The organism is Oleiagrimonas sp. C23AA, assembly GCF_011759385.1.
Lineage (GTDB): Bacteria > Pseudomonadota > Gammaproteobacteria > Xanthomonadales > Rhodanobacteraceae > Oleiagrimonas.
The window spans coordinates 454646-510052 of the sequence record NZ_JAARLY010000003.1 but is presented as its reverse complement, the minus strand read 5'-3'; the positions used below and the strand labels follow the sequence as shown (position 1 = coordinate 510052).

The window sequence follows — 55407 nt, the reverse complement described above, 5'->3', positions numbered from 1 at the left end:
GCCCACCGAGTACAGCATCACCGGGTTGGCAAACTCCGCCGCCACCTCGCGCATGATGTGGATCGCTTCGGCTTCCAGATGATTGAGGTGCGATACCGCTCCAGTCACACCATGCCCCCTTTCCCCTGATGGCGGTGCATCAAAGCACTCCGATCCAAGACCCGGAACCGTCAAAGCACCTTCTTATCGAACGATTTATGGCGATCAACATCCAGCCCACTGCCTCATCACGCGTCACCCACCACTGATGTCCGTTCTCGGCAAGATCAGCCGCTGAACCGTACATCATCCATCCTCGCCTCGAAACAATGCTCACGCGTGACGCGCGCAAAGACAAAAGACCTACGCCAAGTCTCGCAAGACGCCGCAGGGTTTGGTCATCACGCTGTCAGGCATACCCTTCCGGATAGGCTGACTGCCAGCGCCAGGTGTCCTCACACATGCGCTCGATACCATGCTCGGCGCGCCAACCCAGCACCTGTTCAGCCCGCGTGGGATCCGCCCAGAGTTCTGCCACATCGCCAGGGCGGCGCTCGGCGAATGCGTAGGGCACCTGGCGCCCGGATGCCGACTCGAACGCTCGTACCAGCTCCAGCACCGAGGTCCCCTTGCCCGTGCCTATGTTGAGCACGGTGGCACCCTTGTGCTGATCCAGTCCCCGCAAAGCCGCCACATGAGCGTGCGCCAGGTCCATCACGTGAATGAAGTCCCTGACACCGGTGCCGTCGGCGGTAGGCCAGTCGTTACCGAAAATCCCGAGTCGATCCCGCCTGCCTACCGCGACCTGTGCGATATAGGGCATGAGATTATTGGGGATGCCCTTGGGATCCTCCCCGATCCGGCCGCTTGGATGGGCGCCCACTGGATTGAAATAGCGCAGGATCATGGCGCCGAATGCCGGCTGTGCGGTACACAAATCCCCGATCAGCTGCTCCATGACCAGCTTCGTGCGGCCATAGGGATTGGTCACCGAAAGCGCTGAATCCTCGGTGGCGGGGACCCTCTCGGCCTGCCCATAGACCGTCGCCGATGAGCTGAACACCAGGCGATGCACCGACGCCCCCTGCATGGCATCCAGCAAGGTGATCGTGCCGGTGATGTTGTTGTCAAAATAACTGAGCGGATGGGCAACACTTTCTCCCACCGACTTGAGTGCGGCGAAATGGATCACCGCCTCAATGCCATGACTCTCGATGGCATCCAGCAGTGCTCGGCGGTTACGCACATCCCCCTCGATGACCGGAATGTTCCGCCCCACGATGCCCTCGACCCGGCGTATGGCCTCGGGTGAGGCATTACAGAAATTGTCGAAGACGACCGGCTCGAAACCCTTCTCCGTTAACGCCACACAGGTATGGGAGCCGATGTAGCCCGCGCCGCCTGTCACCAACACTCGCATGGATCTTTCCCGCCTTTGTGCATGACGTTCTATCGTAGCTTAGCCGAGCATCCGCGTGGACAGGCATACCGGCCGACACCTCGGGCTATCGTCGCACGGCATGACCAACACGATACCCCTCAAAAACCCGGGGTGCGGAAGATCGGCAAGGCAGTCGGATGCAGGTCGAAAATGAGTGCCCGTCACCCGTCGCCCGACACGGACTGCGGAAAGATTGGTCTTGCGCACGGATCTTGGATACTTTTGAGGCCAATTTAAGGTCTGAGACGGGCGGGAACAAACCGTGGACATGGACCAACGGACAAGAGCAGACATACTTCAGGCCGGCATCGCCGCGCCTTCGGCAGACAATTCACAACCTTGGCGATTTGCCTGGTCGGGAGATGTGCTTGATCTTCGGATCGACGCCGATCGCAGCGGCCGCGTATCGGACACGCGCTATGTTCTCAGTGACCTGGCGGTCGGTGCCTGTCTGGAAAACATGCGCATCCAGGGTCAGTCGCTTGGTTACACGGCGCATATGGAAACCTTTCCACATCCGCAAGATCCGCTGTGGGCCGCACGCATCCACTGGCACCGCGATACGCCGCACCCAACCCCAGAACCACTGGCCGCCGCGATCACACAGCGTCATACGGACCGCCGGTTTCCCTGGCGTGGTCCCATCGGCGCCGACATTCAGCAGCGTCTGACTGCGCAGGCCGAGAGCATCGCTGGCCAGAAGTTGTACTGGCCCACCTTGCCCCGCGAGCGAAACGCTGCACTGCGCGTCATCCGCCAGGCAGAGACCCTGCGTTTCAAGAGCCCGATGCTGCACGAAGAGCTCTTTTCAACCGTCCGTTTCTCCGCTGGCTGGCGGAAGGTTTGCGAGGAAGGGCTGGCGCCTGCAACGCTCGCCGTGGAGCCCCCTATGCGGCCGCTGTTCCAGAGCCTGCGTCACGCTAGGGCCATGCAGATGCTTAACCTCTTTGGCGCCGCGTCCATGCTGGGATGGCGTTCGGCGGGGCTGCCATTGAAGCTTTCGCCAGGCTTGTGTCTGCTGGTTACCGCCGGCAAGGAACGCGCCGATGTGGTGGCCGGGGGGAGAGCACTGCAGCGAGTATGGCTCGAGGCCACCCTGGCGGGCCTGTCCGTTCAGCCGTACGCGGCCGCGGGGGTGCTCGGGCTAGGGTTCATCCCCATTGAGTCGCGCTACCAGGACGCCCTCTCACAGCTTGGTGACGCCATGGATGCGCTGTGTGCTCCCGGGTACGGGCTGGTGTTCCTGCGACTAGGTTATGCGCGCTCGGCAGTGGCCTTTCGTAACGGGCGACGGGCGCTGAGCAGCTTCGGGACCAAGGAATAACGCAGGCATTGGGGCGGAGGCGACCTGATGACGCACGGATGCCCGGCGCCTTCGTCTTGAAGCGTTGAATGGATGTGTAGCGCCCATCCAGTGTCGGCAGTTCTTACACCGGCGCAGTCCCGGGAAACGAAAACGGATATCAGGCGATCACCTCTTGGGAAAGATGATGGAAAGCCCATCATTACCATTTAACACCATGAAATTAATGGCTTTATTAGTAAGAGCATCGGATTTCAGTGTGGTCGAACATCCAGAAACCCGCGGCGAAGAACGTTCGCCCCGAGCTGTCGGCATACCTTACAAACCGGAGGATCTTGCCGCAGGAAATTTATATATTTTCTTTTGAAAACAACATGTTGATAGCGTGGCACGCTGATTGCTTTATGAAGAACCAGGCAGTGCCACTCACGTGTCAATGCCACCACCGCTGCATTGGCTGGTTCTTACACTTGAGGAGAACAACATGTTGAAGAAAAAATATATCGGAGCTGTACTCGCAGGCGCCCTGGCTCTGGGCGCATGGAGCGGCTCAGCCATGGCGACTCCCGTAAACGTCAACGGCGTCATGTGGGATTCGAGCAGCCCGTTCGACCTGACCATTCAATCGCTCAACCTCCGCGAATCATCGGTATCGAATGTCGGTGACACGCTCATGGGTTATGGCCAAATTGGTTCGATCAACCAAGATAACCACTTCTGCGCGAGCTGCGATCTCACGTTCACATTTAGCTATACAGTGTCCGACATCAATGGTAATAAAGTGACCTTTGACAACGGCAGCTTCCAGTTTTACCTCCAGTCGGCGGGAAGCTACAACGCCGCTGACCCGGGATCCGTCGGAGGATCATCGTGGCTTACCCTTGCCGGCCACACCGCCCCGCAAACTGATTATTCGTCATTGGGGCAGCTGTATGCCACCGTCACCGGCACCATTCCTCAGCCAGGGCAGTTTTCTGGTGGCGCCGGCCTCCTTGACGTTACGGGAGGAGACGCCATGCCGTATATCGACTCCAATACCATTGCTGATGGCATCGGTGGATTCGCGGATCTCCATTTGAATTCGGAGTTCCAATCAAAGCCCGCTTCAACGTGTGGTGGGAACGTATCCTCTGATCCAAACGACATTTGCCATTACCCAATTTCGGGAACCGGTTCGCTGACCGGGATTACCGCAGTACCGGAGCCGGGCACCATCGGCATGCTGGGCCTTGGCCTGGGCTTCCTGGGTCTGGCCATGCGTCGCCGTCGCAAGGAAATCGACAACCGCGCGTAATCACCCGCGTGCACGACAGGGTCTGGTTGCAGAGGTGCCGCTTTCCAAAGCGGCACCTTTTTCTGTAAAGGCACAGCGCGCAGGAGCTTGAACACTCATGCCATGCGCATGACCTGGCCCGTGCGGTACGACGTGCAGCCACGACATCGCCGAACCCGTGCAAGGCGCTTTGATCGACCTTCAGGCGAGAGTATCTTGCTGATTAACCATCCAAACGACAGCACACCGTCCAGCCCGGCTCTTTCACGATGACTGACGCACCCGCCCGCAGTGAGCCTTTCGATTACGAGACCGCATTCAGCCGAACGATTGGCTGGATCACACGTACCGAACAGCCGATATTACGTGCCAAGCGCGTAGCGATCGCTGGCATGGGAGGAGTCGGCGGGAGCCACATGCTGACCCTGGCCCGCCTGGGCATTCAATCGTTCAACGTCGCGGACCTCGATCGCTTCGGCATCGAAAACCTCAACCGACAAGCCGGTGCGTTTCAGTCCACGATGGGTCAGCCGAAAGTGGATGTGCTATGCCGGATGGCGCGGGACATCAACCCCGATCTGGACATCAATACGTTCCCCGGTGGGGTAACCCACGACAACATGGAAGCATTCCTGTCGGGGGTGGACCTTTATGTCGACGGGCTGGACTTTTTCGTGCTCGATATCCGGGCCAAGCTGTTCGCCATGTGCGCCGAGCGTGGGATCCCGGCCATTACCGCCGCCCCTCTGGGCATGGGCGCCGCCGTGCTGGCATTCCTGCCAGGCCGGATGACCTTTGAGGAATATTTCAGGCTGGATGGCCAGACAACGGACGAGCAACAACTGAGATTCATGGTCGGCCTGGCGCCTGCCGTATTGCACCAACCCTATCTGGTCGATCCATCTGCCGTGGATCTGATCAATCACAAGGGGCCATCAACACCCATGGCGTGTGAGATCTGCGCAGGCATCGCCGGTACGCTTGCACTGAAGATCCTGCTGGGCAGGGGCAGAGTATTGGCCGCACCTCATGGCATGCATTTCGACGGCTACCGCAACAAGCTGGTGCATACCTGGCGTCCCGGGGGCAACAACAACCCCCTTCAGCGACTGATCCTGTCGGTGGCACGTCGCCGCTTCATGCGTTGAAGTCCATGGCGTCTGCTTGGCGGCGCTCGCGGCAACGCCATCGCGGCTGATTTGACCGGTGCCTGACTAGCCGTGCGCGCCTCTTTTCACGTTCTCCCTGTCACCCCGCCATCACCGGGCTATCGCCAGGCGCGTTCACTCGCCTGATAGTGGGCAAGTACCTTACATAACCTTCACCCAAGATCGGTTCAGGTGGGCGCGCTCGCGCGCTGTGACAGGTACCGTTTATGCACGATTCAAGGCATGTCCAGCAATTGCACTGCTACACTTCAACCTTATGGACTAGGGGGCCCATCATGAAGCAGCTCAGAATTGACTTGATCGCCGCCGCAAGGCCCAACTTCATGAAGATCGCGCCGCTATTCCACGAGCTGCAGCGGCAATCCTGGTGTCAGCTGCGTCTCGTGCATACCGGCCAGCACTACGACAAGAACATGTCCGAGGCCTTCTTCAGTGACCTGGGGCTACCACGGCCCGACCTGCATCTTGGTGTTGGGAGCGGCAGCCACGCCGAACAGACGGCCAATGTCATGCTCAGCTACGAGCAGGCGTGTACTACCGATCGGCCCGATCTCATCATCGTGGTCGGGGATGTCAACTCCACCATCGCCTGTGCCCTGGTCGGTTCGAAACTGCACATCACAGTGGCTCATCTGGAGGCCGGCCTGCGCAGTCGCGACCGCCGGATGCCGGAAGAAATCAATCGGCTGGTCACCGACACCATTGCCGACATCCTGTGGACGCCCTCGCCGGACGGTGATGAGAACCTGGCCGCCGAAGGCGTGGCACAGGAGAAAGTGACTCGTGTCGGCAACATCATGATCGACTCGTACGAACTGATGCGCGAGCGCATCGAGCAAAGCGGGCAGCGGCAGAAGCTTGGACTGGAAGGACGCGACTACGGCGTGGTCACACTGCATCGTCCTTCCAATGTGGATTCCCCCGCCACGCTCGCCGAACTGGTCAATCAACTGACGGATATCGCCAGGCAGCTACCCCTCGTATTTCCGGTGCATCCGCGCACGCGCAAGAACCTGGAAACCTTCAGCCTTTGGAAGAAGCTCACCCAGACCACGGGTCTACAGGTCATCGATCCCCTTGGCTATGTGGATTTCATGAACCTTGTCCGTGGTGCCCGACTGATCCTGACCGACTCGGGCGGCATCCAGGAGGAAACCACCTACCTGGGTATCCCATGCCTAACCCTGCGCGACACGACCGAGCGCCCTGTCACCATTACCGAAGGTACCAACCAGTTGATAACCGCCGCCAGACTCAAGGCAGTGGTCGAACAGATACTCCAAGGTCAGTGGACCAAGGGACGTAAGCCCGAGTTATGGGACGGCCACACGGCCACCCGTGTGGCGGCCGACATTCGTCGCCGTATGCTGGATTCGCAGCGTGCCGACTCCACCGAGGTTTCTTCTGGCGTCGCGGCTGAAAAACGCGCCCTGGGCCAAGCCTGATCGGGGTAGGCATATACCCGGTTGAACGCAGGCAGTCGAACTGCTGACCGGGCATTGCCACATATGCACATCATCATCATTGCCAGCTATCTGACTGCCGCCGCCGCCTATCTCGTGGGTACGGTGCTGCTGGCAGCCGCCTGGCGCGGCCAGAGAACCGGCGCGCAGCTGGTACTGGCCACCTCGGTCACCACCCTTTGGGCGGGATTCCTGGCCTGGGTCGAAACGCGGCATGCACTGGCTGGGAACTGGTTGCTTCTGGCGGAAACGCTGCGTTACGGCGCCTGGATCGGCTTTCTGAGCGCCCTATTCGGTGCCTGGCCGACATCCGGCACCCTGCGGGGGATACGTATCTTCGCCCACGCATTGTGGATCGTTATCGCTCTGTATTGCCTGTGGCCGGCAACGGGTTTGCCAGACACAACATGGTCGACCAACGTGAACGTGCCGATCATCGGCATGCTGATCCTAGCGTTGACGGGCGTGATACTCCTTGAGCAGCTTTACCGCAACGTAGCTCCGGAGCAGCGCTGGGCCCTGAAGTTCCTGCTGATCGCCCTTGGCGTGCTGTTCGCGTACGACATCTTTCTGTATTCATACGCCGCGCTCTATCGGCAGTTCAATGTCAGCGCGTGGGCCGCACGCGGCTTCATCGATGCACTGCTGGTGCCACTGCTGCTTATCGCCGCGGCACGTAACCCGAGCTGGTCACTCAACGTCGGAGTGTCCCGTCGCGTCGTGTTCTATTCGAGCAGCCTGTTGGTGGTCGCGTTTTACATCATGGCGACAGCCATCGGCGGATATTATGTTCGCCTGTATGGCGGCGACTGGGGCCGGGTCGCGCAAATCACGCTGGTGTGCTTCGCGCTGCTGAGCATCCTGCTGATCGCTTCCTCGGGGCGGGCACGCTCGCGCCTTCGAGTATTCGTGCACAAGCACTTCTTCAGTTTCCGTCACGATTACCGCGAGCAGTGGCTGCGTCTGACGGCCACCCTATCCGCCAGGGATATCGAGCTTTCGATGCGCGCCGTCCAAGGCATGGCTCAGATCATGGACAGTCCGGCCGGTGCGCTGTTTACATCCGGTACGACCGATGAATTTGTACTGGATACGCACTGGAACATGCCGGCATCGATCGGTGTCAAGCTTCCGGTGGGCTCGCCGGCGCTGCAATTCATGCGCGAGCGGCGCTGGATCTACGATCTGGATCAGCCACCACCACTGAACGACGAGCGATGGCGCATCCCTACCGAATTGGCCGGCTTGCCCCATGCCTGGCTTGTCATCCCGCTGGTACTGGAAGATCGCCTTGTCGGATTCGTGGTGCTTGCCCAGGCGCGTGCTCGACGTGCCATCGACTGGGAAGACATCGACCTGTTACGCGCGGCGGGCACGCAAGTTGCCGGCACGCTGGCGCAGGCCGCCGACGCCCGGCACCTGGCGGAGGCACGCCAGTTTGAGGGGTTCAACCGGCTTACCGCGTTTCTGATGCATGACCTGAAGAACATTGCCGCGCAACAGTCCCTGCTGCTTCAGAATGCCGAGCGTCACAAGCGCAATCCGGCGTTCGTCGATGACATGCTGATCACGGTTGAAAATTCCGTGCACCGTATTTCTCGCCTGCTCCAGCAGCTGCGTGGCGAAGCGGCAACGGCGGCGCAAACCCGGGTCGATATCGCCTCAGTGGTAGAGAAAGCCATCAGCGAATGCCGCGCCTATTCGCCGATGCCGGTATATCAACCCATGACAGCAGAGTGCTGGGTGCGCGCCGACGGCAATCAGTTGGCCACCGTGCTGGGACACCTGATACGCAATGCCCAGGAAGCCACGACGATGCACGGCCACGTCGCGGTGAGAGTTGAACGCGACTCCAGGCACGCCACCATCATCGTCGAGGACAACGGAACAGGCATGGATGAGGACTTCATCCGACATCGCCTGTTCCAACCATTTTTCACCACCAAAGCCAGTAAGGGCATGGGTATCGGTGCCTACCAGGCACGCGAATACGTGCAATCACTGGGAGGAGCGTTACGCGTGCACAGTACGCCGGGCCAAGGTACGGAATTGTTCATCCAGCTACCGCTCGCCGGAAGCGAAGAGCAGGCAACCACGGCGGGCAAACGGAGGGCCACATCATGAGCCAGGCGCAGCGCTGCCTGCTGATCGTCGAGGACGATGCTGGCCTGCAACGCCAGTTGCGCTGGAGCTTTGAAGACTATGAGGTGATTGTCGCCGGTGACAGGGCCGAGGCTATCGAGCAAATTCACCAACGGCGTCCAGCGGTGGTGCTGCAGGACCTGGGCCTGCCTCCCGACGAAAATGGTACCGCCGAGGGCTTTGCCACCATCTCCGACATACTGCAGGAAGCTCCGCATACAAAGATCATCGTGGCCACCGGCAATGGTGATCGCGACAACGCGGTCAAGTCGATCGGCTGCGGTGCCTATGATTTCTGCTCCAAGCCGCTTGACCTGGACGTGCTGCGCCTGATTGTGGACCGCGCCTTCCGTGTGCATGAGCTGGAAGCGGAAAACCGCAGGCTGCGCAGTCAGTCGACGCCTACACTCGAGGGCATCGTCGGCAGCAGTGAAGCCATTCTCGAAGCCTGCCGTCTGGTGGAAAAAGTCAGCCCGTCCAGTGCCACTGTTCTGCTGCTCGGTGAGACTGGCACCGGCAAGGAACTTTTTGCCAGAGCGATTCACCGACTGAGTACCCGCCAGGGCAAGCCGTTTGTCGCCATCAACTGCGCGGCCATCCCTGAGAATTTGCTGGAAGCAGAACTGTTTGGCTATGAGAAAGGTGCCTACACCGGCGCCCACAAGCAGACCAAGGGCAAGATTGAATTGGCAACCAATGGCACCTTGCTGCTCGACGAAATCGGTGACATGCCGATGGCGTTGCAGAGCAAGCTGCTGCGGTTCTTCGAGGAGCGGGTCATCGAGCGTATTGGCGGCCGACAATTGATTCCTGTGGACGTGCGCATCATTTGCGCCACGCACCAGGACCTGCCCGCGCTGATCCACGACGGACGTTTTCGTGAGGATCTGTTCTACCGGGTCAGCGAGGTCAGCATCCGCCTCCCGCCGCTGCGTGAACGGGTCGGCGACGCCGTGCCGCTCGCTCGGCATTTCCTGGAACAGTCGGCCAGTCGCCATGGGCGTGCTGTACGCGGTTTCAGCGCCAAGGCGCTGAAGATCATCGAGTCCCACCCCTGGCGCGGCAACGTGCGACAGCTGGAAAACGCCATCAATAGCGCAGTGATCATGGCCGATGGAAAACAGATTGACCTTGACGCACTGCGCCTTGGCACGGTCGGCAGCGAGGATGTGCTGAGCCTGCAGGAAGTGCGCGCCGATGCTGAAAAGCGAGCGATACAGAGAGCGTTGACCAATGCGAGGGGCAATCTCTCTCGAGCGGCGACGCTCCTTGGTATCAGCCGGCCGACACTCTACGACTTACTGAACAAATACAGCCTGAAAAAGCCTGGCGATGACCTGTAACGCCTGCGCTCGCGGCCGTAGCAACGAGGGTAAACAGATGCGCTCGACCAAGTGGAAGATGTGGACGCTGAAGCAGGTATTGCTGTTGTTTTGCAGTGCCATGGTGCTAAGCGGCTGCGGGCTGGCCGGCAGCAGCGGCAGTCTGGACGCGGGCGCCCGATACCAGGCCGAGGGCAAGTATCGCGCCGCCTACATCGAAGCCAAGAAAGTGCTGCAGCGCAAGGACACCAACGGCGAGGCCTGGCTGCTTCTGGGCAAGGCATCATTGATGCTCGGCCAAACCAGGGAAGCGCTGAACGACCTGCAGAAGGCCCAGGCCAATGGCGTCCCCAAGGCGCAGTGGGTGGTACCCATGGGTGAGGTGATGCAGGCCACCGGGCAGTACGACAAGCTTCTCCAAGTGGTTTCCACCGACGCCATAGACGATCCCCACATCAAGGCACAGGTGCAGGTGCTTCGCGGCGATGCCTATATGGCTTTGAAGCACTTCGATCAGGCCGAGCGCTCTTATCACTCGCCATTGGCACTGGATTCGACCAATGCGCGAGCACTGGTCGGCATGGCGCGAATGTCGGCAGCGAATAATCAGTTTGATGCTGCCGACAACTATGTGAACCAAGCACTGAAGGCGGCACCAGAAAGCCCCCAAGCGTGGATTTTCAAGGGGGACTTGGCTATCAGGAATCGGAACTTTGCGCAGGCCGAGTCCGATTTCCAAAAAGCACTGGATTTGAAAGATCCACACTGGCTGCCGCAGGAGCGCTTCTACACCCTGACCCGGCTGGCCAGTATTCAAACCCAGCAGCGTCAGTTCTCAAAAGCCCTGGAAAACATCCAGGCCCTGCAGAACATGTCTCCACAGAACCCCTACCCGCACTATCTGCGTGCCCTGGTGCAATACAGGCAGGGGCACTTGGATGACACGGTGTCCGAACTTCAACAGGTGCTCAAGACGCAGCCAGACAACGTGAAGGCCCAACTGCTGATGGGGGCTGCGAACTACGCCCAGGGCAATTATGCGCAGGCGGAAATGTATCTGAGCAATGTCATGGGCATGGATACAAGTAACATCCAGGCCAGAAAGCTGCTGGCGCTCACATTCTATCGAGAAGGCCGCTCGCAGCAGGCGGTGGCCACGCTCAGGCCCTTGCCGCCGGGCAACCCCTCCGACGCTGAACTACTGGCGATGCTGCAGAAGGCTACCGCCAAGGACAGCTCTTCTGATGTATCCAAGCCACTCGCCACGGCCTCTGCACAACCGACAGCCAATCCCGAACTGGCCAAGGCGCGTAAAGCCATCGCCAGCGGCAATACGGCAGAGGCGATCCATGTGTTGGAAACCATGCCGGCGAGCGACTCGGCGACCGAAGCCAAGCGCGTTACCTTGCTGGTGATGGCGCACCTGAGTGAGAAACAAGCTCTCAAAGCCGTCAAGGTGGCTGATGCCTATGCCAAGAAACATCCGGACCTGAGCTCGGCCCATCTTCTGTACGGTACCGCTTTGGTGGCGGCCGGCGAGAGCTCACGGGCCCGGACCGAATTCTCCCAAGCCCATCGACTGGATCCCAGCAGTGCCGCGGCGCAACTCAGCCTGGGAAGCCTTGACGCGCTCGAAGGCCATAACAAGGACGCCAGACAACGCTACGAAGACGTGTTGAAGCAACACCCCAAGAATGCGGTCGCGCTGACCGCCCTGGGGCGGCTGGATATGCTCGATGGCAACAAGGCCAAAGCCATCGAACGATTCAAACAGGCCGTTGCCGCGGCACCCAAGTCCCCTCCCGCGTACCTGGGACTGGTGGTGCTTTACAACGAGAGCGGCCAGTTCGATGAAGCTGGCAGCACCGCCAAGGAGCTGGCCAAGGCCAACCCCGACAGCCCGGAAGCATTAAACGCGCTGGGCGCCACTGAGCTCAACTCGGGCCATCACAGCGAAGCATTGAAGCCGCTGCAACAGGCCGTGAAGCTCGCTCCGACCGACCCGCTGTATCGTACCAATCTGGCCCGCGCACAGGTCCTCAACAAGGATACACAGCGGGCCAAGAACAACCTGCTCCAGGTGGTCAAGACCGACCCCAGTCAGGTGACGGCGGTGACGCTGCTGGCATTCCTCAAACTGCAGGACAATGACCTGCCCGGCGCCATCACGCTGGCGCGTTCACTGCAAAAGCAAGCGGCCACGCGAGCTGCCGGTTTCGGCCTGGAGGGAGACCTCTATATGGCCAACAAGTCGTGGGGCAAAGCCGTTCAAGCCTATCAGCAGGGACTGAAAGCCCGTTACGACCGCCCATTGGTCGTCAAATATTTTCATGCGCTCACGCAGAGCGGTGCCAAGGCACCTGAAACTCCGCTTCGTCAATGGTTGGTCAAGCATTCCAACGATGCGGCCATGCGCTTGCTTTTGGCACAGTACTATCTGGATCACTCAAACAACACCCAGGCCGCCGGTCAGTACGAAAAGGTTCTGAAAGCCTATCCGACGAATGTTGACGCGCTAAACAATCTGGCCTGGATCTACGTGCAGCAACACCGTTCCAAAGCAACGTCGCTGGCCAAAAAGGCCTACGAGCTGGCCCCAAAATCTCCGGGGGTTGCCGATACCTATGCTTGGGCCCTGATCGCGGACAACCAGCCGCAAGATGCACTGCCCATTCTGGAGAAAGCCGCCAAGGCGGCGCCAAAGGCCCCCACCATTCAGTACCATCTAGCCATCGCCCAGGCTCGCACCGGCGACAAGACCGGCGCACGCAAAACACTTGAAGCGCTGCGACGTTCCGGCGCCGATTTTCCGGACAAGGCGGCGATGGAAAAGCTCTACCACGACCTTGGTGGCGCAAACACAACCCAAGCGAACAGATGAGCAAGTCGTGATGCAGGGGGCGGTGCGGGTGAGAACCCACCTGCACTGCCCCGCCGGCAAGACAACGCGCAGCCTCGTGGCGACTGCGGAACGCCATGCTCGGCCGCCATTTGCGGGATGATGCTCGGACCAAGATGGCAGCGCCCCGCCCCCAGGTACCCAAACGACGCAACCGTACCGATCGCGCAGGGGCCTTGATCGGCTCAGGTAACTTGCCACCAGACACACCGTGTCAACGCAGCCAGTTCATCAGCAAGCGACTGGTATGCCCGGGTTGCATGGCAATGCACCGCGAAAAAACCGGCGCGGCCCGAGTCACAGTTGGTAGCGTTTGATCTTGTACCAGAGCGCTCGCTCACTGACGCCGAGCAGCCGTGCCGCGGCCGCCTTGTTGCCCTCGGTGCGCATTAGCGCAGCGGAAATAAGATGCCTTTCCAGCTCCTCAACATGGGGCTTGAGCGTGAGATCATCCGGCATATTGGATGCCGGATGACCGACAGAACCGTCATTGGCTGCGAGCGCTATGTCAGTGGGTAAATGCTCGACACAGACGTCTTCGCCCTTGCTGAGCACCGCAGCGCGCTCCATCAGGTTCTCCAGTTCGCGCACATTGCCCGGCCACGAGTAGGCCATCAGTCGCTCCACCACCACCTGAGTCAGTCGTGGCGTCGGGCGCCCCAATTCCGCGGCGTACTGGCGCAGAAAGTGTTCGGCCAGCAGGGCGATATCGCTTTGCCGAACTTTGAGTGGCGGCACATCGATACGCACCACATTGAGGCGAAAGTATAAATCCTGCCGCAACCGCCCCTCTTCCACCGCCTGCTGCGGATCGCGATTGGTGGCGGCCACCACACGCAGGTCGACCGGCATGGTCACGTTGGTACCCAGGCGCTCGATGCTGCCTTCCTGCAACATGCGCAATAGCTTGGCCTGAAGCGCCAGCGGCATCTCGGTAATCTCATCCAGGAACAGCGTGCCGCCGCTGGCCAGCTCACACTTGCCGACACGGTCCCGCATGGCGCCGGTGAAGGCGCCTTTCTGATGGCCGAACAACTCGCTTTCCAGGAGTTCTGCGGGAATCGCGGCGCAATTGATCGGCACAAACAACCCTTCGCGACCAGAACTCTCATGCAGCGCACGGGCCACCAGCTCCTTGCCGGTACCGGTGGCGCCAACGATAAACACGCTGCTGCGTGCAGGAGCCACCTGCTGGACCAGCCGATACAGTGCCTGCATCGGTTCGCTGGTGCCGATGAAGTCACCCCAGCCACGTGATACCTCGTCGCGCAGGAAACGGTTCTCACGCTGGATCGTGCCCATCGCCAGGGCGCGGTTCACGGCCAACTCCAGCGTCTCCATTTCAAAGGGGCGGATGATGTAATCCAGGGCCCCAAGCTTCATCGCCTCGACCGCCGTCTCGATGGTGCCGAAGGCCGTCAATACGATCACCGGTACCGCTTCACCGCGCGCCCGCATGTCGCGAAGCAGGTCGATGCCGTCCTTGCGCGGCATGCGAAGGTCGGTGAGTACCAGGTCAAACGGACCGCTATCGAGCGCAAGCAGCGCCTCGGCTCCATCGGCCGCCTGCACAACGTGATGGCCCATCTGCAGCAAGGAAAGCTCCAGCACACGACGCATCCTGGCCTCATTGTCGACCACCAGAATGCGTTTAGCGGTCATCGGTATCCTCTGTGTCCACTGAAAACCTCATGGCAAACTCCGCCCCACCCAGGGCGCCGCGCCCAACCTCGATGCAGCCGCCGTGAGCCTGCACGATCTGTTGGACAATGGTAAGACCCAGGCCAATGCCACCTTCGCGGCGGCTGAAGAACGGATCAAAAATGCGCTCGCAAAGTTCCTCGGCAACACCTGGCCCATCATCGGCCACGCGTAGATCGAGCCAGGGACCATCCTGCTCTGTGGTGATCACGATGTGACCGCCTGCGGACACGAACTCCAGCGCGTTGAGCACCAGATTCAGGACCAACTGCATCATCTGCTCACGATCGCAGGACAGCACCGCTTGCCGTGCCAGGGCCTGGTGCTGCAGGGTGATGCCGGCATGTTCGGCGCGTGTGGTCATCAATTCCACGACACCATGGACAATGTCGTTCAGGTCATGAAAGCGAAAGTCGGGAGGCTTGGGGCGAGCGCATTCCAGCAACATCGTGACCAGGCGATTCAAACGCTCGGTTTCGCTGAGGATGAAACCGATAAGCTCTCGCTCGCGACCTTCGGCAGGCATCTCGCGACCCAGCAGCTGTGCCGAGCTACGCACGATACCCATGGGTGTGCGCACTTCGTGAGCCATGATCGCCGCCATTTCGCCCACCACGGCGAGCTTGCCCGCACGCACCACCTGCAGTCGCGATTGCTCCAATGCACCGATCATTTCGGCATACGCACGCGCGAGTTCATCAACCTCTGAAACCGAGCTGGCCGGAGCCGCAGGTGTAACCGCTTCGCCTTGCCTGAAGCGGCGCGTGAACTGGGTGAGCTCAATGACCGGCCGCGCGATTCGCCCCGCCAGGCGCGAAGACAACCAGACGCCCATCAACAACGTCGTGGCCAGCAGCGCCGCCATCGCCCATAACAGATGCCAGACCGGACGAAACGACACGCTGGTCGGTTCCAGCATCAGGATGTGCCAGTTCAGCCCCTTGAATTGCTGATACCCCGATGACGTCGCCGCCCCAACCAGCAGATTGTCGTAGCCCAGCGCCCCGCCATCGTGCACATACGACGATGCGCCGTAGGCCGGCAGCGGCCATTTCAACGCGCCGTGCATGGTGCTCACCCGCCCACGCAGGCCACGCGAAGCGGCGATGACATCACCGTGCGCGCTCAGTAAAAGCAGTCCACGCGGACTGTTGGCAGTAGCCGCATCGAGCAGGGACCGCACAGCCCTCCAGTCAAGCCAGGCATAGAGCCTCCCAATGTCGCCGCTGCCAAATGCGTTGGGAATCCGGGTGCGCAGGATGGCCGAGTGGTGCCCGTCTTGCATGGCCATGCCGATGAACACACCCTGCCCCGTCGAGCCGGGCAGACGCGTCCAGGTATCGACATGCGGCGCACGTGAACCAATCAGTTCGGCTCGGCTGGCGGCCACGACACGGCCCTGCATATCGGTGCACATCAAAGCCCGATAGACACTATCCTGACCCGCTTGCAGATCCGACAGGAAGTGCGAGAGACGCTTGTCCACGTCGTCCACGCGCAAATCCTGCATCACCTCCAGTTTGCGCCATACGCGCAGGCTCTCCATCTGCGAGGCGACGAAAACATCCAGACGCTGCATCACCGCGCTCGCGCCGAACTGGAGATTACGTGCGATCTCGGCCTGCAAAGCGCCGCGAAACTCGAAAAATGTCAGCGCCCCCATGACCACGATGACACCAACCAGCATGCCGACAAGCGCGCGCACCAGCACGGAGCGGATCGTGATCAAGGCAGGTGCCCCTTGTGGCAAGCGGTCACAAATGGCCTCATGAATAGACGCAGCATGAATCCACGCAAGGAAGCGGCGAAAGCCAAAGAACGGGCATCGCGCAGCGCCCTGGCAGCAGGCAAAGCCCTTGGGCGCAAGCATAGCGCGACGCCGATACGGGCCGATACGCACTCGCTGAGCAGTGGCGCAATGCCTACCCGGACGATACAGTCGCGACACCTCGCGCGGCGTATCTGCCGCCGCATGCCACCTACACGCCCCTGCACCGGAGAGCCCACATGCCCACCTCGCTGCGTCGCGCACGCCTGTCTGCATGGCCCGGGACGCGCCGCATCGGCCTGGTGCTCGCGCTGCTCATGGCGGCATCGAGCGCGAACGCCGGCGACAACTGGCGTCCACTGCCCTATCGACTGGGCGAAGGTCTGTATTTCCCCCAGCAGCAGCTGCGGATCGGCGGTTATGCCAACGCCCATTTCTACGATTTCGACGGGCGTCGCCGCGCGGGCAACCTCAATGATGTCAGCCTGTTCGTCACCAAATCCCTGGGCAACCGCTGGAAGCTGTTCAGCGAGGTTGAGGTAAGCAACCTCGTCACCACGATCGGCCATCACACCACCACGCGCCGCGCCGAGTTCGATGTCGAGCGCCTGTACATGGACTATCACGCCCGTCGCGGTGCCACCGTTCGAGTGGGCAAGTTCCTGACCCCCTTCGGGCAATGGAATCTCGTACACGCCGACCCCCTGGTCTGGACGGTATCGCGTCCCCTGACAACCACCGCTGCCTTCGCCCGACATGCCACCGGCGCCGAGGTGTACGGCACCGTCAGCGTCAACCGTCGTGATCTCGATTACTGGGTATTCGCCGACGACAGTGAAGTGTTCGTGCCCGGCCAGGATCGCGACGACGCGTTTACCGATTTCGGCGCCGAAAGCTCGCTGCGCAACAATTTTCGCCACGCGGTCGGTGCCCAGGCGCTCTATCATCTACTGGGAGACAGCTTGAGCATTGGCGCGTCGATGATCAACTTCGAGCTGGATCGCCCCACGCATGGCTACCGGCTACGGGGTGTCAGCATTGATTGGGCGTCGCGCTATCTCGAACTGAGCGCAGAGACCATCTATCGCAGCCGCGGCGGGGTGGATGTCCCTAGCCAGCACGGCGGCTACCTGCAACTGGTCACCCACGTGACCGGCTCACTGAACCTGATCGCCCGCTACGAGCGATATCGGGCTTCGCAGCCAGCCATCACTTCACGCATCCGGACCTACGCCATCAACTATCAGCCGGTGCAGGGACTGGTGTTCAAGCTGGAGCGCCGCAACAGTTCGCACGCCACACAATTGGCACCCAGCGGCTGGCTGGCCTCCGTGGCCGTGTTGTTCTGAGGCCATGGCCATGCGTCGCCAGTGCTCCATCGGGTGCGCCATGCTGCTGTTTGGCACGCTTTGCGTACGCCAGGGCATGGCCGCCTCGATCACCCCCGACGATCATCATCTGGCGGTAATTGTCGGCAGTCACAGCGACATCCGGCACATGGACAGGGACACGCTGCGCAATGTCTTTCTCAAACGCGTTTTCATCGATCGCCACGGCCAGTCGCTGATAGCGGTCAATCTTCCTTCCGGCAACCCGGTAAGACATGCCTTCTCGCAGGCCGTCCTGCGCATGCCTGAAAGCCAGCTGCGCAGTTACTGGAACCGACAGTACTTCCAGGGCGTAAGCCCTCCCTATGTGCTCGCATCCCAGCGAGCCATCGTCGAGTTTGTGGCGCGCACGCTCGGTGGTATCGGCTACGTGCAACCGTGCGCCGTGGATGCGCGTGTCCGTGTCGTGGCCATCATAGAGCTTCACGAGGCAACACAGCCACGCTGTACCCCAACTGCAATACGACCTGCAAAGGCTGCAAAAAAAGACTGAAAAATCTTGCAGGGTCTGCAGAAAACTGCGTACTCGCTCCAGCGTTAAATTGCAGTTTAATTTATTAAAATCAGCGGGTTAATTCGTTGGCATGGATCTAGCTGAAGGCGCATGGAGCTCTGACTCCCGATGCGAGGCCCCATGCCGCCCAACGATACTTTCGCCGACAGCGATCCGTGCGTGCTGCGTCACGTACATCCGCTTCTCAACGCGCCGCTGCAGCCGCCCACATTCCGGCTGCATGGTCCGGCAGGGCCGCGGCGACGTTCCGCCGAAGCCTTCATCCGCCGCGTGTTCGCACTCGCCTACGGCGCCGACGTGCACAGCTTCTATCCCCAATTGCTGGAGTTGCGCCATCACAATACCCTGCGCGCAGTCATCGGCTATCGCGATGGTACCCACGATCCCCTGTTCTGCGAGCAGTACCTGGAACAGCGGCTCGAGCCGGCCATCGCCAAGTACGCCGGTCACCCCATTTCCCGCGATCGCCTGGTGGAAGTGGGCAATCTGGCATTGACCGATCCGGGTGAGGCGCGCTGGGTCATCGCCATCATGACCCTGTACCTTTACGCGCAGGGTTACGAGTGGGTGTTATTCACCGCCACCCGACCGCTGATCAATGCGTTCCGCCGGCTGGGACTGGCACCGATTGAGCTGGCCAGGGCCGACCCCCGACGCCTGTCCGATGACGGCGTCACCTGGGGAAGCTACTACGACACCCAGCCAACGGTGTGCGCCGGACGCATCGCCTCGGGATTCGAGAAATTGCAGGCCTGCCTGCACGAGTCCGGTCAGGACGAGCTGCCCACCGACATTCTCCGGCAGATTCGCGGACTGTCGGAAAGAGACAGCGCGCCGCACATGCTGGGGGCGCGTGCATGAAGCAGATCCTTGCACGTATCCGTGATCACGCCACACGCTCGCCACAGCGCATCGCCATCATCGACCACACCGCGCAGCTCAGCTACGGCGAACTTGCGCGCCTTATCGAACAGGTCGCAGCAGACCTGACGACGACGCGCATCGGCCTTCTGGCCGACAACGGCATCGGCTGGGCCATTACCGATCTGGCCGCCGCGGCCGCCGGCTCTGTATGCGTGCCCATTCCCACTTTCTTCAGCGCCACACAAATCCGCCATCTGATCACCGATGCCGGATTGCAGCAGATCATCACCGACCGCCCCGAGATGCTGGCGCAGCTACTTGCGCAGTCGGTCCATAGCCACATCAGCGTGCAAGGCAAAACGCTGTCGGTGTTCGAATTGCAGCCCGAGTGCGTGCCCTCCCTGCCCCTCGACACCTGCAAGATCACCTACACCTCCGGCACCACTGGATCGCCCAAGGGTGTCTGCCTCTCCGGTACGGTCATCGAACAGGTGGCACTCTCGCTTGGCCAGGCGCTGCACGCCGGTGAACAAGACCGAAGCCTGTCGCTGCTGCCGCTGTCCACGCTGCTGGAAAATCTGGGGGGTCTCTACGCCCCTCTCAGCTTTGGTGCGCAAGCGGCGCTGCCAAGGCTGGAGCACTGTGGTTTTCAAGGCTCAAGCCGCGTCGACATCCCCCAGCTTGTCGCGGCCATCCATCATTACGAACCGACCACGACCATTCTCGTACCGCAGCTGCTCAAGGCCTTGATAGAGGCGCTGACCGCCGGGGCGCCGAAGCCCAGCTCCCTGCGCTTTGTGGCAGTTGGCGGCGCACCATGCGGCCGCGCGCTGATCGAACGCGCACACTGCCTCGGTCTACCGGTACACGAAGGCTATGGACTGTCCGAAGCGGCCTCGGTGGTCAGTCTGAACCGGCCCGGTGCCAACCTGCCGGGCAGCGTGGGCGAGCCACTACCACACCGTCAGGTAGAAATCGCCGAAGACGGTGAAATCCTCATCCATGGTGCGCTCTTCAGCGGCTACCTGGGCGAAGGGCACCCTCCCCCGACAACCTGGCACACGGGCGACCTTGGCTACCTGGACAGCCATGGTCGCTTGTACGTGACTGGCCGCAAGAAAACCGCGTTCGCCACCGCGTTCGGTCGCAACGTGGCACCGGAGTGGGTGGAAAGCGAGCTGGCGGCCTCACCCTTCGTGATGCAGAGCGCGGTGTTTGGAGAAGGACAGCATCTCAACGCCGCGCTGCTTGTTCCCCACCCCGCAGCTAGCGCCGATCAGCTGCGCCTGGCCATCGAGCAAGCCAACAGCCGCCTTCCCGACTATGCACGCATCGGTGCATGGCGTGTGCTTGGCACCGCCTTTTCCACGGACAACCGGTTGCTGCACGCGTCGGGCGCCCTTGACCGCCCGGCCATTGCCAAGCGCTACAGCGACGTACTCGAACAGCTTTTTGCAGGAGACACCACGCATGCCCATGTATGACCGCCTCGTCAGCGAGACCGCCGCGGCCCGCGAACAGTTTCTGGCCATCCCCGTCATCCAGCGTGCGCTGCAGGGACAGGTGTCTCGGCAGGAATATGTCGCGTTTCTTGGCCAGGCCTACCACCACGTGCACCAGACGGTGCCGCTGCTGATGGCCACCGGCGCGTACCTGCCCGAGCGCCTGGACTGGATGCGTGCGGCGATGGCCGAGTACATCGAGGAAGAACAGGGCCACGATGCCTGGGTACTGGACGACATCACTGCTTGTGGCGGTGATGCGGCACAGGTTCGTCAGGCGCGCCCGCTCCCGGCCACCGAGTTGATGATCGCCTATGCCCACGACACGGTGCGACGCGGCAATCCGGTGGGCTTCCTGGGCATGGTTTTCGTGCTGGAAGGGACCAGTGCGGCGCTGGCCAGCCAGGCCGCCGAAGCGCTGCGCCAGGCACTGGACCTGCCCGCGCGTGCGCTGCGCTACCTCAGTTCCCACGGTGCCCTGGATCAGGCCCATGTGGGCTTCTACGAACAACTGGTGAATGGGCTTGACGACCCGCGTGACCAGGACGCCCTGATTCACGCCGCCAACATGTTCTATCACCTGTACGGCAACGTCTTCCGGGCCGTTGCCACCCCCCGGCCGCACTGAGGAGTCGCCATCATGCAACGCTTTCGTTCCCTACTCGCACTGGTTGTCGGCGGCTTGCTCGCAGCCCCTGCCCTGGCCGCGCCTGCACCATCGATGCCGGACCTCCTGACGATCCAGCATCAGTGGGCGCACATCAGCTACGAATTGCCCAAAAAGTCGCAAGGTGCCGCCTTCGCTTCGCTCGAGCAACAGGCTGCAGCGCTGGTCTCGCGTCAGCCGCACCAGGCGCCCCCCTTGATCTGGCAGGCCATCGTCTTGAGTTCCGACGCAGGCGCCACCGGCGGCCTGGGCGCCCTTTCCAAGGTCAAGCACGCCAAAAAACTGCTGGAGCAAGCCAAGCGCATCAATCCGAAGGCGCTGGATGGCTCCATCTACACCACGCTGGGCAGCCTGTACTACCAGGTCCCCGGCTGGCCGATCGGGTTCGGCAGCAATGACAAGGCGCGACAGTCATTGAAGAAAGCCCTTGAGATCGACCCCAACGGCATTGATCCCAACTACTTCTACGGCGACTTCCTGTTCCGCCAGGGCCATCCCCAACAGGCACTGATCTACCTGCACCGCGCCTTGAATGCGCCCGCTCGGCCGCAGCGCCTGCTCGCCGACAAGGGGCGCCGGGAGCAGATCCGCCAGCTGATCGCCAAGATTGGTCAATCGCACTGAGATCGCAGGGGAAAACCATGGATCTGAAGCATCAACGCATTCTTCTCACCGGCGCTGGTGGTGGCATCGGCAGCCAGCTGGTCGAACTTTTGGGACAACGCGGCGCCCGCCTCGGGCTGGTCAATCACGGCGCCATCGCCACACACAACCTGGTACAGCAGGTGGAGCAACTGAACATCGACGCCCGCGTCATGGAAGCGGACATCACCACCGATACCCAGCGCCTGGAGGTAGTGCAAAAGATGCTCCAGGCCTACGGCGGCGTCGACGTGCTGGTCAATCTGGCCGGGGCGATGGATTTCAGTTTCTTCAGCGACTCCCGGGCCGAGATGATTCCCAAGCTGCTGCGCCTGAATCTGGAGGCGCCAATGCAACTGGTGCACCACGTGCTGCCAGGCATGCTCGAACGCGGCAGCGGCCAGATAGTCAATATCGGTTCGATGTTCGGCAGCATCGGCTTCCCGGGCTTCGCGGCCTACTCGGCCAGCAAGTTCGGTTTGCGCGGCTTTTCACAGGCCCTGCGTCGAGAGCTCAATGGCAGCGGCATCGGCGTGACCTACGTATCGCCGCGCGGCGTACGAACGGCATTCAACCCCGCCGCGCTGCATCGCATGGCCGAGGAAGGCCTGATGCGCATGGACGATGCGCAGTGGGTGGCCGGGCAAATCGTCGCCGCACTGGAGGAGCAAAAGAACGAGGCTTACCTGGGCTTCCCCGAGAGTTTCTTCGCACGGGTCAACGGCGTGCTGCCCGGGCTGGTGGATCGCTCACTGAAGAAATCACTGCCTGTACTGGCGACATTCGCCAGGTCGCCCTCCTCCCACTGAGATCCGGGAGCGCACATGCGCAAAGTTCTGATCATCGCCTGCTTCACGCTGGGCAGCACTGGCGCGCTCGTGGCGCCAGCGCACGCATCGCACTGGTACGGGGTGGGCGTCATCAGTCACACATCGGTGCAAATGCATCGGCGTGGCCCGGACGCAACGCTGTCGGCGGATGGCGCCTCGGGCCTCAGCTCGAAAGATACCGGCTCCAACACGCTGAAATGGCGCCTGCAGCTGGGCTATCAGTTCAACCGTTATCTGTCCGTCGAGGGTGGCTACATCGATCTTGGCCATTCCACTTACCGTGCCATCTCGGAGCAGGGTCAGACGCGCGCCAAGTGGACGTCCGGCGGTCCCGACATCGCCGTGCTGGGGAACCTTCCAATCAACCCCGAACTCAGCCTGTTTGGCAAACTGGGCGCTATCGACACCCGCACGCGCATGCGCTGGAATCAGGCCAGCGATACGCTCGGCACCCTAAAGACACACAGCGGCCGCGGGATGCATGCATTCGCCGGCATCGGCATGGATTATCGCCTGTCGCCACGTTGGGGATTACGAGCCGAATACGAGCACTTCTCCGGCCTGGGCTCCCTGCACACGGCAAAGGCGTCGGCCAATGTGGTCTCTGCCGGCGTAACGCTTCATTTCTGATCAGCCCTACCGCGGGGGCGCGGGTCCTTTCACCGCGCCCCTGCATCCCACACCAGGCCCACCACGGTCAACCGGGCTTGGTCCACACCGGCACGGCCCGATTCAAACCAACTCACAACGTCAGTGTGTGGATCACTTGCGTCGGATCGTTAGGATCACTGCTGCGCTTGAAACCAAGGTAGGCGGCCAGTTCCTGCATGGCCTGATTGTCGGCCGCGTCGATCGAGTACATCTGTCGGAAACCGTGCCGACGCGCGGTATCGATCAAATGGCGCATCAGCACCACCGCCAGACCTCGATGACGCCAGTGATCGGCCACTGTGACCGCGCATTCGCAGCGGCTCTGGTCGGCTGCGGCACTGTATCGGCTTACGCCCACTTCCTTGAGGCGTCCATCCTCGTGAACCAGTGCGACGAAGGCCATGCGCTTGTCCAGGTCGATATCCATGAGCTGGGCGACCATGTCCGGACTGGCCTCCCGAAAGCTGCACATGAAACGGTAGCGTTTTGCATCCGGTGACAGCGTCCGCAGGAAATCCTCCTCGCGCTCGCGATCCTCGGGTCGCAACGGCCGGATCAGGACCACCGAACCGTCGCGCAAGTGATCGATCCAGTGGGTGCCTTCCAGCAGGGTCGGGGCGCCCGTGCTCGGTGCGGAACTCGTTCCGGTGGGTTGGCTGGCCATGGACGAACCTCATCGCTTGATGACACCTGATGTCGCCATTTGAGCGCGCCCGAAACGACCACGGCTTGATCAACATCAAGGTCTGGTGCCGTTTTGACAGACCTCAGGCCGTACCTCGCCGCGCCGGCCTCCATCGACGCACAACACGCACCAGCAGCGGCAGCAGCCCAAGCCAGACGATGATGGCCAGCACCGTGGCCAAGGCCGTTGTCATGGTCACGATATTGGGGGCGGCCAGACCCAGCAGCCGTCCCACGTCCGGAACGCCAAGCACCAGCCCCAGCAGGACAAGCATTGCTGACAGCATTCCCCATATCCATCGGTTGCCATGCGTGGCCCTGGCCCGACCGGTTCGCTGGTGACGCACCAGAACCAGCAGGAACAGGCAGGCCAGCAAGCCCACGAACATCACCACCCGTACTTCCTGCACGCCATATCCGTACCAGAACAGGCCTGCGCAGCTGCCCAGCACAATGACGGCAAGTCCGGCTCCCTGGATCAGCGCCAGGGCCAGTTTCATGGGCGAAAAAGGGGTTTCCTGCAACGCCCGTGGCGGCCGTCGCATCACGTCTTCAGCCGCGGGCTCGGCTTCGAAGACCAACGAGCAGGCCGGATCGATGACCAGCTCCAGCACCACGATGTGGGCCGGGAGCAACAACATCGGCCAGTGCACCAGAGCGGGCATCAACGCCACCGCGATGATCGGCGCATGCACGGCAAACACGTAGGCGGTGGCGTGGGTGATGTTGTCGTAGATGCGCCGTCCCTCACGGATGGCCCGCACGATGCTGGCAAAGCTGTCATCGAGCAGGACCAGCGCCGCCGCCTCCCTGGCCACATCGACACCACGCTCGCCCATGGCGATACCGATGTCGGCGGCCTTCAGTGCGGGTGCGTCGTTGACCCCGTCGCCGGTCATGGCCACCACTTCGCCCTCGCGCTGCAATAGGTGGACCAAACGCAATTTCTGCTCGGGGCGTAGTCGGGCGCATACGCCAACGCCGCGCAGGCGCTGTTGAAGGGTGACGTCATCAAACGTGTCCAGTTGCTCCCCGGTCAGCACTTGATCGGCTGCCGTCATGCCGATTTCTGCGGCGATCACCCGCGCGGTCACGGGATGGTCGCCAGTCAGCATCAATATCCGCACACCGGCCTGCCTGCACTCATCCACTGCCGCTGGCACATCCTCGCGTGGCGGGTCGCCGAAGCCGACAAACCCCAGCAGTCGATAGGCAAAGTGAAGCTGGCTTTCCGGCCAGCCAGGCTCCGACCACGAGGCCGCGGCTACACCAAGTACTCTTAATCCACGGGCCGCCAACGCCTCGGCCTGAGCCAGCGCAAGGGCGGCGTCCGACCGCTGCATATCGCATAGCCGGACCACGGCCTCCGGCGCCCCCTTGCAAGCCAGCATAAAGTCCCCGGACGCAGAGCGCCGAAACGCTCGCGTCATCGCCAGAACATCAGGCGATAGCGGGTACTCACGCACACACGCAGGCATCGCCGATGCACCCAGGGCGCCGGCGCGTTGGGCGACATAATCACGAACCGCCTGCTCCATGGGGTCAAACGACGACGACGGGGTCGCCAGCCAGAGCTGGTGCACCAGCTCGGCCACACGCTCGGAAAGCGTCTCTGCGTCTGCACCGACAGAGGCTTCGCCGGCCGCTGCCAGCGCCATTATGCGCATGCGGTTCTGGGTCAATGTGCCGGTCTTGTCCACCGCCAACACAGTGATCGCGCCCAACGCCTCGAGCGCAGCCATACGCCGGGTCAGGACTTTATGTCGGGCCATCCGCCAAGCGCCCATGGCGAGAAAAACGGTGAGAATCACCGGTATTTCCTCGGGAAGGATGGCCATGCTGAAGGCGACACCCGCCAGCACACTGTCCAACAGGCGCACGCCGTCCCACAACCAGTTCAACAACGTAACCGCCACCGCCAGCGACACAGCCACCACGGCAAGCACACGCACCAGCCGCGCGGACGCCCGCTGCAGGCCGGAGGGCATTTCGCGCGCGCAAGCCAGCCCCAGTCCAATCCGGCCCAGGGCCGTATTCACCCCGACGGCCTCCACCTCGGCCAATGCCCGGCCCTTGGTGACCACCGTGCCGGCGTACACCCGGCTCCTGCCATTTTGCGGCATATGCATCACCGCCACGGCTTCCCCCGTCAGCAGCGACTCATCGACCTCCAGCAAGCCCTCGCGCAGCACGGCATCGGCGGCAATGCGATCGCCCTCGCCAAGCACCAGCAAATCGCCCCGAACCACCTCGCGCGCCGGTATCCGCTGAGCCTTGGCATCGCGCATTACCAGCGCACGCGGTGCAGCCATGTCACGCAGCGCGTCCAGCGCCCGCTGGGTCTTGCGCTCCTGGGCCAGCGTGATGCCGATCACCACCACGACCGAGCCCAGCAGGAAGGCCGCTTCGGCGCGATCGCCCAGCAACAGATACAGACCGCCGGCTACCAGAAGCAGCAGGAACATTGGCTCCAGCAGCACCCTGACGATCAGCCGCCAAAACGAGCGCTCCCGGGTATCCGGCAGCGCATTGGGCCCCTCCCTGGCAAGGCGTCGGCGTGCCTCGCTGCTGTCCAGCCCCGCCGCGGATGTGGCGGATGGTGGCGCGGCAGGTGTTCGCCCTTCAGCGGCAGGTGTAGCCACCATCGATGACCAGCTCACTTCCAGTAACGAACTTGGCCTCGTTGCTGGCCAGATAAACCACGCCCCAGGCAATGTCGTCCGGCTCGCCCATGTGCCCCAGTGGGTGCAGCTCGGCCACCTGCCGGCGCTGTTCATCCAGGTTTCCACCGTGGCTGGACAGGTGGCTTTTTACCAATGGCGTCCAGATGAATCCCGGATGCACGGAATTGACGCGAATGCCGTCACGCGCATAGAGCAAGGCGTCGGTCTTGCTCATCAATCGAACCGCGCCCTTGGATGCGTGGTATGGCGGCAAGTCCGCTGCACCGACCAGCCCGTAGATCGAAGATAGGTTGATGATGCTACCGCCACCGGCCTTTCGCATCGGCGCGATGGCATGCTTGGTACAGAAGAAAACACCCTTCACGTTGACCGCCTGCACACTGTCCCAATCGCTTTCGGTCAGCTCGTGCGTCGGCTTGTCCGGCCCGGCAATGCCGGCATTGTTGACCAGGACGTCCAGCCGTCCAAATGCCTTCACGACTTGACCGAAAACCTTGCCCACCTCGGCCTCCGAGGTAACGTCGGCGTGGAAATAGCGTGTCGTATGACCTCGCTCGTTGAGCTGCTCGGCCAACGATTGTCCCACCTCGTCGGTGCGATCCAGGATCGCCACCTTGGCCCCCTCATCGGCCATGCGCTGCACGCACGCCGCACCAATGCCAACCGCGCCACCTGTGACGATGGCCACCTTGTCCTGCAACCTGTTCATGAGCGTAGGTCCGACAGTGAAACGGGCTGTCAGATTAGGCGCCGGCGGCACCGATGGAGCTTGATTTCGGTCAACAGATGCAAGGCTAGCGGCCGCGCGTCGAAGCCTCCCACGGCAACATGCTCACGCCTGGTGCTACCGCAAGGTGGCAAGTTCCGCCCTACCCCGCGCCGCAGTCGCCCAGCATGCGCGAATGCTTCAGCCAAGCAGGATCGGGGTAATAGGCGAACACCACCGACCGTTCCGAGATGGCATGGATCAGTTGGTGCGCCACGCCCTGGCGGACCGCCGGGCAGCCCCAGCTTCGCCCCAGCCGGCCTTCGCGGCGCGCGAATGCCTGGCTTACATATTTGGCGCCATGGATGACGATGGCGCGTTCCTCGGCGTGGTTGTTGAAGCGGCCATCCAGCCCCTTGAGCCGCAGCGAATAGCCATTGTGGCCCTGGTAGGTGCCGTCGGTAACAAAGGTGCCCAGGCTCGACATCAGGCTACCCGGCTTGTTGGAGAACCGTGTCGCGCGGTTGGCGCCGCTGTTTCGCCCATGTGCCACCCACTCACGAAACAGCAGTCGCGGCGTCGGCCCCAGCGCAAATACCCATAACCGACGCTTGGTCGAGGGCAATGAATAATCGATCACGCTCAGCGTATGTGCCGGCCGGCTGCGCCTGACGCACGCCAGCGCCTGGGTGGCCAGCGCCAGCACCTTCGGGTTGGCGCGTGGTGCCAGCTTGCTGAGCGACTGGGCCAGATGTGGGGGAACGGTGGGCGCCGCACCAAAGGCGGCAAGGGGAGCAAACAATAAAACGATAGCTATCAGGGGACGGGACCGCATGGCAAGCACATCGAAAAAGCACACGAAAACACAAGCTTGCCGCGCCGTCCATTAACAAAACGCTATCGGTGATGCGCGCCCTCCCACGCCTCGATCAGCGTGCCGTAGGGCTTGGCCTGCCCGCCACGGGCGGGCAGATCGGTCACTACCACCGTGGTGCCGGCAGTGATGCGTTGACGCAACTGGGCACCAAACGCATCGGGTATCTTCAACTCGCTGGCCAGCGTTTGCGGTGTCGGCGCTGCGCCCGTTCCCAGAATGCGATAGGACGACCACAGTCCGGCCGCATGGTTGTCATCGCCACCGGGCGCGGCACGTCGGACATAAAGCAACATGCCGCCGGCGCTGAAGCCTTTCGCCAGCGTCATTGGCGTGCTGGCAATCAACACGCCCGACTGCAATACATAGAACGCCCGATCATGGGTACTGGCCACCACACTGACCGGTCCACCATCGTCAGCCGGCCAGGGCCTCGCCGCAGAGCCATCATCGGGGGTGGCAGCCAGACCAAACGGGGCGACAGCCGCCGGATGGTTGACCTGCGGTGGCGCCACACGCTGGTCCGTCACTACCACCACCATGCCCCTCGTGCTGACCTCAAACAGATGCTCGGCAAAATCCTGCGGCAGCCGGATGCAGCCATGCGAAGCCGGATGGCCGGGAAGCACACCGGCATGCAGCGCGAGCCCGCCCCAGGTCAGCCGCTGCATGAACGGCATCGGCGCATCGTCATAAAGATTCGAATAATGCACGCGTGCCTTCTGCAAAATGGTGTACACACCGGTCGGTGTCTCGTAGCCGCGCCGCCCCGTGCTGACGTGGCTCTCGCCGATGGCCACGCCGTTTCGATACACGTACATGCGCTGCTCGTCCAGACTGACCAGCATCACCATCGGCCCCGCCGGTGCCAATTCCGGATGCCAGAACGACTGCCGGACCACGGCACCGTCTGCGGGCGAGAGCAACACAAAGATGAGCGCGGCCAACCACAGGGCATGCCCCGTGGTTCTATGCCTACGCGCCCCAGACATCTGCCGTCCCTTACACACCTTCGCCGCCCGCCTCATCGCTGAACTCAAGCCCATCTTGGCGCATGAGAGCGCCCATCAGCTGATCCAGGTCAAGATGCCGCTCAAGCGTGTTCCGTTACACCCGAGCACCTCGCGTCAGCATGAAAATCTAGCATCGGGGACCGTCCAATCTTCGGCCTGAGATGTCTATAGAAGCCGGGCACGTCCACCCCACTGGCCCAAGCCGTCCTCCGGACGGGGACAATCCCTGCAAATCTTTTGGCATGCGGCTAACCTCTGCCTTACGCATTAGGCAGTGGGGGCACCGCTTTGAAAACGTCATTTTTTCTGGCCATCACAGCGCTCGGCTTGAGCGCCAGCGCGGCGCATGCACAAAGCAGCCGGCCATGGATGGACAAGAGCAAGACCGCCGAGCAGCGCGCTACCGCGGTGGTCGCTGCCATGACCGAGAACGAAAAGCTGCGCCTGATCCTGGGCTACAGCGACCCGGACACGGCGGAAAAAGCCTCCGACCAAGCCGTGTCGCCCACGGCAAAGGCCGACCTGGCCGCTCACGCCATCAAGGGCGCGGCCGGCTATGTGCCCGGCGTGCCGCGGTTGGGTATCCCCGCGCAAACACAGACCGACGCCTCCATCGGCGTGCGCGTGGAAGGCATGGGCCGCACCGCCCTGCCCTCGTCCCTGGCTACCGCTGCTTCGTTCGACCCCGCCGTGCCCTATGCAGGCGGCGTGATGATTGCGCATGAAGCGCGCTTGTCCGGCTTCAACACGTTCCTGGCCGGTGGCGCCAACCTGGCGCGTGAGCCGCGCAACGGTCGCAACTTCGAATACGTGGGCGAAGACCCCTGGCTGGCCGGCCAAATGGCCGGCTCGCTGATCGCGGGCATCCAGTCCACGCACATGGTCTCGACCATGAAGCACTTCGCCATCAACGATCAGGAAAGCCAGCGCACCACGGTCGATGCCACCATTTCACCTGAGGCGGCACGCCAGTCGGACCTTTTGGCCTTCGAATTCGTCTACGAAAAAGGCCATCCCGGCTCGGTGATGTGCTCGTACAACCTGGTCAATGGCCGCTGGGCCTGCGAAAACGACTACCTGCTCAACAAGGTGCTCAAGCACGACTGGGGCTTCAAGGGCTACGTGATGTCCGACTGGGGCGCCGTGCATTCCACCGTCGACGCCGTCAATCACGGCCTTGACCAGATGACCGGCTGGCCGTGCTGCGGCGACGGCGTGGATTATTTCAGCCCTGCGCGCGTCAAGGCCGCGCTGGCCGCCGGCGACATCACGCAAAAGCGTATCGACGACATGGTCACGCGCATCCTGTGGCCGCTGTTCGCCGATGGCGTGATCGACCACCCGGTCAAGCCCGGCCCCATCAACTTCAAGGCCGATGCGAAAGTGTCGCAACACGCTGCCGAGCAATCGCTGACGCTGTTGAAGAACGACGCCATCCATGGCCGCACGCTGCTGCCTTTGACCGGCGTCACCCAGCTGGCGGTGATTGGCGGACATGCCGACAAAGGCGTGTTGTCCGGTGGTGGCTCCTCTGGTGTGCATCCGGTCGGCGGCAGTGCGCTGCCCGCGAGCAAGCACTGGCCAGGGTCGGCCATCTGGATGCCCTCCGCGCCGCTGGCCGCCCTCAAACACGCGCTGCCCAAGGCGCACATCAGTTTCAGCGCGGGTGACAGTGCAGATGCCGCCGCGGCAGCCGCCGCCAAAGCGCAGGTCGCCATTGTCTTCGTCACCGACTGGCGCGGCGAAGGCTCGGACAACACCTTGACGCTCAAGCATCACCAGGACGCGCTGGTCGACGCCGTGGTCAAGGCCAACCCGAACACCATCGTGGTGCTGGAAACCGGCGGCGCGGTGTTCATGCCGTGGCTGGACCATGTGCCGACTGTGCTGGAAGCGTGGTATCCGGGCATTCGCGGCGGCCAGGCCATCGCCAACGTGCTCACCGGCAAGGTGAACCCCAGCGGCCATTCGCCCATCAGCTTCCCCGCCTCGAAAGCGCAGTTCGCGCATGCCAACCTTCCCGGCTTCGGCAAGCCGTACAACACCGCGGTGCACATCACCTACGACGAAGGCGCGGCCATCGGCTACAAGTGGTACGACGTGAACGGTTACAAGCCCATGTTCGCCTTCGGCCACGGCCTGAGCTACACCAGCTTCGCCGTATCCAACGCCAAGGCCGACGCGGCCAACGACCTGATCACCATCACCGGCACGCTACGCAACACCGGCAAGCGTGACGGAAAAGGCGTGGCCATGGCCTTCGTCTCGCCCAGCGACTATCACGCCGTCGGCTGGGAAGCGCCCAAACGCCTGGCGGGCTTTGCCAAACTCGATTTAAAACCGGGCGCCAGCCACGCGCTCACGCTCAAAGTCGACCCTCGCCTGCTCGCCACCTGGGAAGCCGCCGACGACAGCTGGCACATCAAAGCCGGCACCTATCACGTTCTGCTGGGCCAAGCCTCCGATGACCTGCCCATCAGCGTGGACGTCACACTCAAAGACAAGACCTGGAGTGCGGATCATCAACAGTGACCACTGTTAACGTACATCCACGCTCGTTTTTGTGACTTTCCTGAGCGTGTGCGTTGCAACAGGCCCAGCCGAGGGCACTCACCTCAAACGGGTGCTGGCGTTGAAGTCAAGCCGATCTCAACACATCGTTTACGGGCGGCACGCCAAAACATTTTTTGTATTCTCGACTGAACTGCGAGGCGTTGGCATACCCCACGGCAAAGGCGACCGAAGTGACATTGCCGGCACCAGAGGCCAGTTGCTGGCGTGCATGGAACAAGCGGATATAGCGCTGATAGGCCAACGGCGCATGGCCAGTAACGGCTTTGAAGTGACGATGGAACGAGGTGACGCTCATTCCAACCCAGTCCGCCAGTTGGGCTATGCTCATCGGCTGGTTGGCGTGCGTCGCGATCCATTCGGCAGCCTTTCTGATTTGCCAGAAGCGCGCCCCATAGCCGCCCATCTCACGCAACTGGCTGCCCATTGGACCTTGCAAAAGGCGGTAGCAGAACTCCCGTTCGAACTGCGCCGCCAGCACCGCGATATCTGCCGGTGTATCCAGTAGGGCAAGCAGGCGAGCCAGTGCATCAAGCACCAGCGGCTCCGCCTGCATGATCGTGATGGTGTCCCGACGTCTGAGGGGCGGCTCGGACATGTCGATCAGCAAGCTGGAAATCACGCCGGCATCAAGCCGGACCGACAGTCCCACATAGGGCTTATCCACCGAAGCTTCGACCACTCGGCTGGAAAACGGCAAGCCGACAAGCGCCACGGCGCACATGCCCGGGTGGAAATCGTGCTCGCTGTCGGCGAAGGTGAGCCTCTTGCTGCCCTGCGCCAGCAGATAGAACGCGGGTTCGAACAGCCCGGGAATTGCCTGGCTGGGCCCATGCGCCGACCAGATCGAAAGACCTGGCACCAGCGTGCGTGCGTCACGCGTACCGGCATGTCGAGACGCAATACCAACCAATGATTCAAGCAATGAAGCGGGGGCACTCAAGATGATTCCATCCGTGCTGGCGGACGTTAGGCGTGGCTGATGAAGGACCCTGGCCGGCAACGCGGCGCCATGTGCACGAAACGGGGAAACCTCGCTGGCGCGGAACGATCCGGGCGCTGACGGCCTATCGGACACCAGTATAGCCGCGCCAGCCATGTGCCTTGGCACGAACTGCGCACGTGGCTTCCGCCGAGCGCGCAGCCAAGCAGCCATCCGGCACCGGGCGTGCAACAGCTGCCGGGCTAGGCAAACAGCCATCGAGTGGACGCCACGTTAGCCACTTGGCGCCAGATGCCCGGGCCCAGTCTGAAGCGACGCATTCATCTTGGATGAAACAGCGAGGATGGAAGGATCAGGCAAGCATTTGGGTCTGCAAGGAAGGCAGCACCCACGCCAACGACGGATAGTAACCACATTGGTTACCACAACGACGAGGTCCACATGTCCGATAAAGAAGTCGCGTTGATCACCGGCGCCAACAAAGGCATCGGTCTGGCCGTCGCGCGTCAGTTGGGTGTACTGGGCTACGCGGTTTGGCTCGGTTGCCGCGATGCCCAACGCGGTGCGGCCGCGGCTGCTGCTCTGCGCAAGGAGGGACTGGACGCACAATCGCTTGTGCTGGATGTCACCAATGCCGGTAGCGTGGAGGCAGCCAGAGCGAGTTTTCAGCAGGAGGCCGGCGCGCTGGACGTTCTGATCAACAATGCCGGCATCAGTATCGGCAGCGCTATGCGTGCCAGCGAAGAGCCCGTGGACGACATGCGCGCCATGTTCGAGGTCAATACCTTTGGCGCCATGCGGATGACCCAGGCTTTTCTGCCGCTGCTGCGCAAGGTCAAGGGATCACGCATCGTCATGGTCAGTAGCTCGCTTGGGTCGATCGCGGAAACCAGCGATCCGGCCGGTTTGTTCTGGGATGTCGGGTATCCCGGCTACAGCGCATCAAAGAGCGCCCTGAACATGCTGACCGTCAAGCTGGCCAAGGAATTGATGCCCGAGGGCATCAAGGTCAATGCCATCAACCCGGGGTACACCGCGACCGATCTCAATGGACACAACGGCTACCGCTCGGTGGAAGACGCCGCCAAAATCGTCGTGGAGCTGGCCAAGGCCAACCCGCTTGCTCCCACCGGTGGCTTTTTCCATGACGGCCACGCCACCCAGCACCGACACGCCTGGTAACCAACAGGCAAAGCGGGATCTGAGGCTCTCCCCCGCTTCACAATCGTGCGTGGAGAGGGGGTAGAACCCGTTGCTTGGCCATCGTGCTCCCCCTGCTCCGCGCCGCGGCGAAGTGTTGAGCATAATGCGCCCAAAGCGTAGGCCCACCAGCGCTAACACCGGTCACGGGTGCCCAGAGACTTTTTGATGACGCGCCACCCAGCAGCGGCTGAAGATCGCCAGGGACAATCAGGCTGAAGTGGAACACACCTGAAGCATGACGCAGTAGATGCGTGTGCCAAACGCATGTCGATTTGACCAACCGACATGACCAAGCGGCATTCTTCAGGACACAAAAAAGCCCTGAAAAATCAGGGCCTTGATGTATCTGGCGGAGAGAGTGGGATTCGAACCCACGAATGGTTTGACCCATTGCCGGTTTTCAAGACCGGTGCCTTCAACCGCTCGGCCATCTCTCCGGGAGTGCTTGCATTGTCGGCCGCGTCAGGGCGGCGGGTGGCGTGCAGCTAGCATGGCCAGGGCCACGGCGATGAGTACCGGGGCGATCAGGCCGGCCGCGAACACCAGCAGGCCAGCATCATGCCGCAATGCGGCAAGAATGACTACTGGGTAGATGAATAAAAGTGCCAACAAGGCCACCTGCGCGCGCATGTGGGGGCGCAGGCGGCGCAACAGGATGAGCAAGGCGCCCAGCCCGGCCAGGTAGCCGACTTGCACGCCGATCCCGGCACTGGACAGTGGCCAGGCCAGGAACAGCACGTTGACGACGATCAGCACCCAGCGCGCGGCGTCCAGGCCGCGCTGCCAGCGCCAGGTTTCGCGAAGCCGCCCGTTCACCCTTGGCCGATGCGCTCCAGCCCGCCCATGTGGCCGCGCAGCGCCTCGGGCACGGTGATGGAACCATCAGCGTTCTGGTAGTTCTCCATCACGGCGATCAGGCAGCGGCCCACGGCCAGACCGGAACCGTTGAGCGTGTGCACCAGCTCGGGCTTGCCGGTTTCCGGGTTGCGCCAGCGCGCCTGCATGCGACGGGCCTGGAAATCGCCAAAGTTGGAGCAGCTGGAGATTTCACGATAGGTCTGCTGGCTGGGCAGCCACACTTCCAGATCGAAGGTCTTGGTCGCACCAAAGCCCATGTCGCCGGTGCACAGCACCATCTTGCGATACGGCAGGCCCAGCTTCTGCAAGATGGCCTCGGCGTGGCCGACCATTTCATCCAGCTGTGCGAACGAATGCTCCGGATGGGCGACCTGCACCATCTCGATCTTCTCGAACTGATGCTGGCGGATCATGCCGCGCACGTCGCGGCCATAGCTGCCGGCTTCGGCACGGAAGCACAGGGTGTGCGCGGTCATGCGCAGCGGCAGCTGGTCGGCATCGACGATGCTGTCGCGCACCAGGTTGGTCAGCGGCACTTCGGCGGTGGGGATGAGGTAACGCTTGGCTTCGCCCACATGGGTGGCGAAAAGGTCTTCCTCGAACTTGGGCAGTTGGCTGGTGCCCTGCATGCTTTCCGGATTGACGATCACCGGCACATTGCATTCCAGGTAACCGTGCTCACCGGTCTGGGTATCCAGCATGAACTGGGCCAGCGCACGATGCAGGCGCGCCAGCTGACCGCGCATGACGGTGAAGCGCGCACCGGAGAGCTTGGCACCGGCCTCGCCATCCAGCCAACCATCGCGCTCGCCAAGCTCGACGTGATCCTTGACCTGGAAATCGAACGCACGCGGCTCGCCCCAACGTGCCACTTCCACGTTGTCGGCCTCGTCCTTGCCCTGCGGCACGCTCTCGTGCGGCAGGTTGGGCACACCCAGCGCGATGGCCTGCAATTGGGCCTGCACTTCGGACAGGCGGTGCTCGTTGGCCTTGAGCTGGTCGCCCAAACCTGACACTTCCGCCAGCAGCGGTGCAATGTCCTCGCCCTTGGCCTTGGCCTGGCCGATGGCCTTGGAACGCGTGTTGCGCAGGTTCTGCAGCTCCTGGGTCTGCTTCTGCAGCTGCTTGCGCTCGGACTCCAGCGTCTCGATGGCGGCGGTGTCCAGATCGAAGCCGCGCGTCTTCAGACGCTCGGCCGTATCGGCAAGATGGGCGCGCAGCAGCACCGGGTCTAGCATGGGAAGTCCTTACACGTTCAACGTTGTTGGCCGCTGATTATCGGTGCAGGCAGTCAAAGGGCGCAAACCTTACGTGTGCCGGGCGCGCGGCACCCACCATCCAAGCAGCAAGGCGGCCACTCCCGAACACCCGGCGCCGAAGGCAAAGGCGGCCCAAGGCGCCAGTGCCTGCCACAGCCATCCGAACAGCAGTGATGCCGGAAGCAGGAACAAGCCCACCACCAGGTTGTACCAGCCAAAGCCGGTGCCGGCCTGCCCCGCCGGCACAAGGTCGGCGACCAAGGCCTTTTCCGTGCCTTCCAGGGCTGCGGTGACCAGGCCGTAGCCGGCGAAACTGAGCCACAGCGCCATCTGCGACTGCGGCAATACACCGATCACGGCGTAGGTGAGCGCGTAGGCCGCCCAGGCCAGGGTCAGCACACGAATACGCCCGAACCGGTCCGAAAGCGCTGACAGCGGCGTGGATGCAAGCGCGGCCACCCCGGAAAACAGCGCCCACATCAAGGCGATGCGCTCGGCACCGGCACCCAGTTGCTGCGCACGCAGCAGCAGGAACATGTTCGATGAATTGCCCAGCGTGAACAGCGCCAGCGCCAACAGATAGCGACGCAGCGCCGGGGGCAGCGCCGTGATCGACCAGCTACGCCGCGGTGGCACCATCTGAACCTGCTTGGCCGCCGGCTCGCGCACCTTCCACGCCAATACCAGCACAATGACCGCAGGCACCGCGGCGAAAAAGAACACATGACGCAGCGGCAAGCCGGCGGCCAGCAAGGCCGCGGCGGCCAATGGCCCGACCACCGCGCCGGCGTTGTCCATGGCCCGATGCAGGCCAAACGCCAGGCCCCGCCGGGCCGGATCCACGCTCAGTCCAAGCATGGCATCACGCGGCGCACTACGCAGCCCCTTGCCCAGACGATCGGCGACCCGGCAACCAAGCACACCCACCCAACTGGCCACCAGACCGATCAAGGGACGCGCTGCACCGGCCACGCCATAGCCACCAATGATCCAGGGGCGCAACTTTCGGCTGCGGTCAGCCAGTACGCCGGCGATCAACTTGAGCAGGCTGCTGAGCGCCTCGGCAATACCTTCGATCAGTCCCAGCACACGCGGGCCGGCCATCAGCACTGAAGTCAGATACAGCGGCACCAGCGGATAGATCATGTCGCTGGCGGCGTCATTGAAAAAGCTGACCGCCCCCAGCAGCCACACCGTGGCCGGCAAGGCGCGAAGGGCCGCGCGAAAGCCCTTCGAGGCCGAGGGGCCGACCGTCATTTCTCGTCGCTCCCGGGCTTGCGCCGGGCCTGCCGGCGCGCGGCGCGCAACGCGCTGAGCTTCTCGCCCAGTTTCAGCTCCAGGCCACGCTCGACCGGCTGGTAGAACGTGGTGTCGCCCAGCGCGTCGGGCAGGCATTGCTGATCCAGCGCCACGCCGCCCTCGGCATCGTGGTCGTACTGGTAGTCCTTGCCGTAACCCAAGCCCTTCATCAGCTTGGTGGGCGCATTGCGAAGATGCAGCGGGACCTCCAGCGTGCCGGTCTGTCCGATCACGGCGCGCGCCTGGTTATAGGCCTTGTAGGCGGCATTGCTCTTGGGCGCCATGGCCAGATAGATGGCCAGTTGTGCCAGCCCCAGCTCGCCCTCGGGGCTGCCCAGGCGCTCGTAGGTGTCCCAGGCATCCAGCGCCATGCGCCAGGCGCGCGGATCGGCCAGGCCGACATCTTCCACCGCCATGCGCGTCATGCGTCGGGCCAGATAGGCGCGATCGCAGCCGCCATCGAGCATGCGCGTCAGCCAGTACACGGCGGCGTCCGGATCGGAACTGCGCACCGATTTGTGCAGCGCCGAGATCTGATCGTAGAACTGCTCGCCGCCCTTGTCGAACCGGCGCGTGCGGTCGGCCAGCACCTGGGTCAGCGTGGTTTCGTCGATCCGGCGGGGACCGGATACGCTATCGTCGGCAAGCTCGGCGGCAATTTCCAGCAAGGTGAGCGCACGGCGCACATCGCCATCGGCGGCCTGGGCGATCATGCCCAGCGCTTCGTCGTCGACCGCCAGTTGCAGCTCGCCAAGGCCGCGCTCGGTATCGGCCAGCGCGCGCTTGAGCGCCTGGACGATATCGCCCTGCTCCACTGCCTCCAGCACATGCACGCGGCAGCGCGAGAGCAAGGCCGAGTTGAGCTCGAACGACGGGTTCTCGGTGGTGGCGCCGACAAACAGGATGACGCCTTTTTCGATATGCGGCAGGAAGGCATCCTGCTGCGCCTTGTTGAAGCGGTGCACCTCGTCCACGAACAACACGGTGCGCCGCCCTTGCGCGAAGTTGCCTTCGGCCTCGGCCAGCGCCTTGCGCACATCGGCCAGCCCCGAAAGCACGGCGGACACCGCCTTGAACTGCGCGTCGGCGTACTTGGCCACCAGCAGCGCCAGCGTGGTCTTGCCGCAACCGGGCGGCCCCCACAGCACCATGGAATGCACGCGCCCGGCTTCCAGCGCGCGGCGCAGCGGCTTGCCCTCGCCCACCACGCGCTGTTGCCCGACCACTTCGTCCAGCGATTGCGGACGCATGCGCTCGGCCAGCGGCTTCAGGGCTTCGGGTTCGGCAAAAAGATCGGGCATGGCGAAAGTGTAGTCGAGCGGTCAAGCACGGCGGCGACGCGCCAGATAGGCCATATAGCCAGCGGCCACCAGCACGGCGATGGCCGCCGGTGCCAGCAGGGTGCGCTCACGCCAGAACGGGAACGCCAGGGCACCGGCGATACCGCCCAGCAGGAAGCCGCCAAACAGCACCAGATAAAGCACCGAGCGGCGACGATCCACGGATTTGCCGCGCAGGCGCTGGCCAAACAGGATGCCAAGGTCGGTGACGATGCCCGACACATGCGTGGTACGCACCACCGCGCCGCTGTAGGTGCTGACCATGGCGTTCTGCAAGCCGCAGGCTGCCGCTGCCAGCCATAGCCCCAGGTCGTGGTGCTGGTGAATCAGCGGCACCGCCACAAACAGCAGCAGCGCCTCGATCAGCAAGGCCAGTCCGTAGCGGTGCCCCAGCTCCAGCGCACTGTCGCGAATCAGCAGGCCGCTGAAACTGGCGCCAAGAAAAAACGCCACCAGCACCGCACCAAAATGTAGCAGCTGATGCCAGGCGTGACCGGCCAGCGCGATGCCGACCAGCGTGGTGGTGCCGGTCATGTGGGTGACCGCCTGATGGTCGAAGCTGAGATAGCCCACCGCGTTGATGGTGCCGGCCATCAGCGCCAGCACGCCGCCACCAAACCAGACCCAGCGCGGCAATTTGCGGATCATCCGTGAACCCCTGTCATCAAGCGCGTGGCGTTACTGGCCCAGCGGATGCACTTCGGGCACATCACCGGTATCGCCCACCACATCGGCGCCCTTGGGCGGGGTGAAGTTGAACAGCTTGGCCGGCAGCGAGACGTTGCGCTGCCAATGCGAGAACTGGATACGCGAGGTATTGCCCAGCTGATCGCGGAAACGCATTTCGCGCAGCTGACCCTCGGCAAAGCCAAGGTCGGCATATTCAAACTGCGGGTTGTCATCGGTGGGCTTCAGGCGCAGCCAGGCCAAGCCGTCCTTGTCACCCAGATTGGCCACCGTGAACTCGTGATCGAGCTGCGAGAGGTCGGTCAGCACCGTCAGCGGACTGTGTGCCTCGGCGGCACTCTGGCGACGCACGGTGACCTGCTCCAGATCCGGGTCGTACATCCATACGTGGCCACCGTCGGCCACGATCAGCTGCTTGTACGGCGCATTGACCTCCCAGCGGAACTCACGCGGCGCCTCCAGCGCCAGCGTGCCGGTGCTGGGCTTGCCCGATTGGCCGTTGGCATTGGTCAGCGTCTGGCTGAAATCGCCCTTGATGGCGTGCAGGTTGTGCGCGAAAGCATCCAGCTGCTGGCGCGCGTTCTGCGCGGCCTGCGCTGCCGGCACGGCCAGCATCAGGGCGAAAGCGGCAATGGCGATGGATCGAAGCATGAAGGTATCCCGTAAAGATCGCGCGCAGCCTAACCGCGCCACGCTTAACTGACCATGGTACGCGTTCAACGTTCGCGAAGCGCGTCGGCCTGACGACGCATGGCCGCCAGCTCCTGCGCATCGCGTCGCTCCAGATTGCGCACCTGCAAACCCAAACGCGGATGACCGGCAAAGCGTTGTCGATGCCGGGCCAGAAAATCCCAGTAAAGCACGGTCACCGGACAGGCACGCGGGCCGGTGGTGGCCGCTGGCCTGAAGCGGCAGCCACGGCAGTAATTGCTCATGCGGTCGATGTATTTGCCGGTGGCGATATACGGCTTGGACGCCATCACGCCGCCATCGGCCCACTGCGACATGCCGATCACGTTGGGCAACTCCACCCATTCGACCGCATCGACATAAATGGCCAGATACCAGGCGTGGATCTGCACCGGCTCCACGCCCAGCAGCAAGGCGTAAAGCCCGGTCACCATCAGGCGCTGGATGTGATGGGCGTACCCATGCGCCAGCGTGTCGCCAAGCGTCTGGCGCAGGCAGTTCATGTCGGTGTCGCCGGTCCAGTAGAAATCCGGCAGGCGCGCGTGGGCCTGCAGCGCATTGTTGTCGGCAAACCCCGGCATGCGCTGCCAGTAAAGGCCACGCACATACTCGCGCCAGCCCAGCACCTGGCGGACGAAGCCTTCCACCGCGGCCAAGGGCGCGTGGCCATCATCCAGCGCTTGGCAGGCGGCCGAAATCACTTCATCGGGATGCAGCAACTTCAGGTTCATCGCCGCCGAAAGGCGGGCGTGATAAAGCGCATGATGACCCACGTCCGCGCCCTGCCACATCGCGTCCTGCCAGCGGCCGAACTGCGGTAGTCGATGGGTGATGAAGTCGTCCAGCGCATGTTGTGCCTGCACGCGTGTCAGCGGCCAATCGAAATGCTCCAGCGTGCCCGGATGATCGGCAAACTGTTCGTTGACCTGTGCGATCACTTCGCGTGTCAACGCGTCGGGCTGGAAGCGCTGATGCCCTGGCATATCGGCAGGTGGGCCGTCGCTGGCGAAACTCTCGCGATTGTCGGTATCGAAATTCCAGCGCCCGCCGCGCGGCTGGCGCGCCTCCATCAGCACATCGTGGCGCTGGCGCATCCAGCGATAGAAATGCTCCATGCGTGGCTGGCGGCGCCCGCGCATCCAGTCGGCAAAGTCATCGTGCGAGCAGAGAAAGTGACGATCCTCGCGCAAGGCCACCGGCGGCGTGTCATCGTCGGCATCCAGTTCGCGGAAGGCTTCGCGCAGGCGCCATTCGCCCGGCTCGACCAGAATCAGCTTTTCCGGGCGCAGCTGCTTGAGATCGGTGCGCAGCGCATCGATCAGCTGATCGTGGGCGCGACGGTCCAGCTGGCGGTAATGCACACGCACGCCCCGCTGGCGCAGATGCTCACGAAAATGGCGCATGGCCGCGAAGAACAGCGCAATACGCGCCTTGTGGCTCCAGACGTGGGTGGCCTCGCCCAGTGCTTCGGCCATCCACACCGCGTCGCGCGACGCATCGAAATCTTCGAACGCGCTGGAGTGCGCATCAAGCTGGTCGCCCAGCACCACCACCAGGTTGCGCAGGCGCGAGTCGCTCATCGCTTATTTGGGCGGCGGCGGCGCCAGCACCTCGCGGGTGCCGTTGTGCTGCGGACCACTGACCACGCCATCGGACTCCATCTGCTCGATCAGGCGCGCGGCGCGGTTGTAGCCGATGCGAAGATGACGCTGCACGCCGGAGATCGAGGCACGGCGCGTTTGCGTGACGATGGCCACGGCCTTGTCGTACAGCGCGTTGTCGCCGCCATCGCCGTCGTCGGCGTCCTGCGGAATGCCCGATTCGTTGATGATCTTGCCATCGCCCAGCGTCTGCACTTCTTCCAGCACGCCTTCGATGTAGTCCGGCTCGCCCTGGGTCTTGAGCCACTCGACCACATTGTGCACTTCGTGGTCATCGACGAAGGCGCCGTGCACGCGTTCAGGCGTAGCCGTGCCGGGCGGCAAGTACAACATGTCGCCGTGACCGAGCAGGGTTTCGGCGCCGGACTGATCCAGAATGGTGCGCGAGTCGATCTTGGAGCTGACCTGGAAGGCGATGCGCGTGGGGATATTGGCCTTGATCAGGCCGGTGATCACATCCACCGACGGGCGCTGCGTGGCCAGAATCAGGTGAATGCCGGCGGCACGCGCCTTTTGCGCCAGGCGCGCGATCAGCTCTTCCACCTTCTTGCCGACGATCATCATCATGTCGGCAAATTCGTCGATGATCACCACGATATGCGGCAACGGCTCCAGCGGATCGGCGGTGACCTGCGGCATCTCGGGGTTGGGCACGAACAGCGGATCGAGCAGCGGCTGACCGGCATGGTCGGCCTCGCGCACTTTCTTGTTGAAGCCGGCCAGGTTACGTACGCCGACGGCCGCCATCAGCTTGTAGCGGCGTTCCATTTCGGCCACGCACCAGCGCAAGGCGTTGGCGGCCTCCTTCATGTCGGTGACCACCGGCGCCAGCAGATGCGGAATGCCCTCGTAGACCGAAAGCTCCAGCATCTTCGGGTCGATCATGATCAGGCGCACGTCCTTGGCGTTGGCCTTGTAAAGCAGGCTCAGCACCATGGCGTTGACCGCCACCGACTTACCTGAACCGGTGGTGCCGGCCACCAGCAGATGCGGCATCTTGGCTAGGTCCACCGTGACCGGATTGCCGCCAATGTCCTTGCCCAACGCCAGCGACAGCGGGCCCTTGGCGGTGTCGTACTGCTTGGAGCGCAGAATCTCGGACAGATACACGATTTCGCGCTTGGAATTGGGAATTTCCAGGCCGATGACGTTCTTGCCGGGAATCACGTCGACCACGCGCACGCTGACCACCGACAGCCCGCGCGCAATGTCCTTGTCCAGATTGGAGACCTGGCTGCCACGCACACCCGGCGCCGGTTCCATCTCGAAACGGGTGATCACCGGGCCCGGGTACACGCCGACGACCTTGGCCTCGATCTTGAAGTCTTTCAGCTTCAGCTCGACCTGGCGCGAGAGCACTTCCAGCGTCTCGTCCGAGTAACCCGGGCCTTGCGGCGGTGCCTCATCCAGCAGCGACAGCGGCGGCAACTCGCCCTCGCTGGCCGCGCCGGTGAACAGCGGAATCTGCGTTTCGCGCGTGGCGCGGTCGCTTTTTTCCACCTTGACCGGCAGTTGCTCGATGCGGATCGGCTCGCGCTTGGCCTGCTTGGCCGCATCGGTGCGCTTGACCACGGTGCGTTCGGCACGTGCGGCGCGCACCTTGCGCCGTTCCGGCGCCTGCTTGAGTTTGCCGCCCAGCCAGTTGGCCACGGCCAGCGACTGACGACCGGTCCAGTCCATCAGCCAGAACCAGGAAAGCCCCGTCGCCAGCGTCACCGCGATAAGAAACAACGCCAGCAACAGCAGCGGCGCGCCGCGATCGCCAAAGGCATGCAGCACGCCGTTGCCGATGGCGCGGCCAAGCACACCGCCGGCGCCTTCCGGCGGCACGCGGATGGCGTGAAAGCTCAACCACGCCAACCCTGGCGCGGTAAGGAAAAACAGCACGAAGCCAGTCAGGCGCAGCGCCGGCTCCCACGGTGTGGGCGCATGCAACACCGGCTCGCGGCGCAGCACACGCACGCCGATCACCACCAGCAGCAAGGGGAAGGCATAGGCGACGATGCCGAACAGGTAGCGCATCAGGTCGGCCAGCCAGGCACCGACCGTGCCGCCCCAGTTGTGCACGTGCACGTTTTGCGCCACGTGCGACCAGCTCGGATCTTGCTCGCTGTAGCTGAACAGGCATACCAGCAGGTACACCGCCACCGGTACCAGCAGCAACACGCCGGCTTCGCGCAGGCGCCGCTTCAGCTCGTCGCTGAGGCCGCTGTCCTTGGAGGGTGTGCTCTTGCCGGTTCCGCTGCGTGCCACGTTCGCTTACCTAGCCTCGTATTGCGCGTTCAAGGGTGATGCCGATGATGCCCCAGTGACGACAACGGCGGACGGAAACGTGGACATCGCCACATGCTCCGCCCGCCGCATCATGACCTGCGTCGGTCGCAGAAGTCGCGACAAGGGTCGCGGCCTCTGTTTAGAACGGGCCGGAAGTTTCCAGCCCAAGCCCATGACTTGATGGACTTTATACCACGCCTTCCAACGCCGGATGCACGATCTGACCGGCCTCGACGTTGATGCCGCTCTTGAGCGGAGCGTAATCGCGCCAGCTGTCGCCAGCGGCCAGACGCTGCACGTACGGCAGGATCGCGGCGGAGATGGCCTGCGAGGAGGTCTGCTGCACCGCGCCCGGCATGTTGGTGACGGCAAAATGCGTCACGCCGTGCACGTCGTAGGTCGGCTCGGCCCAGGTGGTCGGCTTGGAGGTTTCAAAGCAGCCGCCCTGATCGATGGAGATATCCACCAGCACGCTGCCCTTCTCCATGGTCTTGACCATGGCTTCGGTGACCACGCGCGGCGCCTTGGCGCTGGGGATCAGCACCGCACCGACCACCAAGTCGGCGTCGGCCACGTGCTCGGCCACGGCAGCCTCGTAGGCGTACAGCGCGGTGACGTTGTGACCCAGCGCCATCATTTCGGCCATGCGGTCCTGACGCTTGTCGAACACCACCACGTTGGCACCGGCCTGCGCGGCCAGACACGCGGCGGCGCCACCGGCAGCGCCGGCACCCAGCACCACCACCTTGCCACGCTCGGTGGACGGCAGGCCGCCCAGCAGCTTGCCCTTGCCGCCGTTCGGACGGTGCAGCAGCGTGGTGCCCACCTGCGTGGCGATGCGACCGGCGATGATCGACATCGGCGCCAGCAGCGGCAACGTGCCGTCTTCGTCCACCGACTCGAAGGCCACGCCGGTCAGGCCGATGTCCAGCAGGCTGCGCGTCAGCGCCGGCTCGGCGGCCAGGTGCAGGTAGCAGAACAGCAGATGATGCTTCTTGAGGTGCGTGAGGTCGCCGGCGATCGGCTCCTTCACCTTCACGATCAGCTCGCCGGCCTCGTACAGGGCTGCGGCATCGGCCACCACCTTGACGCCCACCTGGGTGTAGTTCTCGTCCGAGAAGCCACTCAGGCTGCCGGCACCGGACTGGATGAAGACCTCGTGGCCACGCTTGACCAGATCGCCGGCGGCCGCCGGGACCAGGGCCACGCGGCCCTCCAGGGTCTTGGTTTCGGTAGGAATGCCGATACGCATGGAGGGAACTACCTCGTGTTCGTTTGGGGACAAAGGGACCGATGGCAGTCTTGATGCTGCCTGTCGGCGTGCCGGCGCGCCTGGCAGGCGTGCCGAACCGGGTGCTCATGTGCTTGAATCAGACCCCGGACCTCCCCATTGTGAAGGCTTCGAAGCCGGCCGTGAATCCCGAGGCTGCGCCACATGTCGGCGCGCCCGATGCGCGGCCCCGGCCCATCGCCGCAAAACGCGGCGCCAAGCCTTGCCGATTCAAGCTGCATAAACCTGAAGGATTATACATGAGCACCCCCAAGCACAGCCGTCTGCTGATCCTGGGCTCCGGCCCGGCCGGCTACACCGCCGCGGTCTACGCCGCCCGCGCCAACCTCACGCCGACCATGGTCACCGGCCTGCAGCAGGGTGGCCAGCTGATGACCACCACCGAGGTGGACAACTGGCCCGGCGACCAGAACGGCGTGCAGGGTCCGGAGTTGATGCAGCGCATGGCCGAACACGCCGAACGCTTCAACACCGAGATGGTGTTCGACCACGTGCATTCGGCCGATCTTTCCAAGCGCCCGTTCCACCTGAAAGGTGACAGCGGCGAGTACACCTGCGATGCGCTGATCATCACCACCGGCGCCACCGCCAAATACCTTGGCCTGCCCTCGGAAGAACACTACAAGGGCAAGGGCGTGTCCGCCTGCGCCACCTGCGACGGTTTCTTCTACCGCGACCGTGATGTGGTGGTGGTCGGCGGCGGCAACACTGCCGTGGAAGAGGCGCTGTACCTGGCCAACATCTGCAACAAGGTCTACCTAGTGCATCGCCGCGACAGCCTGCGCGCGGAAAAGATCATGCAGGACAAGCTGTTCGAGAAGGCAGAGGCCGGCAAGGTGGAGATGGTGTGGAACCACACCATCGACGAGGTGCTGGGCGATGACTCGGGCGTCACCGGCGTGCGCGTGAAAAGCACGCAGGATGGCAGCACGCGCGATATCGACGTGCACGGCTTCTTCGTCGCCATCGGCCACACACCCAACACCGGTATTTTCGATGGCCAGCTGGACATGAAGAACGGCTACATCACCATCAAGAGCGGCCTGCACGGCCTGGCCACCATGACCAGCGTACCGGGCGTGTTCGCCGCCGGTGACGTGGCCGATCAGGTCTATCGCCAGGCGGTGACCTCGGCCGGCTTTGGCTGCATGGCCGCGCTGGACGCCGAGCGCTGGCTGGACCAGGCCAGCGTGGAAGCGGTGGAAACGCAGGCCGAGGCCACCGAGAAGGCATGAGGCAGGCCGCGCAGCCATGAATGCGCAATGGCGCCTGTTGCTGGCGCAGATCAGTCGGCGGCTATGGTTCCGCTCGGCGCTTTATGGCGTCGGCGCGGCCGTGGCCGCCCTGGTCGGTGTCATCGCACGCCCCTGGTTGCCCACCGGCATGGCCGCGCACATCGGTGCATCGGCGGTGGGCAGCCTGCTCAACATCCTGGCCTCCAGCATGCTGGCGGTGACCACGTTCTCACTATCGACCATGGTCTCGGCCTACACCGCGGCCAGCAGCGGGGCCACGCCACGCGCCGCCACACTGCTGATCGAGGATGCCGCCGCACAGCGCGCCCTGGCCAGCTTCATCGGCGCGTTTCTGTTTTCCATCGTCGGGCTGATTGCACTCAACAGCGGCATCTACGGGGAATCGGGCCGCGTGGTGCTGTTCGCCGCCACGGTGGTGATGATCGTGATCATCGTGGTCACCCTGCTGCGCTGGATCGACCAGCTATCGCGGCTGGGTCGGGTCACCGAAACCATCGACCGCGTCGAGCAGGTCACGCGCCAGGCCATGCAGAGCGCGGTGCAGGCACCACACCTTCAGGCCATGCCATACACCGAGCCGTCTGCTGGTGCTCAGGCCATCACCGCGACCCAGACCGGCTACATCACCTACATTGATGTGGCCGACCTGCAGGCGCTGGCCGATGAACATGAGGCGCGCATCTGGTGCGAGGTGCGAGCCGGCGCGTTCATGGCACCTGGCGAGGTGCTGGCCAAAGTGACCGTGCCCCTCGACGACGATACGACGCGGCGTCTGCGCAAGGCCTTTGTCACCGGCGATACACGCAACTTCCAGGAAGATCCGCGCTTTGGCCTGATCGTGCTGACCGAGATCGCCCAGCGCGCGCTGTCGCCGGCAGTGAATGACCCGGGCACCGCCATCGACATTCTCGGCACCGTCACGCGCCTGCTGTGCAACTTTGCCAGCGCGCGCATGCAAGCGGCTCAAAATACGGACGACGACGCGCCACGCTATGAGCGCGTGTACGTGCAGGCGCCGGATGAAGCGGGCTTTTTCGATGACGTGTTCGCGCCGCTGGCGCGTGACGCGGCACCATTGCTGGAAGTGGATATCAAGCTGCACAAATCGCTGGCCACGCTGGGCGGCTTGGGTTATCCGCCCTACCGCGCGCTGGCCGCACGCCATGCGCGCCGCGCGCTTGAGCTCTCGGCGCCGCGGCTGCCGCTGGAGGACGATCGGCGGCAACTGGCCACCATCGCCGAATGGGCCGACGAAACAGCATGAGCGGCGACGACACCACGCTTACCGCGCGCTTTCACAAGCGCCTGGACGCCATCGATGCTGACACCTGGGATAGCCTTGGCGGCGATGCCAACCCATTCGTCAGCCACGCCTTTCTCAGCGGCCTGGAACGCACCGGCTGCATTCGTGCGGAATGGGGCTGGCAGCCACACCACCTGGGGCTTTATCGCGGCGACACGCTGGTGGCGGCAGCGCCGCTGTATCTCAAAGGCAACTCGCACGGCGAATATGTATTCGACTGGGGCTGGGCCGATGCCTGGGAACGCGCCGGCGGAAACTATTACCCCAAGCTCCTTTGTGCCGTGCCCTACTCGCCCGTGCCCGGCCCTCGCCTGCTGGTGGGTAACGGGGACGATGCTGAAGCGCTGCGGCGGGAGCTGGTCACCGCTATCCAGGCCGAAACCTTGCGCAGGGGGCTTTCCTCGGCGCATGTGAACTTCATCGACCGCGTCGATGATCGCGATGCCTTCGGCGCCGACTGGCTGTCACGGTTCGACTATCAGTATCACTGGCATAACCGCGGCTATGCCGACTTCGACGCCTTCCTCGGCGCGCTCAACGCCAAAAAGCGCAAGAACATCCGCCACGAGCGCCGCGATGTGGCCGCCTCGGGCCTGGCCTGCGACACCTGCGCTGGCGATGCGTTGAGTGAGGCCGAGTGGGACCGCATCCACGCGCTGTACCTCAACACCTTCGACGAGAAAGGCAATCACGCCGCGTTGAGCCGCGACTTTTTCGCCCATCTGGCGCATCACATGGGCGATCGCGTACAGGTGGCGCTGGCCCGGCGCGATGGTGACATCGTCGCCATGGCACTGCTGCTGACGGGCAACGACACGCTGTATGGCCGCTACTGGGGAGCCATCGAAGAGGTGCCGTCGCTGCATTTTGAGCTGTGCTACTACCGCGGCATCGAGCTGTGCATCGAGCGCGGCCTGGCTCGCTTCGAGCCGGGCGCGCAGGGACGCCACAAAATGGCGCGCGGCTTTCTTCCCGTGGCCACGCATTCGCGCCATTATCTGCCGCACCCGGAATTTCGCGAGGCCGTCGATCATGCGCTGACCGACGAAGCGCAATACATGCATGAACATTACGCCGAACTGATGCAGCACAGCCCTTACGCCCAACGATGAACGTGCTGCCCATTCCCTATCTTTCCGCCGGCTCCGCGCCGGTGTTTCCCGACCCCGCGCAGGCCATGGACGCACCCAATGGCCTGCTGGCGCTGGGCGGCGACCTTTCCGTGCCGCGCCTGCTGGCCGCCTACGGCAACGGCATCTTCCCATGGTTTGGCGAAGACGAGCCGATTCTGTGGTGGTCGCCCGATCCGCGTTGCGTGTTCGACACCGGCGCCATCCACATCAGCCGCAGCCTGCGTCGGCATCTTCGCCGTTGCGACTGGGAGCTGCGTATCGACACCGCCTTCGAGCAGGTACTCGATGCCTGCGCCGCGCCACGCGAAGGCCAGCACGGCACCTGGATCGTGCCGGCGATGCGCCAGGCCTATCTGGAGCTGCACCAATGCGGCCACGCGCACAGCATCGAAGCCTGGGACGGCAACACCCTGGTCGGCGGCCTGTACGGCGTCGGCGTCGGACGTCTGTTCTGCGGCGAATCGATGTTCTCGGCACGCAGCGGTGGTTCCAAAACCGTGCTGGTGGCGCTGTGCCAGCGCCTTCACGCGGCCGGCTGTCCATGGCTGGACGCACAGGTCACCAACCCGCACCTGACCTCGATGGGCGCCATCGACATCGACCGCACGCGCTTTCTCGCCGACGTCGCACGCCTGAGTGTGCAATCCACACCCGACGGCCTGTGGACGCCCGGCGCGCTGGGCAAGGTCCGCGAGCGGGTCTAAAGTCCACCGAGCGCCGAATGCAGCGGCAACCTCGGCAGTCGTGGGGTCAGGGAACGGGCATCGGCCGCCGCACGCAACGCCTCGTAGTGACGCAGGAACAAGGCCACTGCGTGCGGATCAAACAGCTTGCCGGCCTGCTCGGACAAGTACTGGCGCACCTGCGCGTCGCTCCATGCCCGCTTGTAGACTCGCGGGTGGGTCAGCGCGTCCCAGACGTCGACCACCGCGAACAATCGCGCCAGGTAGGGAATATCCTCGCCAGCCAGGCCTTGTGGGTAACCCGTCCCGTCCCAGTGCTCGTGGTGGTACTGCGGGATGTCGGTGCAATGGCAGAGAAAGTCGATTTTCTGCAACAGCTCGCGTGCCACGATCGGATGCCGGCGCACCAGTGCCATCTCCCGCTCGTCCAGCGGCCCGGCCTTGGTCAACACTGAATCGGGCAACATCAGCTTGCCGATATCGTGCAAAAGCGCACTGTATTCAATGCGTTTGAGCATGGCCGGGTCGCGGATTCCATCGAACCGCGCCAGCGCCAGCATTACCCGCGTCACCCGCAGGCTGTGATCTCCGGTTTCGCGATGGCGAACATCCAGCGCCCCCGTCAGTGCCAGCATCGTTTGCTCGTAGGCCGCACAAAGTTTCTGGTTGGCACGATCCAAACGGCGGATATGCGCATACACGAGTGCGGCGACGAAGCCGGCCGACGCCAGCACCAGCAAGCCATCGCTTGCCGTGCGCGCAAGTGGAGCCCAGCGCTGGCCAATGACCGTGGCGGCAAGCAAGCGCGGGCTGGCCCACAACCAGGCCAGTCCCAGCACGATGTAAAGCAGCGGCGCACCGTGATGCGGTTTCAGGCTCATGATGTGGATCAAGGGGACGGAGAGTTGCCCTACCCTAGCGCGCCCGGCACGGTGCCAATTGATTCAGGACAATTTTGACGTCATCGGCTTATGAGCAGATGGCCTGCACAAGCAGCGAGGCCGGCTTGCCGGTGTGGGGGTGCACGGGCTCACGCAAGTGATGACAGCGCATGCCGCAGCGCGCAAGCAAGGCCAGCCAGCTTTCCTGCGTGCGGAAATACCACGGCGCCGGATCGCGAAACCTATCACCACAACCGACCCATGAGCCCTGGCGCCAACCATCAACATATGGCCCATCACCACACGCCATCAGCGGGTGCAGGGTTTGCATCACGAACACACCGCCCGGTGCCAGCAATGACGGCACGGCGGCAAGCAACTGCTCGGTGCTTTGTTTGCCCAACAAGGCGAAATTGCAACTGACCACGGCGGCCCTGGCGTCAAGCTCGCCGGCTGCCACAGCCGCATAATCGAGCACGCGATAGTCGATGTCGCCCGTATCGGGCGTGGCCTGGCAAGCGGCCTCGATGAAGGCCGGCTCGGCATCGACGCCGATCACCCTGGCTCCGTTCTCGGCAAGTGCTCGGCACAGCCAACCCTCGCCACAACCCAGGTCGATCAACGTTGGCGGAGCCAGCGCGGTGATGGCATCGACGATGGCCGCGTCGGTGACCAGGCGCCGACTCTCGATGCCGCGCTCACGCACGGTTTGCGTCCAGGCCCGCGCATTGGTTTGCCAGCAGCGACGGATCTGCGCTTCATGCGAGTCCGCCGTGCTCACCTCAGTCGCCGCGCGCGCTGTAGTGCGTGGCGACGTAGTTTTCGACCAGGTCGACAAACTCGTGGGCAATGCCCTCGCCGCGCAAGGTGACGCTCTTCTTGCCATCGACGAACACCGGTGCCGACGGCGCTTCGCCCGTCCCCGGCAGCGAGATGCCGATGTTGGCGTGCTTGGATTCGCCAGGCCCGTTGACCACACAGCCCATTACCGCCAGCGTGAGGTTTTCCACGCCGTCGTATTTGACTCGCCACTCGGGCATCTTCGCGCGCACGTGCTCCTGCACCGTCTTGGCCAGTTCCTGGAACACCGTGGAGGTGGTGCGGCCACAGCCCGGGCAGGCCGTGACCAGCGGCGTGAACGCGCGCAGGCCCATGGTCTGCAGCAGTTCCTGCGCCACGATCACTTCCTGCGTGCGCGACTGCCCCGGCTCGGGCGTAAGCGAAATGCGAATGGTGTCGCCAATGCCTTCCTGCAACAGCACCGAAAGCGCCGCGGTGGACGCGACGATGCCCTTCGAGCCCATGCCGGCCTCGGTCAGGCCCAGATGCAGGGCGTAATCGCTGCGCCGACCCAGGTCGCGGTACACGGCGATCAGCTCCTGCACGCCGGAGACCTTGCACGAAATGATGATGCGATCCCGGCCCAGGCCCAGGTCCTCGGCGCGCGCGGCCGAATCCAGCGCCGAGCGAATCAGCGCTTCACGCGCCACATGACCGGCATCCCAGGGTTCGGCGCGCTTGGAGTTCTCGTCCATCAGCATGGCGACCATGGACTGGTCCAGCGAGCCCCAGTTGGCGCCGATACGCACCGGCTTGTCGTACTTGAGCGCCATCTCGATGATGGCCGCGAACTGGCTGTCCTTCTTCTTGCCGAAACCGACGTTGCCCGGGTTGATGCGGTACTTGGCCAGCGCCTCGGCGCAGGCCGGCTCGGCCTCCAGCAGCTGATGACCGTTGTAGTGAAAATCGCCGACCAGCGGCACCGACACGCCCATCATGTCCAGGCGCTCGCGGATGCGCGGCACCGCGGCGGCCGACTCGGGATTGTTCACGGTCACGCGCACCACCTCGGAACCGGCGCGGGCCAGTTCCGCCACCTGTTGCGCGGTGCCCTTCACATCGGCGGTGTCGGTGTTGGTCATCGACTGCACGACGATGGGCGCGCCGCCACCGACCTGCACCGAACCCACCTTCACCGCGACACATTCGCGGCGCGGCCTGGGCGCGGCCTCGGACGGGCGGGCATCATGATCGGGAGCAAGCGCGGAAACGGCGGACATGGCGTGTTCTGTCGGTCTATGGAGAGAAAGCGGCCGCCCGCGGCAAACACGCGCAGCCATCGGCACAAGGATACCCGATCACCGGCGCCTTCCCCATGACTCAGGCGATGACGATTCAGCGCGCCGTGCGTCGCAACGCGGCCTGGAGCAGGCGCCGCTGCACGCGTTCGGAAACACTCGCTGCCGCTGACAGCTGCATGCGCGCCAGCGCCGCGGCCTCGCCCGGCACCGGCGCCCCCGGAGCCAGCCAGGCTGCGGCCAGCGTGAGCCGGCCACGCCAGTGGTCCCCGTTATCGCGCAACCAGCCCAGCGCCGGCAGCAGACGTTGCTCGTCGGCGCTGAAGTCACATCCCAGCGGAAAACTGGGCAAGGTACCGTTCTCGCGCCATGGTTTCAGCGCCCGCGCCAGATGTTCCGGCGTGTTGCTGCGCCAGTGCTCGGGAATGACGAAATCGGCGGCCAGCTTGCCGGCACGTTTGCATTGCGCCGCCAGGGCATCGACAAAACGGGCATCGCAGATGGCCAGCATCGCCTTGATGCAGTCTTCGTCGCAGCGCCCGCGAAGATCGGCCACGCCGTATTCGGTCACCACCAGATCACGCAGGTGGCGCGGGATGGTCACGTGGCCGTAGCTGAAGCGCACATTGGATTGCCAGCGACCGCGAGAGCGCCGCGCCGCCCGCATCATCAGCACCGAGCGCCCCGATTCCAGTGCATGCGCCATGGCCACGAAGTTGTACTGGCCACCGACGCCACTGACCACGCGTCCGTCCTCCAGCCCATCGGACACCGCCGCGCCCAGCACCGTGCTCATCATGCAGATATTGAAAAAGCGCGCGTCACGTCGCTGCAGGCGATCCAGCGCTTCCTGCCCGCCGTAGAGCTGGTTCACATCCGACACACGCGTCATGTCCACGCCGTCGGCCTCGTCGCCTTCCAGGCCGCGCAACCAGGCGTAAAGATCCGTCGACCCCAAAAAGAACGCACCGCGCAAGTAGCGCCCGCCACGCAGGCGCCGCCCGGCGAGAAAGGCGTCCCAGGCGGCGAGCTCTTCGGCGCTTTGCAGCGCCCCCGGCAGCGACGCGACATCGGCAAGGCGCACGCACGAGGTGTCAAGCCTTGCACCGCGTGGCAGCAGGCCAAAGCGCACCAGGCGGTCGACGGCGTTGGCGTCCAATACCTCGGGCAAGGCGCCGCAAGCACGCAGGCGCTCGGCATCACCGGCCTTCAGCACGTCGCCGATGGCGCCGGCCGCGCGCGAGCGCTCCAGCGCCAGATCGTCGTACACACGCCGCCCCAGGATGCCGGCGCGACGCAGATGCATGAAGCCATCCAGCACCATTTCGCTGGCGCCATACACGCCCTCAGCGAACGGCGCCAAGCCACCCAGTGATTCGGCCAACCGCAGTGTGCCGCCATCGCTGTCGATGGCACCCAGCGTCTGGCCATAGGTGGTGTTCTGGCGCTGGCGCAGGCACAGCGCGTGCACCATGGCATCCGATAGCGCGCCGATGCCCACCTGCAAGGTGCCGCCGTCGCGCACCAGCGCACTGGCATGCAGGCCGATGGCGTATTCGGTCACATCCACCGGTTCGCGCGGCATCGCAAACAGCGGCGCGCTGTGCGCCGGTTCCAGCAGCCAATCGAACATCGATTCGGGCACCTTGGCCCCGCCATCCATGAAAGGCAGCTCGGCATGAACCACGCCGATCACCAGCGGCCGCGGCTGACCGGCCTCGGCCATGCGCTCGAGCAGTTCCAGCGTCACGTCCGGGTTGCTGGACAGGCTGAACTGGCGCCCATGCTCGCCCTGGCGCATCGCCACCAGCTGCACGATCACGTTGATGTCGCATGCCACCAGGTCCCGCGCCACATGCGTGTAGTTCTGGCTGACATAGGCGCGCTGCGCCTGCGCCGAGCCCAGCATGCTGCCCGACTGCAGGTAGAACTCGTGTACGCGCACGTTGGCCGGCAGGCGATCGGCCGCCTGCGCCGGCACGTAATCGAGCACCTGGACATCCTCACCGAAGTGTCGCTCCAGGAAAGGGGCCAGAAAGCGCCGTTGCAGGCCATGACCGGCCGCGGGTGGCGTCAGCGAAAGCGCGGTATACAGCGTCAGCGAGGCGGCCGGGTCATCGACCACCTGGCGATAGATGGCATTGAGCAGGGCATGTGGCTTGCCCAGCCCCAGGGGCGCGGCCACCCGCAGATGCGGGCCCTGTCGGTCGATCAGCGCTTGCGCGCAAGAAGCGGTGTCACCAAAGCATTCGGGCATGGCAAGGTCGCGACACGAAACACACCGCCGATGATGGCAGAACCCGGCCTGGCCGTGTCAGCCTCATCGCCCGCCCTGTCATCGCGCCATACACAAAGGCAGCGCTAAACTTTACCTCCATGAATGCCCCCAGCCTTTCGCCCTCCCGCCGCCTGGCCGAACGCGCCTTCAGTCGTGCCGCCGGCGCACCGTTGATCGGCGGCAATGCCGTCCAGCTGATGATCGATGCGCAGGCGCATTTCGATGCCTGGCTCGCGGCCA

The 55407-nt window shown here is 63.4% G+C and carries 45 protein-coding genes, 1 tRNA gene and 1 pseudogene (1 of these 47 running past the window's edge); 23 read left to right on the top strand and 24 right to left on the bottom strand.

Translation table 11 applies throughout. The annotated features are described in order from the left end of the window. Together HBF24_RS17460 and galE are read right to left on the bottom strand one after the other, a co-directional pair. Nucleotides 1-108, bottom strand: a pseudogene (locus HBF24_RS17460) (sulfate adenylyltransferase small subunit); the annotation flags it as partial. A 280-nt stretch (nt 109-388) separates the two neighbouring features. Then, on the bottom strand, nt 389-1399 hold the full coding sequence (gene galE / locus HBF24_RS07865) for a UDP-glucose 4-epimerase GalE (protein ID WP_167171361.1): 1011 nt from the start codon (nt 1397-1399) through the stop codon (nt 389-391). Nucleotides 1400-1688: 289 nt separating this feature from the next. Here galE and HBF24_RS07860 point away from each other — a divergent pair, with 289 nt between their 5' ends. The 8 genes from HBF24_RS07860 to prsT all read left to right on the top strand — a co-directional run bounded on the left by HBF24_RS07860 (nt 1689) and on the right by prsT (nt 12973). After that, complete coding sequence (locus HBF24_RS07860) at nt 1689-2744, top strand: hypothetical protein (protein ID WP_167171466.1); 1056 nt, start codon at nt 1689-1691, stop codon at nt 2742-2744. A gap of 154 nt (nt 2745-2898) precedes the next feature. Further along, nucleotides 2899-3090: a hypothetical protein gene (locus HBF24_RS07855; RefSeq protein WP_167171359.1), complete on the top strand. Its 192-nt coding sequence runs from the start codon at nt 2899-2901 to the stop codon at nt 3088-3090. Between the two features lie 117 nt (nt 3091-3207). Then, a complete protein-coding gene (locus tag HBF24_RS07850; RefSeq protein ID WP_167171356.1) occupies nt 3208-4017 on the top strand; it encodes a PEP-CTERM sorting domain-containing protein in 810 nt (269 codons plus the stop codon). 248 nt (nt 4018-4265) lie between these two features. Beyond that, nucleotides 4266-5144 (top strand): ThiF family adenylyltransferase, encoded by an 879-nt coding sequence (locus tag HBF24_RS07845; protein ID WP_167171354.1) that lies wholly within the window; start codon nt 4266-4268, stop codon nt 5142-5144. Between the two features lie 296 nt (nt 5145-5440). Beyond that, nucleotides 5441-6610, top strand: coding sequence for a UDP-N-acetylglucosamine 2-epimerase (non-hydrolyzing) (gene wecB, locus HBF24_RS07840; RefSeq protein WP_167171351.1), 1170 nt, complete (start codon nt 5441-5443; stop codon nt 6608-6610). Between the two features lie 63 nt (nt 6611-6673). Beyond that, nucleotides 6674-8752 (top strand): XrtA/PEP-CTERM system histidine kinase PrsK, encoded by a 2079-nt coding sequence (gene prsK, locus HBF24_RS07835; RefSeq protein WP_167171348.1) that lies wholly within the window; start codon nt 6674-6676, stop codon nt 8750-8752. Then, on the top strand, nt 8749-10113 hold the full coding sequence (gene prsR / locus HBF24_RS07830) for a PEP-CTERM-box response regulator transcription factor (protein ID WP_167171345.1): 1365 nt from the start codon (nt 8749-8751) through the stop codon (nt 10111-10113). The genes prsK and prsR overlap by 4 nt, the downstream gene beginning before the upstream one ends. 37 nt (nt 10114-10150) lie before the next feature. Continuing rightward, entirely contained in the window at nt 10151-12973 is a 2823-nt protein-coding gene (prsT, locus tag HBF24_RS07825) for an XrtA/PEP-CTERM system TPR-repeat protein PrsT (RefSeq protein WP_167171342.1), read from the top strand. A gap of 315 nt (nt 12974-13288) precedes the next feature. On the opposite strand, the gene HBF24_RS07820 is transcribed toward prsT, so the two are convergent. Together HBF24_RS07820 and HBF24_RS07815 are read right to left on the bottom strand one after the other, a co-directional pair. Beyond that, nucleotides 13289-14653 (bottom strand): sigma-54 dependent transcriptional regulator, encoded by a 1365-nt coding sequence (locus HBF24_RS07820; protein ID WP_167171339.1) that lies wholly within the window; start codon nt 14651-14653, stop codon nt 13289-13291. Beyond that, nucleotides 14643-16421, bottom strand: a complete 1779-nt coding sequence (locus HBF24_RS07815) for a HAMP domain-containing sensor histidine kinase (RefSeq protein WP_167171337.1) — start codon at nt 16419-16421, stop codon at nt 14643-14645. Before HBF24_RS07815 ends, HBF24_RS07820 begins: the two co-directional genes overlap by 11 nt. A 278-nt stretch (nt 16422-16699) precedes the next feature. On the opposite strand from HBF24_RS07815, the gene HBF24_RS07810 reads away from it, so the two are divergent. The 8 genes from HBF24_RS07810 (at nt 16700) to HBF24_RS07775 (ending at nt 23497) form a co-directional block, all read left to right on the top strand. Next, on the top strand, nt 16700-17809 hold the full coding sequence (locus HBF24_RS07810) for a hypothetical protein (protein ID WP_167171334.1): 1110 nt from the start codon (nt 16700-16702) through the stop codon (nt 17807-17809). A 40-nt stretch (nt 17810-17849) separates the two neighbouring features. Continuing rightward, entirely contained in the window at nt 17850-18341 is a 492-nt protein-coding gene (locus HBF24_RS07805; RefSeq protein WP_167171331.1) for a hypothetical protein, read from the top strand. A gap of 141 nt (nt 18342-18482) precedes the next feature. Next, on the top strand, nt 18483-19223 hold the full coding sequence (locus tag HBF24_RS07800; protein WP_167171328.1) for a thermostable hemolysin: 741 nt from the start codon (nt 18483-18485) through the stop codon (nt 19221-19223). Beyond that, nucleotides 19220-20710, top strand: coding sequence for an AMP-binding protein (locus HBF24_RS07795; protein WP_167171325.1), 1491 nt, complete (start codon nt 19220-19222; stop codon nt 20708-20710). The genes HBF24_RS07800 and HBF24_RS07795 overlap by 4 nt, the downstream gene beginning before the upstream one ends. Continuing rightward, complete coding sequence (locus HBF24_RS07790) at nt 20697-21356, top strand: iron-containing redox enzyme family protein (RefSeq protein ID WP_167171322.1); 660 nt, start codon at nt 20697-20699, stop codon at nt 21354-21356. Before HBF24_RS07795 ends, HBF24_RS07790 begins: the two co-directional genes overlap by 14 nt. A gap of 12 nt (nt 21357-21368) precedes the next feature. Next, a complete protein-coding gene (locus HBF24_RS17310) occupies nt 21369-22019 on the top strand; it encodes a tetratricopeptide repeat protein (protein ID WP_167171319.1) in 651 nt (216 codons plus the stop codon). 17 nt (nt 22020-22036) lie between these two features. Then, complete coding sequence (locus tag HBF24_RS07780; protein ID WP_167171316.1) at nt 22037-22846, top strand: SDR family oxidoreductase; 810 nt, start codon at nt 22037-22039, stop codon at nt 22844-22846. Nucleotides 22847-22861: 15 nt separating this feature from the next. Beyond that, entirely contained in the window at nt 22862-23497 is a 636-nt protein-coding gene (locus HBF24_RS07775) for an outer membrane beta-barrel protein (protein WP_167171313.1), read from the top strand. 112 nt (nt 23498-23609) lie between these two features. Here the strand turns inward: HBF24_RS07775 and HBF24_RS07770 are convergent, their stop codons facing one another. The 5 genes from HBF24_RS07770 to HBF24_RS07750 form a co-directional block, all read right to left on the bottom strand. Further along, nucleotides 23610-24182 carry a GNAT family N-acetyltransferase gene (locus HBF24_RS07770; RefSeq protein WP_167171310.1) on the bottom strand — a complete coding sequence of 191 codons (573 nt, stop codon included), beginning with the start codon at nt 24180-24182 and terminating at the stop codon, nt 23610-23612. 103 nt (nt 24183-24285) lie between these two features. Then, nucleotides 24286-26847: a cation-translocating P-type ATPase gene (locus HBF24_RS07765; protein WP_167171463.1), complete on the bottom strand. Its 2562-nt coding sequence runs from the start codon at nt 26845-26847 to the stop codon at nt 24286-24288. Next, complete coding sequence (locus HBF24_RS07760; protein ID WP_167171307.1) at nt 26825-27595, bottom strand: glucose 1-dehydrogenase; 771 nt, start codon at nt 27593-27595, stop codon at nt 26825-26827. The genes HBF24_RS07765 and HBF24_RS07760 overlap by 23 nt, the downstream gene beginning before the upstream one ends. Nucleotides 27596-27755: 160 nt before the next feature. Then, the gene (locus HBF24_RS07755; RefSeq protein ID WP_167171304.1) at nt 27756-28427 is read right to left on the bottom strand and encodes a murein L,D-transpeptidase catalytic domain family protein; all 672 of its coding nucleotides are present in this window, start codon (nt 28425-28427) and stop codon (nt 27756-27758) included. Between the two features lie 62 nt (nt 28428-28489). After that, the gene (locus HBF24_RS07750; RefSeq protein ID WP_343162730.1) at nt 28490-29368 is read right to left on the bottom strand and encodes a L,D-transpeptidase family protein; all 879 of its coding nucleotides are present in this window, start codon (nt 29366-29368) and stop codon (nt 28490-28492) included. Between the two features lie 480 nt (nt 29369-29848). Here HBF24_RS07750 and HBF24_RS07745 point away from each other — a divergent pair, with 480 nt between their 5' ends. Next, a complete protein-coding gene (locus HBF24_RS07745; protein WP_167171299.1) occupies nt 29849-32011 on the top strand; it encodes a glycoside hydrolase family 3 C-terminal domain-containing protein in 2163 nt (720 codons plus the stop codon). Between the two features lie 106 nt (nt 32012-32117). On the opposite strand, the gene HBF24_RS07740 is transcribed toward HBF24_RS07745, so the two are convergent. After that, nucleotides 32118-32993: an AraC family transcriptional regulator gene (locus tag HBF24_RS07740; RefSeq protein WP_167171296.1), complete on the bottom strand. Its 876-nt coding sequence runs from the start codon at nt 32991-32993 to the stop codon at nt 32118-32120. A 441-nt stretch (nt 32994-33434) separates the two neighbouring features. Between HBF24_RS07740 and HBF24_RS07735 the strand changes: the two genes are divergently transcribed. Next, nucleotides 33435-34175 (top strand): SDR family oxidoreductase, encoded by a 741-nt coding sequence (locus HBF24_RS07735; protein WP_167171293.1) that lies wholly within the window; start codon nt 33435-33437, stop codon nt 34173-34175. Between the two features lie 368 nt (nt 34176-34543). Here HBF24_RS07735 and HBF24_RS07730 read toward each other — a convergent pair. The 10 genes from HBF24_RS07730 to ald form a co-directional block, all read right to left on the bottom strand. Then, nucleotides 34544-34633: transfer RNA gene (locus tag HBF24_RS07730), tRNA-Ser, on the bottom strand. A 25-nt stretch (nt 34634-34658) separates the two neighbouring features. Then, nucleotides 34659-35012 carry a hypothetical protein gene (locus tag HBF24_RS07725; protein ID WP_167171292.1) on the bottom strand — a complete coding sequence of 118 codons (354 nt, stop codon included), beginning with the start codon at nt 35010-35012 and terminating at the stop codon, nt 34659-34661. After that, complete coding sequence (serS, locus tag HBF24_RS07720; RefSeq protein ID WP_167171289.1) at nt 35009-36292, bottom strand: serine--tRNA ligase; 1284 nt, start codon at nt 36290-36292, stop codon at nt 35009-35011. Before serS ends, HBF24_RS07725 begins: the two co-directional genes overlap by 4 nt. A gap of 69 nt (nt 36293-36361) precedes the next feature. Next, nucleotides 36362-37570 (bottom strand): MFS transporter, encoded by a 1209-nt coding sequence (locus HBF24_RS07715; protein ID WP_167171287.1) that lies wholly within the window; start codon nt 37568-37570, stop codon nt 36362-36364. Then, a complete protein-coding gene (locus HBF24_RS07710; protein ID WP_167171284.1) occupies nt 37567-38913 on the bottom strand; it encodes a replication-associated recombination protein A in 1347 nt (448 codons plus the stop codon). Before HBF24_RS07710 ends, HBF24_RS07715 begins: the two co-directional genes overlap by 4 nt. Nucleotides 38914-38934: 21 nt before the next feature. After that, entirely contained in the window at nt 38935-39600 is a 666-nt protein-coding gene (locus HBF24_RS07705; protein ID WP_167171282.1) for a YoaK family protein, read from the bottom strand. Between the two features lie 30 nt (nt 39601-39630). After that, nucleotides 39631-40290 carry an outer membrane lipoprotein chaperone LolA gene (gene lolA / locus HBF24_RS07700; protein WP_167171279.1) on the bottom strand — a complete coding sequence of 220 codons (660 nt, stop codon included), beginning with the start codon at nt 40288-40290 and terminating at the stop codon, nt 39631-39633. Nucleotides 40291-40355: 65 nt separating this feature from the next. Then, nucleotides 40356-41909, bottom strand: a complete 1554-nt coding sequence (locus HBF24_RS07695; protein WP_167171277.1) for a cryptochrome/photolyase family protein — start codon at nt 41907-41909, stop codon at nt 40356-40358. Nucleotides 41910-41912: 3 nt separating this feature from the next. Then, entirely contained in the window at nt 41913-44243 is a 2331-nt protein-coding gene (locus HBF24_RS07690; RefSeq protein WP_167171274.1) for a DNA translocase FtsK, read from the bottom strand. Between the two features lie 208 nt (nt 44244-44451). Then, nucleotides 44452-45516: an alanine dehydrogenase gene (gene ald, locus HBF24_RS07685; protein WP_167171271.1), complete on the bottom strand. Its 1065-nt coding sequence runs from the start codon at nt 45514-45516 to the stop codon at nt 44452-44454. A 278-nt stretch (nt 45517-45794) separates the two neighbouring features. Between ald and trxB the strand changes: the two genes are divergently transcribed. The 4 genes from trxB to aat are packed head-to-tail and all read left to right on the top strand — an operon-like array spanning nt 45795 to nt 49951. Next, nucleotides 45795-46790 carry a thioredoxin-disulfide reductase gene (trxB, locus tag HBF24_RS07680; RefSeq protein ID WP_167171268.1) on the top strand — a complete coding sequence of 332 codons (996 nt, stop codon included), beginning with the start codon at nt 45795-45797 and terminating at the stop codon, nt 46788-46790. A gap of 16 nt (nt 46791-46806) precedes the next feature. Further along, nucleotides 46807-48075, top strand: a complete 1269-nt coding sequence (locus HBF24_RS07675) for a DUF2254 domain-containing protein (protein ID WP_167171266.1) — start codon at nt 46807-46809, stop codon at nt 48073-48075. Further along, a complete protein-coding gene (locus tag HBF24_RS07670) occupies nt 48072-49226 on the top strand; it encodes a GNAT family N-acetyltransferase (protein ID WP_167171263.1) in 1155 nt (384 codons plus the stop codon). The genes HBF24_RS07675 and HBF24_RS07670 overlap by 4 nt, the downstream gene beginning before the upstream one ends. Then, entirely contained in the window at nt 49223-49951 is a 729-nt protein-coding gene (aat, locus tag HBF24_RS07665; protein ID WP_167171260.1) for a leucyl/phenylalanyl-tRNA--protein transferase, read from the top strand. The genes HBF24_RS07670 and aat overlap by 4 nt, the downstream gene beginning before the upstream one ends. Here aat and HBF24_RS07660 read toward each other — a convergent pair. The 4 genes from HBF24_RS07660 to HBF24_RS07645 form a co-directional block, all read right to left on the bottom strand. After that, nucleotides 49948-50811, bottom strand: coding sequence for an HD domain-containing phosphohydrolase (locus tag HBF24_RS07660; RefSeq protein WP_167171257.1), 864 nt, complete (start codon nt 50809-50811; stop codon nt 49948-49950). The two genes, aat and HBF24_RS07660, sit on opposite strands and share 4 nt — an antisense overlap. A gap of 88 nt (nt 50812-50899) precedes the next feature. Continuing rightward, nucleotides 50900-51592 (bottom strand): class I SAM-dependent methyltransferase, encoded by a 693-nt coding sequence (locus HBF24_RS07655; protein ID WP_343162729.1) that lies wholly within the window; start codon nt 51590-51592, stop codon nt 50900-50902. A gap of 1 nt (nt 51593) precedes the next feature. Further along, nucleotides 51594-52871 carry a flavodoxin-dependent (E)-4-hydroxy-3-methylbut-2-enyl-diphosphate synthase gene (gene ispG, locus HBF24_RS07650; RefSeq protein ID WP_167171251.1) on the bottom strand — a complete coding sequence of 426 codons (1278 nt, stop codon included), beginning with the start codon at nt 52869-52871 and terminating at the stop codon, nt 51594-51596. A 115-nt stretch (nt 52872-52986) separates the two neighbouring features. Beyond that, complete coding sequence (locus HBF24_RS07645; RefSeq protein WP_167171248.1) at nt 52987-55146, bottom strand: acetyl-CoA hydrolase/transferase C-terminal domain-containing protein; 2160 nt, start codon at nt 55144-55146, stop codon at nt 52987-52989. Between the two features lie 119 nt (nt 55147-55265). Between HBF24_RS07645 and HBF24_RS07640 the strand changes: the two genes are divergently transcribed. Next, nucleotides 55266-55407, top strand: partial view of a phospholipase D-like domain-containing protein gene (locus tag HBF24_RS07640; protein WP_167171245.1) — the 5' end (the start) only. It continues 1343 nt past the right edge of the window; only the first 142 of its 1485 coding nucleotides appear in the window; the start codon lies at nt 55266-55268; its stop codon lies off the right edge, out of view.

Bases quoted from the DNA above. Each gene is read 5' to 3' on its own strand.
- galE (WP_167171361.1), bottom strand. From the start codon at position 1,399: ATGCGAGTGTTGGTGACAGGCGGCGCGGGCTACATCGGCTCCCATACC.
- HBF24_RS07860 (WP_167171466.1), top strand. From the start codon at position 1,689: ATGGACCAACGGACAAGAGCAGACATACTTCAGGCCGGCATCGCCGCG.
- HBF24_RS07850 (WP_167171356.1), top strand. From the start codon at position 3,208: ATGTTGAAGAAAAAATATATCGGAGCTGTACTCGCAGGCGCCCTGGCT.
- HBF24_RS07845 (WP_167171354.1), top strand. From the start codon at position 4,266: ATGACTGACGCACCCGCCCGCAGTGAGCCTTTCGATTACGAGACCGCA.
- wecB (WP_167171351.1), top strand. From the start codon at position 5,441: ATGAAGCAGCTCAGAATTGACTTGATCGCCGCCGCAAGGCCCAACTTC.
- prsK (WP_167171348.1), top strand. From the start codon at position 6,674: ATGCACATCATCATCATTGCCAGCTATCTGACTGCCGCCGCCGCCTAT.
- prsR (WP_167171345.1), top strand. From the start codon at position 8,749: ATGAGCCAGGCGCAGCGCTGCCTGCTGATCGTCGAGGACGATGCTGGC.
- prsT (WP_167171342.1), top strand. From the start codon at position 10,151: ATGCGCTCGACCAAGTGGAAGATGTGGACGCTGAAGCAGGTATTGCTG.
- HBF24_RS07820 (WP_167171339.1), bottom strand. From the start codon at position 14,653: ATGACCGCTAAACGCATTCTGGTGGTCGACAATGAGGCCAGGATGCGT.
- HBF24_RS07810 (WP_167171334.1), top strand. From the start codon at position 16,700: ATGCCCACCTCGCTGCGTCGCGCACGCCTGTCTGCATGGCCCGGGACG.
- HBF24_RS07805 (WP_167171331.1), top strand. From the start codon at position 17,850: ATGCTGCTGTTTGGCACGCTTTGCGTACGCCAGGGCATGGCCGCCTCG.
- HBF24_RS07800 (WP_167171328.1), top strand. From the start codon at position 18,483: ATGCCGCCCAACGATACTTTCGCCGACAGCGATCCGTGCGTGCTGCGT.
- HBF24_RS07795 (WP_167171325.1), top strand. From the start codon at position 19,220: ATGAAGCAGATCCTTGCACGTATCCGTGATCACGCCACACGCTCGCCA.
- HBF24_RS07790 (WP_167171322.1), top strand. From the start codon at position 20,697: ATGCCCATGTATGACCGCCTCGTCAGCGAGACCGCCGCGGCCCGCGAA.
- HBF24_RS17310 (WP_167171319.1), top strand. From the start codon at position 21,369: ATGCAACGCTTTCGTTCCCTACTCGCACTGGTTGTCGGCGGCTTGCTC.
- HBF24_RS07780 (WP_167171316.1), top strand. From the start codon at position 22,037: ATGGATCTGAAGCATCAACGCATTCTTCTCACCGGCGCTGGTGGTGGC.
- HBF24_RS07775 (WP_167171313.1), top strand. From the start codon at position 22,862: ATGCGCAAAGTTCTGATCATCGCCTGCTTCACGCTGGGCAGCACTGGC.
- HBF24_RS07770 (WP_167171310.1), bottom strand. From the start codon at position 24,182: ATGGCCAGCCAACCCACCGGAACGAGTTCCGCACCGAGCACGGGCGCC.
- HBF24_RS07765 (WP_167171463.1), bottom strand. From the start codon at position 26,847: ATGGTGGCTACACCTGCCGCTGAAGGGCGAACACCTGCCGCGCCACCA.
- HBF24_RS07760 (WP_167171307.1), bottom strand. From the start codon at position 27,595: ATGAACAGGTTGCAGGACAAGGTGGCCATCGTCACAGGTGGCGCGGTT.
- HBF24_RS07755 (WP_167171304.1), bottom strand. From the start codon at position 28,427: ATGCGGTCCCGTCCCCTGATAGCTATCGTTTTATTGTTTGCTCCCCTT.
- HBF24_RS07745 (WP_167171299.1), top strand. From the start codon at position 29,849: ATGGACAAGAGCAAGACCGCCGAGCAGCGCGCTACCGCGGTGGTCGCT.
- HBF24_RS07735 (WP_167171293.1), top strand. From the start codon at position 33,435: ATGTCCGATAAAGAAGTCGCGTTGATCACCGGCGCCAACAAAGGCATC.
- serS (WP_167171289.1), bottom strand. From the start codon at position 36,292: ATGCTAGACCCGGTGCTGCTGCGCGCCCATCTTGCCGATACGGCCGAG.
- HBF24_RS07715 (WP_167171287.1), bottom strand. From the start codon at position 37,570: ATGACGGTCGGCCCCTCGGCCTCGAAGGGCTTTCGCGCGGCCCTTCGC.
- HBF24_RS07710 (WP_167171284.1), bottom strand. From the start codon at position 38,913: ATGCCCGATCTTTTTGCCGAACCCGAAGCCCTGAAGCCGCTGGCCGAG.
- HBF24_RS07705 (WP_167171282.1), bottom strand. From the start codon at position 39,600: ATGATCCGCAAATTGCCGCGCTGGGTCTGGTTTGGTGGCGGCGTGCTG.
- lolA (WP_167171279.1), bottom strand. From the start codon at position 40,290: ATGCTTCGATCCATCGCCATTGCCGCTTTCGCCCTGATGCTGGCCGTG.
- HBF24_RS07695 (WP_167171277.1), bottom strand. From the start codon at position 41,909: ATGAGCGACTCGCGCCTGCGCAACCTGGTGGTGGTGCTGGGCGACCAG.
- ald (WP_167171271.1), bottom strand. From the start codon at position 45,516: ATGCGTATCGGCATTCCTACCGAAACCAAGACCCTGGAGGGCCGCGTG.
- trxB (WP_167171268.1), top strand. From the start codon at position 45,795: ATGAGCACCCCCAAGCACAGCCGTCTGCTGATCCTGGGCTCCGGCCCG.
- HBF24_RS07675 (WP_167171266.1), top strand. From the start codon at position 46,807: ATGAATGCGCAATGGCGCCTGTTGCTGGCGCAGATCAGTCGGCGGCTA.
- HBF24_RS07670 (WP_167171263.1), top strand. From the start codon at position 48,072: ATGAGCGGCGACGACACCACGCTTACCGCGCGCTTTCACAAGCGCCTG.
- aat (WP_167171260.1), top strand. From the start codon at position 49,223: ATGAACGTGCTGCCCATTCCCTATCTTTCCGCCGGCTCCGCGCCGGTG.
- HBF24_RS07660 (WP_167171257.1), bottom strand. From the start codon at position 50,811: ATGAGCCTGAAACCGCATCACGGTGCGCCGCTGCTTTACATCGTGCTG.
- ispG (WP_167171251.1), bottom strand. From the start codon at position 52,871: ATGTCCGCCGTTTCCGCGCTTGCTCCCGATCATGATGCCCGCCCGTCC.
- HBF24_RS07645 (WP_167171248.1), bottom strand. From the start codon at position 55,146: ATGCCCGAATGCTTTGGTGACACCGCTTCTTGCGCGCAAGCGCTGATC.